A 57,671-nucleotide genomic window follows, 5' to 3' on the forward strand; every position below is an offset into this window, starting at 1 on the left:
TTCATGGTCCAGCATGGTGCCCAGGCGTTGACGGCTGACGTAGCGTTTGCACTGGCCGTAAATAGCGTCGCTGAAGGTCATGTCGTAGGCGGACATGGTTTTTGCCACGGTGCCCGCGGCGCCGCCGACGCGGAAGAACCAGCGCGCCACTTCCTGGCCGCCGCCAATTTCGGCAAAGGTGCCGTAGGAAGTGGGGTCCAGATTAATCTGCAACGCTTTTTGATGGGTCCCGAGGATTTCCCGGCTCATGCGTGGCTATATTAGCGTAAAACTCAATAATGACGAGTGCGATTTACAACAGACATGGAAGGAGGCAGGCCTGTGACACAGCCTGCTGGTGACAGGTTTCGCGGAGACGGACCGGCCTGCGCACCGTCAAGGCAGAGTCTGGCGGAGTCGGTAAAAGCGTTGCGAAGAGGGGGGCGCACTGTCACTTATGGTTTTCAGGGTGCCGTCCCCCGGCACGGTGAGCAGCGGCGTCCAGTTGGTGCCGCGCAAGGTGTTTTGGTATTCGAGGGTGTAGTGAAAACCGGGGAGGGTGTTTACCTGCAGGGAGAACTGGCCGGCTTGCAAGCGGGGTGACTGCAGCCGCGGGGCGGGGAGGAAGGTGACTTCATCCAGGTAACCGGCGTCGTCGCCAGCGCTGCCGGCGCTGTCTTTCACATACACCCACTCGAGCACGGCGCGGCCGGGGGGGACGGGGAAGGTGCGTTTTTCCCAATCAACTTCAGCGTAGATGAAGTCTTGTTCGACGTTGTTGATGGTGAAGCTCAGAGCGTCGCCGTCACTGGAGACTTTCCACCAGAAGGAGATGAATCCCGGGCCGGTGACGGTGGTGCTGATGGCGCTGGCTTCGTTGTCAAAGAGGGGCGGGGATTGAGCTGCAGCCACGCCGTCATGGGTGGTGACGCTTTGCGGTTCCCAAGGCGCAAAGGGGGTGGTTTCCCAGAGCAGGTGAGGGGCATTGAGGGCGACCGCCAGGGGGTCGAGAGTGACGGTGACGCGGGCGGTTGCACTGGTCACGACGCCAAAAGGATTGCGGACAACGAGCCGATAGGCGCCGGCCTGGTTGGTGAACACGCCGGGGATGCGCAAGACGGCCTGAGTGGCGCCGGCCAGCGGGGAGCCATTAAAATACCACTGATAAGCCAGAGGGAGACTGCCGGAGACAAAAGGGTTTAGAATCAGCTCGTCGCCGGCCAGGATGTCCACGTTGGCGGGGTCGCGGATCACCCGGGGCGGGTTGTCACCGGGGGTGAAGGTGACTTCATCGAGCCAGGCGGCGTCGCCCATCATGGAAAATCCGGGCAACTTGGCGTACGTCCATTCCAAAACGTGTTGACCGGCGGGCAAGGGAATGCTCACCAGCTCCCATTCGTATTCGCCATTGATTTCCAGGGTTTGGCCGAGGACGCTGAAGCGGAGGTAACCCAATTCATAGTCGGTGGAAACCTTCCACCAGAATTCAATCCGGCCCGGGCCGGTAACGGTGGTGCGGAGCCAGGAGGACTGGCCCGCGGACAAGAAGGCCGAGCGCGCGGCGCTTTCATCGTCATGGGTGATGTCGAACACCTCCACCCAGGGGCGGTCGGGGCTGGTGGACCAGGGCAGCGCGGGATTGAGGGCACTGCCGAGGTCGGCATAAGCGGCCAGGGAGCAAAGAAGGAAGAGGCCTTTCCACGGAAGGAAACTTCGTAACGCGCGCGGAGTTAACATAAGTGATTCCTCATGGGGCCTGGCGGGCTGAAGGGGCCGGGTCAGCGGCCGCAACAATGCTTGTATTTCTTGCCGCTGCCGCACGGGCAGGGATCGTTGCGGCCTACTTTGGGGCCGGTGCGCACCGGTTTGGCCTTGGCGAGGGCCTGGTTGGCTTCGCTGACAATGTCGCTTTCCTTGCGCGGGGGCGCGGCGCCAGGCTCTGCGGCGGGGGCTGAGCCAAAGGCGGAGGTGCTTTCATGCACGGTCTGTTGCGGCAGGCTGCGGAGGAAATTTTCGAGGGCCATGAGGCTGGAGGCGCTGCTGAAGATGTTGTGGCAAACCTCGGATTTGATGTCCACCATCAGTTCGTCAAACATCTTGTAAGCCTCGGCCTTGTATTCGATGAGCGGGTCGCGCTGGCCATAGGCGCGAAGGCCAATGGCGTTGCGGAGGCTGTCCATGTTGTAGAGGTGCTCCTGCCAGCGGCGGTCAATGGCGGTGAGGATGGTGTAGCGTTCAATTTTTTTAAGCGCGTTGGGCTCCTCAAATTGCACCTTGAGTTCGTAGGCATCGCGCACGGCCTTGATGACGGCCCGGCAGACGGCCAGTTGGGCGGGGGTCATGCCATCGAACATGGAGCCGGGGACGGGGGATTCGGTGGCGGTGTCGGCGATCTGAGCCAGTTGCTGTTCGGGCAGGGAGATGGGGAAATTGAGGTTGATCCAGTCGGCCAGGCCGCGCAGGTTCCATTGGTCGCGCTCCTCGTCCGTGGTGATGAATTGCATCACCTTGGTCTGCACCACCTCCTCCATAATGTCCATCAGGCGGTCCCGGACGTCGTCGGCGTGGATGATTTCATTGCGGAACCTGTACACGACTTCGCGCTGTTTGTTCATGACGTCGTCGTACTCCAGGACGCGCTTGCGGATTTGGAAGTTTTGCTGTTCGACCCGCTTCTGGGCCGATTCAATGGAGCGGTTGAGGAGCGGGTGCTGCAATTCCTGACCCTCCTCATAGCCCATTTTTTCCATGACCTTGACGATGCGGTCCGAGCCGAAGAGGCGCATGAGATCGTCTTCCAGCGAGATGAAAAAGTGGGAGGAACCCGGATCCCCCTGGCGGGCGCAGCGTCCGCGCAACTGGCGGTCAATGCGGCGGGCCTCGTGCCGTTCGGTGCCGATGACATGCAGGCCGCCCAGGTCGGCCACGCCGGGGCCGAGCTTGATGTCGGTGCCACGTCCGGCCATGTTGGTGGCGATGGTGATGGCGCCACGCTGACCGGCACGGGCCACGATTTCCGCCTCCTGCTGGTGGTATTTGGCGTTGAGGACGGAGTGAACCAGACCCACGCGCTGGAGCATGCGGGAAAGGTGCTCGCTGGTTTCCACGGAAACGGTACCCACCAGGATGGGTCGGCCCTGGGCGTGGATTTCCTGGATCTCCTTGAGGACGGCCGCGAATTTTTCCCGTTTGGTTTTATAAACGGAGTCGTTGAAGTCCTTGCGGATGCAGGGTTTGTTGGTGGGGATGACCAGCACGCCCAGCTTGTAAATGTCGTAAAATTCCTGTGCTTCGGTTTCCGCTGTGCCGGTCATGCCGGCCAGCTTGGTGTACATGCGGAAGTAATTCTGAATGGTGATGGTTGCGTAGGTTTGGGTTTCCTTTTCCACCTCAACGCCCTCTTTGGCTTCCACGGCGGAATGGAGGCCGTCGCTCCAGCGGCGTCCGGTCATCAGGCGGCCGGTATTTTCGTCCACGATGATGACTTTATTATCCTGCACGACGTAATGGACATCGCGGAGGTAAAGGCAGTAGGCCTTGAGGAGCTGGGAGATGCAGTGGATGGTTTTGGCTTTTTCTTCAAACTGGGCCTGAGCCCGGGCTTTCAGTTCAGCGCGCTTGCGCGGGTCGGTTTCCGGGCCGGTGTCAATGGCATGGTAGAGGGAAATCAGGTCCGGCATCACGAAGGCATCCGGGTCATTGGGGCTGAGGAATTTGCGCCCTTTTTCGGTGAGGTCGGCCTCGTGGGTCTTCTCGTCCATCGCAAAGAACAACTCCTCCTTGGTGGCGTACAGCTCCCGCTTGGACTGGTCGGCGTGGAGCTGAAGCTCGGCGTTGTTCATGAGGCGGATGTTTTCCGGATTTTCCAGCAGACGCATCAGGCCTTCGGAGCGTGGCTGGCCCATTTTGACTTTGAAGAGGAGCAGGCCGATCTGGCGTTCGAGTTCCTCGGGGTTCTGCGGGTTCGAGCCGTCCTCGGGATGCAGCTTTTTCATGAGCTCCTCGGCTTCGCGCAGGAAGCGGTTGCACAACTGCTCCTGGGCGCGCACGAGGCGTTCCACCATGGGTTTGTGTTGAAGGTAATGATCGTTGTCGGCGTTAACGACGGCGGGGCCGCTGATGATGAGCGGGGTGCGGGCTTCATCAATCAGAATGGAGTCCACCTCGTCCACAATGGCATAGTAGTGGCCGCGTTGGACCTGCTCTTCCGCGGTGGTGGCCATGCCGTTGTCGCGGAGGTAATCAAAGCCGAATTCGGCGTTGGTGCCGTAGGTGATGTCACAGTAATACTGCTCGCGGCGGACGGAGGGAGGCTGGTCGTGCAGAATGCAGCCGACAGTGAGGCCGAGGAAACGGTACACCGCGCCCATCCATTCGCTGTCGCGGGCGGCGAGGTAATCGTTGACGGTGACCACATGCACGCCGCGGCCGGTGAGGGCATTGAGATAGACGGGGAGGGTGGCGACCAGCGTTTTGCCTTCGCCGGTGGCCATTTCGGCGATGCGTCCCTTGTGCAAGGCCCAGCCGCCCATGAGCTGGACATCAAAGGGCACCATATCCCATTTGAGGGTATGGCCGCGCACGACGATTTCGGTGCCCAGAAGACGGCGGCAGGCATTTTTCACGACGGCAAACGCCTCGGGCAGGATGGCATCCAGCTCGCGCTGCAATTCGTTATTATCCTGAATGGTGGATAATCTGGCTTTCCAGGCGGCGGTTTTCTCGCGCAACGCCTCGTCGGGGAGGCTTTGGAGCTCCTGCTCAAGCTGGTTGATTTGACGCACCAAGGGCAGGAGGCGCCGCAATTCACGGTCATTTTTTGACCCGAAAATCTTTTTAATGATGTACCCTAGCATGTTGCCTACAGTGACGAAGTACCCTACGGGAGAACCAGGCCATCGTCAAATGCGCAGATTTTAACGCGGGCCACCGGCGGCGGGGCGGGGCGGGTGGGAGTTTCTGTTGCGGTGCGCCCGTTAATGCCGTATGGTGACGTTCTGCTGTTGCCTGAGAACAGGCGGCAATCTGACCTTCCCCGGTGATGGCCGCGGAAGGAGAGGTATCTAATAAAGGCATTATGAAAAAAGTGGCGTTATTGATTGATGGCGGGTGGTTCACCAAAGTGCTGCGCAAAGAACTGGCGGAGACAGTTTCCAATGGCCATGCGCGCCGGCCCACGGTGACGGCGGAGGTGGTACGCAAGAATGCGTTGTTGGCGCTGGATAGCGACGAGGAGGAGCCGTGGCGCATTTTTTATTATGATGCCTATCCCTATGATGGCATGGTGACCAATCCAGTTGATGGAAAGTCCACTGACTTTGGCACCAGTCCCACCAATGCATACGCCACCAAGCTGTTCAAGGAACTGGGCCAGATGGACTTGGTGGCCCTGCGACGCGGTGTGCTCAAACCGCGCGGCTGGCTGTTGACGGAGAGTTTCGTGCGCGAATCGCTGGCCGCGGCACAAAACAACGCCCCGGTGCCGGCCCTGGAGCCGGAGGATGTGACTTTTGCTCTGGAGCAAAAGGGGGTGGACATCCGGGTGGGTTTGGATGTGGCCACGCTCGCCATCAAACGCCTGGTGGACCGGCTTTTGATTTTCTCGGGGGATACCGATATCGTGCCGGCGATGAAACTGGCGCGGCGGGAGGGTTTGCAGGTGGCGGTGGTGGAAGTGGGGGGCACGCGTCTGAGCGCCGAGCTGGTGGAGGACGCGGATTTCCTCCGGCACATTGAGCCGGTGATGTAGGCCGCATCAAGGTCAGCTCCGATGCCACGGCGGGGCGGGCGCCTCCGGGGATTGGGGTAATCAATCGGTCAAGCAACGGTGGTATGTCGTGGAAAGATGGGATTCGCCGACATCGGCAGGTGCATCGGAGCATGAAGCACCTGATGTCGGTTGTCTTGGCGCCTTGGTGCCGGCTGCGCGGCAAGCCACCTGCATTGATTCCGCGGCGGCTGAGGGCAGCGTTTACCTTAGGGGGGAAGATCGAGGTTTTGTATGCCTACGTGGACGGTTCGCGAGCGGTGCCCTATCGCTACAGCCGGGAGCGCATCGCCGAGGTTTGTCGGCGGGTGGCGGCGGGCGAAATGGGGCATTATGGGGGAGTGGATGCGTGGTTGTATGCGGCGCTGGCACGTTATCCAATTGCCGGGCAGCGGGTGGCCATCATGGGCAGCGCGGATCAGGGCTATGGTCCGTGGTATGAGGGGGTTTGCCTGCATTATGGCGCCCAGCCGGTAACGGTGGACTATAATCCCGTTGAATTTGAGGATGAACGGCTGCAATTTATGCGGGCGCCGGTGGACTTGGCCCGGGTGAGACCCTTTGATGCGGCATTGTCCATTTCCTCGTTTGAGCATGACGGTTTGGGGCGCTACGGCGAGCCTTTGGATCCGGATGGAGATTTGAAGGCGATGCAGCTCATGAAGCGCCTGATTAAACCGGGGGGCCGCCTTTTCCTGACCGTGCCGGTGGGACGGGACAAGGTGGTCTTCAACATTCATCGCATCTATGGCCGGCTGCGGCTGCCCCTGCTGTTGCAAGGTTGGAAGGTGGAAGATCGTTTCGGTTGGGAGGAGGCCGCGCTGGATCGGGACACAGGGTTTGGGTGGGAGCCGGTGGAATATGTGCGCGGGAAAGCCGGGTGGGAGGCCCGGCTCCTGCATCCGGGTTGTCCAGAATACGCTCCCGTGTGGGTGCTGCGCAACGAACCGGCATGAAAATCCTGATCATCAAACGGGAGTCGTTGACGCGCGCCGATGGCATCAGCCAGTTCATTTTCTCTCTGGCGGGAGCCTGGTTGCGGGAAGGGCATGAGGTGGTATGTGCTGCCACGCATGGCACCCGGGTGGAGGAGGGGGTGCGTGAACTGTATGAGATGGAGCGCTATCCGCAATTGGATGTGCTGCAACCGGTGGCGCACCTGGCGGACTGGCGCAAGTTTTTCACGTGGCGACGGCATGGAGCCGCCTTGGAGAGGCGGCATCAACCGGATTTGATTCTCATCAACGGCGCGGTGCCGGTGCGGTTCAAGGCGCGCACGATTTTGGTGGCGCACGATGTGGAGCGGCGATGGTTGGGGCCGCTGGGGCCGCTGGGGCGCATTTTATATAAGAGCATGACCTACCGGCTGGTGGAACAGGTGGTGACGACCTGCCCGGAATTGGTGGCCCCGGTGGCGCGGGAATGCCGCCTGGAGCCGCAAAGAATCACGGTCATTCCCACGTGCATTGAAGTGCGGCGGTATGCCGGGCTGCCCGTGAGCCACCGGCAGCCCTTGATTCTTCACCTGGGACAACAGGATTACAAGCAACCCCAGGCGTCTTTGCAGGCATTGGCCCTGACGCAACATCGGGAGGCGCGGCTGGTGGTGACCGGCAAGGAGGAGCGGGCATTTATGCGGGTGTTGCAAAAAATGCCGGCGGAGGTGCAACGCCGCGTGGAGTTGCCGGGGGTGGTGCCTGTGGGGCGGTTGAAGGAGCTGCTGGCGGTGGCACGGGTGGTATCCATCCCTTCGCGCTATGCGCATCCGGTGGCGTCACCCACAGCGCTGGAGGCGCTGGCCAGCCATACGCCGGCGGTGTGTTCGTCCAGTGTGTCCACCTTGATGGCGCGCGATGGGGAAACCTGTTTTGTGGAAGACACCGCGGCAGGCATGGCGCGGCGGTTTGACAAACTGCTCACGGATGACACGGTTTGGCAGCGGCTATCGGGGCGTTGCGAGGAAATCAAGCAGCAATTCGATGCGGCCACTGTGGCGGCCCAATACCTGGCACTGGCCGGAAAAAGCAACCGGGGGACCCTCTGATGGAGTGAAATGCCCCGGGTTAAGCCCTCGACGGCGGGGGGGGCGAGTTGACGCAGGGGCGGTGCGGGGATAGTATGGTGATATATGATAGCGGCTTCTGCGAATCAAAACCAACCTGCGGCGGCGGTGAATTATCGTGTGGGGGACGAGCGGCTGGTGCGGGTGACTCCCAGCGCAGGAGAGAAGGTGCGCTCGTTGTTACAGAAACAAGGGCGCCCCAACGGGGTGCTGCGGATTGCCGTGGTGGGCGGAGGCTGTTCGGGGCTGCAGTACAAAATGGATTTGCAGGATGGCCCGGCCAACCGGGACATTCTGGTGGAAAGCGGGGGCATTCGCGTGGTGGTGGATCCGAAAAGCGCGCTGTATGTGACGGGCAGTGAACTGGATTATGTGGATGCCTTGCAGGGGGGCGGCTTCAAGGTGAAGAATCCCAACGCCGCCACCACCTGTTCGTGTGGGGAAAGTTTCAGCGCTTAAACCGGCCAACCTCAGCTTCCGGGATGACGGATTATTTTGCTCTGCTCAATGAACCACGGCGGCCGGCGCTGGAGGTGGAGGCTTTGAAAGAACGCTTTCTGAAGCTGTCCAGCAGCGTGCATCCCGACCGTTTTCATCATGCATCGGCAGCCGAGCGCCAGGCGGCCACGGAGCGTTATGCGGAGTTGAATGCCGCGTTCCAGTGTCTCAGCGAGCCGAAGGAGCGGTTGTTGCACTTGTACGAGTTGGAAACGGGTCAACGTCCCAAGGACATTCAGCGCATCCCGCCGGGGACGATGGATTTGTTTGTGGAGGTGGGGCAGCTTTGCCGGGACGTGGATGCTTTTCTGGCGGAGCGGGCCAAAGCGGAGTCGCCGATGGTCAAAGTGCAACTTTTTGCGCGCGGGCTGGAATGGGTGGACAAGCTGCAACAGGTGCAGGCGCATGTGAACGCCAAACGCGAGGAGCTGCTGGCCGAACTGGAGGGACTCAATGCGGTGTGGGAAAAGGCGCCGCCGCCGGGCGATCCCGGACGGGTTGCGGCCCTGCCGTTGGAACGGCTGGAACAGATTTATCGGGTGTTGAGTTACATCCAACGGTGGTCCGGTCAATTGCAGGAGCGCCTGGTGCAGTTGTCCTTATGAGCCAGCCCTGCGGGCGGAGAGAGCCATTTGGGGATTGCATTTTCCGCGGAGGCGTGTTTTAAGCGGCATTTCTTGACGCCGGCGCCGGAAGAGGCCGTTGGCGGCAAGCGGCCTCCAGCGGGGGTGAGCAGGCAGAGAGCATGGGCAAAGCATTAATCATTGCGGAGAAACCGTCCGTGGCCCGCGACATCGCGAAGGCCCTGGGCGGTTTCAAGTCACACGACGATTATTTCGAGAGCGACCAATATGTGCTGGCCTCGGCGGTGGGGCACTTGTTGGAGCTGGCAGTGCCGCCGCAGTACGAGGTACAGCGCGGCAAGTGGTCTTTCGCCCATCTTCCGGTCATTCCGCCGCACTTTGATTTACAGCCGATTGAGAAGACCGCCTCCCGCCTGCGGCTGTTGGAGCGGCTGATCAAGCGCAAGGATGTGGACAGCCTCATCAACGCCTGCGATGCCGGGCGGGAGGGGGAATTGATTTTCCGGTATATTGTCAAATACACAGGCACGCAAAAGCCCATTCGGCGGCTTTGGTTGCAATCCATGACGCCGGCGGCCATCCGGGAGGGATTTGCCGCGTTGCGCAGCGATGAGGAATTGCAGCCGCTGGCCAACGCGGCCATCTGCCGTTCGGAGTCGGACTGGCTGGTGGGCATCAATGGGACGCGGGCCTTGACGGCCTTCAACTCGCGCAGCGGCGGTTTTCAGAAGACCACGGTAGGACGGGTGCAGACGCCCACGCTGGCCATTCTGGTGGAGCGCGAGCATAAGATTCGCAAATTTGTGCCGCGTGATTACTGGGAGGTTCACGCCACCTTCACCGCCGAGGCGGGCACTTACACGGGCCGCTGGTTTGACGAAAAGTTCACCAAGGACAAGGAAGACAGCGACTTGCGGCCGGAGCGATTGTGGGACGCGCAGCGGGCGGAGGACATTCGCGCCCGCTGTTTGGGCAAGCCGGGGGTGGTCACCGAGGAAAGCAAGCCCACGACCCAGCTTTCTCCGCTGCTGTATGATTTAACCTCATTGCAACGCGAGGCCAACAGCCGCTTTGGTTTTTCAGCCAAAGCCACCCTGGCGCTGGCGCAGGCGCTATACGAGAAACACAAGGTCATCACCTATCCGCGCACGGACTCGCGGGCGTTGCCGGAGGATTATCTGGGGACAGTGCGGCAGACCCTGCAGGCCATGGAAGGCACGGAGTATGCATCGTTTGCGCACACGGTGCTGGAGCAGGGCTGGGTGCGGCCCAATAAACGCATTTTCAACAACGCCAAGGTGTCCGACCACTTTGCCATTATTCCCACAACGCTGCCGCCGAAACATCTGACGGACGCCGAGGGCAAGATTTATGACATGATCGCCCGCCGGTTTTTGGCGGTATTCTACCCGGCGGCGGAGTATCTGGTCACCACGCGCATCACCCGCGTGGAGGGCGAGCCGTTCAAGAGCGAAGGCAAGGTCATGTTGAATCCCGGCTGGTTGACGGTTTACGGGAAGGAAGCCCCGGCTGATGATACTCCTTCTCTGGCGCCGGTGCAGGCGGGGGAGGCGGTGAAGACCACGGAAATCCAAGTGGAGAAATCTCAAACCCGTCCGCCGCCGCGGTTTACAGAAGCCACCTTGTTGAGCGCCATGGAAGGGGCGGGCAAGTTGGTGGAAGATGAGGAATTGCGTGAAGCCATGGCGGCCAAGGGCCTGGGGACGCCGGCCACGCGGGCAGCCATTATTGAGGGGTTGATTGAGGAGAAATACGTGGTGCGACACGGGAAGGAGCTGGTGCCGACGGCCAAAGCGTTTTCGCTCATTGTGCTCTTGAACGGCCTGGGCATCCCGGAACTGTGCAAGCCGGAGCTGACGGGGGACTGGGAGTTCAAGCTCAAGCTGATGGAGCGGGGGCAAATGCGGCGCGAAGATTTCATGCGCGAGATCGAGGCCATGACCCGCCATATCGTGGAGCAGGCGCGCAATTATCAAAGTGACACGGTGCCGGGAGATTTTGGCGAGCTGAAAACGCCCTGTCCTCGTTGCGGGGGGTTAATCAAGGAGAATTATCGCAATTTTCAATGCCAGAAATGCAGTTTCAACTTCCGCAAGATTGTGGCCGGCCGCATTCTGGAACACGAAGAGGCGGAGGAACTGGTGGCCAAAAAGGTCATCGGCCCCCTGCAAGGTTTTCGCAGTCAGAAGGGCTTGCCCTTCGCCGCCATGCTGCGACTGGCCGAGGACGGGAATATTGAACTGGATTTTGGAAACGGGGACCGCAAGAACGGCAACGGAGAGCAGGGGGAAAAGAGCGAGGCGGCAACGGTGGATTTCACGGGCAAGGAGCCCCTGGGCAAATGTCCCAAGTGCGGTGGGCGGGTTTTTGATGCGGGCATGTCGTACCTGTGCGAGAAGGCCGCAGGGCCGGAGAAGACCTGCGATTTCCGCACCGGCGCCGTCATTTTGCAGCGCAAGATTGCGCCGGAGGAAATGCGCCGTTTGCTGGCCGAGGGCAGGACGGAGCTGCTCAAAGGGTTTGTGTCCAAACGCAACGGGCGAGCCTTTGACGCGCACCTGGTGCTGGGCAAGGATGGCGCGGTGGGTTTCGAATTTGCCGCGCGCCCGGCGCGGGCCAAGGCCCGGGCCAAATCCGCGGAGCAGCCGCCGCCGCCGAAGCTGGATTTCAGCGGCCAGCGGCCCCTGGGAAAATGTCCGCGCTGCGGCGGGAAGGTGTTTGAAGGCCCCGAGGCTTACGTGTGCGAGCGAAGCCAGTTGGCCAGCCGCGCCTGCAAATTCAAAGTGGGCAAGGTCATTTTGCAACAACCGCTGGAGGCCGCCCAGGTCATCAAGTTGCTGCAGGATCGGCGCACTGACGTGTTGAGCGGCTTTATTTCCAAAAAGACGGGCAAGCCCTTCAAGGCAGCGCTGGTGCTGGATGAAAAAGAGCGCGTGAGTTTTGAGTTTCCCGAGCGCGAGCCGGCCTCCCCGAGCGCCTCGTGACAAACTCTGTTTCGTCCGTGGGGGCGGGTGTATTTGCCGCCGGGCAAATACCGCATTATCTTGGCGGGCATGACGAAGATTGTTCTCTGGATCTATGTGGTGCTGCTCGTGGCGGGTGGCTTCATAGGGTATCTCAAGGCCGGCAGCCTGATTTCGCTGGTGACTTCGACGGCTTTCGCCATTCCCCTGGCGCTGTGCGCGCTGGGCATTTTGCCGATGTGGGTGGGGCGGCTGTTGACGGCGGTGCTGGTGGGATTTTTTGCCTTCCGTCTGTATAAGACGGGCAAATTCATGCCGGCGGGCATGATGGCGGTGGTATCGGCGATTGTTCTGCTGCTGCTTTTCCTGCTGTGAACCGTTACGGCAGCATCACTCGAATTTGCGGGCTTCGCGGGCGGCACATTCCGGGCAAAGGGCGCGATTGAAGCGGATATTGGCGTGTTCAGCGAAATAGGCGTCCACCTGCTGCCAATAATTGTCATCGTTGCGGACTTTCTTGCACATGACACAAATGGGCAGCAGCCCCTGCAGGCGTTTGACATGACTCATGGCCTGCTCCAGCTCGCGGATGCGAGTGCGTAATTCCTCCTGCAGTTGAACCACGCGCAGGCCCACCCGCACACGGGCTTCAAGTTCCACGGGGTTGAAAGGCTTGGTGAGGTAGTCATTGGCGCCGGCCTCCAGACCGGCCACGATGTGCTCCGGCTGACTGAGACCGGTGACCAGGATCAGGTAGAGGTGGCGCAGGGCAGGCACGTTGCGCACCCGACGGCAGATTTCGTCGCCGTCCACGCCGGGCATGCGCCAGTCCAGCACCGCGAGAAGGGGGCGATTCTCGGCCTGCAGCGCCTCCCAAGCCATCTCGCCATCGGGACAGGAAACCACTGACAACCCCATGCGTTTCAAGATGGTCTCCAGCATTTCGCGCGAGGCGAGGTCATCTTCAGCCAGCAACACTTTCATAAAGATGGGGTGATTAAAAAAATGGAGCGGGCGATGGGAATCGAACCCACGTGTGAAGCTTGGAAGGCTTCCGTTCTACCATTGAACTACGCCCGCACGACTTGTAAAAGATAATCGCCCCGGCCTGGGGGACAATAAAAAATTTTGTGGCCGGCCCGAAGGACAAGCCGGGGTATGTTCTGTCCAGCGCCTGCTCACCACCACACGTCAATGGTTTTAACGGGAGAGGGGTTCATGTCATAGCGCATTTGGAGGCGTTGCAACTGGGCGCGCAGTCTGGCTCGGCGCTCGGCCCTTTCCGCGGGGCTGAGGGCCAGCTCCTCCGGGGCGTCGGGCATGCCGGCGGCCTTGAGCTGCCGGGATTCCATTTGCACCCAGCGCCAAAGTCCCATGACGTAAGTATAGCGCTCGTAACGGTTGGGCTCGATGGCCCCCAGTTCCAACGGCAGGCGGCCATAGGGTTGCCCCAGCTTGAGATAGCCGATGGTGTCAAAACGCGCGGGATCGGCGGGGGGATTGGGCGAGCCGGTGCAATCAATGTACACCAAGCCTTTGTCGGTGGTTTGAAATGCGTTCAGGGCATGGCCAGGGCCGCGCTGGAAACGGACGCCCACGAGGGCACAACGAATGCCGGCAGCCTCGGCAGCGTTGTGAAGCGCCACCGCGAATTCGGTGCAGGCAAACTGGCCCGTGCGGTAAGGTAATTGATTGACCTGGTTGCTTTGCACAAAGGCCAACACCTGCTGGAAGGGCACGTCTCTGGCCTGGGGGTTGTTGCGCAAGGTGACAGGTTGCCCCTGGGCATCCACCAGCCGCCAACCCTGCCGGGAAATCAGCCAGGGCGATTCCACCAGCGCAGCGGCGGCTTTGGCTGCCTCGAGTCCTGAGGAGACCGCGAAGGCAATCAGCAAAGCGTGGAGCCAGCGTGGCACATTACTAATTTAATGCCGGGGCTGCAGGACAGCAAACCCTCACGGCATCGAGATCGCGAATTTCCTCATGCCCAGTAGAGGTGGTTCAGGTTGGGGAAGAGATTGTCGGTCCCTTCGAGGCGTTTGAGGTAATTTTCGGAGACGCGCGTGGCGGTAAGCTGTTCATGGAGAGCGATGAAGCGCAGGAGGTGATCCTTGACCCGGCGCCGGGCATAATCGGGGCTGGTGCCAGTGCGAAGGATGAAGGGCCAGTCACTGGCCTGGGCCAGCAACAGCTCGCGGGCGGCCTGCTGCAAGGCGCGCAGGGTCACTCCTTCGGCGGAGGGGAAGCGGCGGGCCAGTTGGGTCATGCGTTCCTGCGCCACGTGCAGGTGGGGCAGAATCCATTGGTTGGATTCATTAAGCCAGAGCTTGCAATAGCCTTCCTCGCCCCAGCTTGAGGTGCTGGGAGTGGCGATCTGATGGGTGGGATGGCGGCGCAGGTACTGGCTGGGGGTGATCAATTCAATTTGATGTTGGTCGCAGCACAGTTTGCGGACGTAGAAATCAAGGAATTGCGGGCCTTCATACCACCAATGGCCAAACAATTCGGCGTCATAGGGGGAGACAATGAGGGGGGGCAGGTCCATGACGGTGGCCAGCTCGGCAATTTGTTTCTGACGGGATTCCAGAAAATGAGCGGCGTGGGCGGCGGCGGCATCGCGGGCCGCGGCGGGTTGATAGACCAATTTGTGCGGCGTATCGCCGGTGATCTGGTAGTATTTGAAGCCTGTGAAACCGCGCAGGTCAGGACTGGGCAGATAAGGGCGCACGTAATCGAAATCGAGGTCGTAGCCGATGTCGCGGTAGAAGTCGCGATAACGGGGATCGCCCGGATAGCCCTCATGGCGGCTCCAAACCTGCCGGGCAGAATCCAAATCCCGGCCAAAGGCGGCAATACAGTTGGGGGTGTAGAGTGGGGCGAATACGCCGTAACGGGGCCGGGGCTGAGCGTGCAGCACGCCATGGGTATCCAGGATGAACCAGCGGATGTTGGCTTCCTGGAGCACTTTTTCCACGCCGGGGGCGTAGGCACATTCAGGGAGCCAAACACCCCGCGGTTCACACCCGAAACATTCGCGGTAATAATCCCGCCCGATGAGCAGTTGAGCCCGCACGGAAGGGGGATGCTGAGCCAACAGAGGGAGGAGGGCATGCGTGGCGGCGCAGGCAACCAACTCCACGCGGCCCTCGTTTTGCAGGCGGGCAAAGGCTGCGACCAAGTCCCCCTGGCAGGCCTGCCATAACTCGCGGGCGCGGCTCAGGCGATGATGGTACATCCAGGCCAGCTCATGGAAAGCACGATCCCAATGCGTGCGATGAATTTCCTTCTCGGCCAGCTCAATCAAGCCGTTGAGGTGGCGTTCATAGCGGGAGCGAAGGAGGGAATCCCGCAGCATGGCACAGAGGGTGGGAGAAAGGTTGAGGGTGAGAGGTGCATTCAAACCGTCCCGTTGCCAGCCTTGAATGACCTCCAGCAAAGGCAGATAGGACTCGGTGATGGCCTCAAAGAGCCAGTTTTCCTCCAAAAATTTGGGGTGCTCTGGATGCCGTACAAACGGCAGATGCGCATGAAGAATGATGGCGTGGTAACCTAGCATGTTGTGTAGCCGAAATAAGATGTTGGATGCATCCCCCCAGACGTGCGCCCGGGGGGAGGATAAAACCTATGGTTGGGCAGCCTCAAAGATTTTCGGGCAGCGGCGGTTGCAAAGCAGGGTCTTGGGGATGCAGGCCGACTTCGCCCTGGTACTCGGTGCGCCGGGTAAAATGCAAATCGGCACCCCGTCCTTCCGATTTATCCGCGGAAACAGCGACGATGGGCAGGTCAAATTGACCGTCGGGAAGGGCAAACCGGTAGCTGAACGAGCCATCAGGGCGTAATTGAATGGGGCGGCCGGCGATGGTGACGGAGGCATCCGGCTCGGTGGCGCCATAGATTACCAGCTCGGCATTGACGTTAAACCAGAAGCCTTTGGGGCCGGCCGGCTGGCCCCCGAAGGGACTGGCCAGACTGGCCAAACTGATCGGCCCGGCAGGGCCAGCGGGTTGGGGAATGGCGGCCTGAGAGGCAAGCTCGTGGGCCAGGCGTCGCCGCACGAGTTCCGTGATTTCCAGGGAGCCAATCCAAACACGGCGCACCGCGTCGAGGGAAATGATTTGGGCCAGCGCCTTTTCCTGCTCAGGTGTCCACGTAGCAGGGAGCACAGCCCCGGGCACCTGCAGTTCTCGTGGCACGTTGCCGGTTTGCGCCGGGGCGGGGGCGTCGGTGGCTTGGGGTTGGACAATTTCCGCAATGGCCTGGGCGAGCGGCAGATGCTGGCGGGCGGCTTCTTTGACCACCTCAACCAGGCGTTCAAAGGGAACATCGGGAGGGACGGTGGCAAAGCGAGCCGAGACGTCGTCGGCCAGACTGTCTGGCGGGGTGAGGGTGGCTTCGGACTCGGCCACCTTCTGCCAGCGGCGCTGTTTGTTATAGTAGCCGAGCTGGGCAAAGTAACGCGCGCCGCCCTTGCCCACGTGCACAAACCAGTTGCGGGATTCGGGGTGCACGGCGACTTCGGTATGGGGGTGGTCCGAAATCTTGTCCAGAAAGACGCGCAAGGTGAGATGGCCCTCGGCGGCGCGGCGATTAAACCGGCGCAATTGTTCGGAGGTAAAGTCCCACCAGGCATACAGCCAATGCGGATCCCGAGCGGTCAGCAACAACATGCCGGTGCCGTAGGCTTCAGGCAGCTCGCCCGGTTCGCCCGCGGCTACGTGAGCGGGCGGCGGGGTTGGCCCCAGGGCAAATTTTTGGCCCGGCCCATGCGCGGGAGGTGGCGGGGGGACATCACCTTCCATTAAAATAGGAGGGACGGGGACTTTAGCGGGGCGAGCCGTTTTTTTTCTGGGGGCCGGTTTGGCTTTTTGCGGCGGGACTGAACGGGAAGGTTGCTGGGAGCGGGGAGGCTCGGTTTTGGCGCCGGCCTGAGGAGTGGGCGAGCGTTTGAGGGTTGTTTTGGCGGGTTTGGCAGTGGTCTTGGGGGCGGGAGTTTCTGCCTTTTTGGCGGCCTTGGGCGGCGTTTTGGGCGTTTTCCTGGTTTTCATGGCAACGCACAGACTGCAGGCACGTTTTGTGCCAACTGCCAGAATCATACCCACCACGCGTGGCAACGTCCAATCAAAATGAAAAAATGGGCTGCGCCAAGCATGTGCTGACGGATGGCGGGGCGGGCGGTCAGGGAAAGGCGATGGGCAGGTTGGGAGGTTTTTTCTGGTTGTGGGGTTGACATTCAACTGGGTTTAAGGCAAACCGGCTCCGGTCATCCACTGGCAGGGGTTGCAGAACTCCCGGCCACATCCGCGAATCGCCCCCGCGATTCCTCTGCAGATCGGCCGAGGCAGCCGGTTGCAGAATCCTGACTTGGGAAAGCGCGGGATCGGCCCGAGGTGGGCGGCGGCTGGCGGCGGCAGGATGGCGTTGGCGCGGCACGCGTTTCAATCATTCATGTTTCTGGAGGAACTACCATGCCCAAACGTGACGATATCCATAAGGTCCTGATCATTGGTTCTGGTCCGATTGTAATTGGTCAGGCGTGTGAGTTTGATTATTCGGGCACCCAGGCCTGCAAGGCCCTGCGGGCGCTGGGGTATCAAATCGTATTAGTCAATTCCAACCCGGCCACCATCATGACCGATCCGGGCATGGCAGATGCGACTTACATTGAGCCGCTGACAGTGGCGAGCTTGACGGAAATCATTGAGAAAGAACGGCCGGATGCGCTGCTTCCGAATCTGGGGGGCCAGACCGGCTTGAATTTATCCTCCCAACTGGCCAAGGCGGGTGTGCTGGCGAAGTATGGAGTGCGGGTCATTGGGGTGGATTTGGATGCCATCGAAAAAGGCGAGGATCGCATTATTTTCAAGGAGACCATGAAGCGGCTGGGCATTGACATGCCGCGCAGCGCCCCGGCTTTTTCGGTGGAGGAGGCGGAAAAGGTCGCCGCCGAGCTGGGCTATCCTGTGGTGGTGCGGCCGGCATACACGCTGGGCGGGACGGGGGGCGGACATTGCTACAACGTGGAGGAATTGCGTACCGTGGCCAGCCGTGGATTGGATGCCAGCATGGTGCATCAAATCCTGATCGAGGAGTCGGTGCTGGGGTGGGAAGAGCTGGAGCTGGAGGTGGTGCGTGATGCCAAAAATCAGATGATTACCGTCTGCTTCATTGAGAATGTGGACGCGATGGGGGTGCACACGGGGGATTCGTATTGTGTGGCGCCGATGCTGACGATTGAGCCCAAGCTGCAGGCCAAATTGCAGGAATACGCGTATCGGATTGTGGAGGCGATTCAGGTTATCGGGGGGACCAATATACAGTTTGCGCATGATCCGAAAACGGGGCGGGTGGTGGTGATCGAGATCAATCCGCGCACTTCCCGATCCTCCGCGCTGGCCTCCAAGGCGACGGGTTTTCCGATTGCCCTGATCTCGGCCAAGCTGGCAGCCGGGTTGACCCTGGATGAAATTCCCTATTGGAAGGAGGGAACGCTGGAGAAGTACCAGCCCTCGGGAGATTATGTGGTGGTGAAGTTTGCGCGCTGGGCCTTTGAGAAATTCCGGGGCGCGCAGGACAAACTGGGGACGCAAATGAAGGCGGTGGGCGAGGTCATGAGCATCGGCAAGACCTACAAGGAGGCGTTGCAAAAGGCGATTCGTTCGCTGGAGAACGGACGTTACGGGTTGGGTTTTGCCAAAGATTTTCACCAGAAACCACTGGAGAAACTGCTCCGGCTGCTCAATGAGCCGAGCAGCGAGCGCCAGTGGATCATGTATGAGGCGCTACGCAAGGGGGCGACGATTTCCGATTTGTACGCGCGGACGCATATCAAGCCGTGGTTCATCCAGCAAATGAAGGAGTTGGTGGAATTGGAGGAGAAAATGCTCAAGTTCAAGGGCAGGCGGCTGCCGGATGATTTGTTGATACAGGCCAAGCGGGACGGTTTCGCCGATAAATACCTGGCCCAGATATTGGGGGTGCCGGAGCGGGAAATTCGCGAGCGGCGCACCGCCCTGGGCGTGGTGGAGCATTGGGATGCGGTGCCGGTGAGCGGCGTGGAGAACGCCGCCTATTACTATTCGACTTACAACGGGCCGGACCGGGTGCCGGTCAGCGGGCGCAAAAAGGTGATGGTACTGGGGGGCGGGCCCAACCGAATCGGGCAGGGGATTGAGTTTGATTATTGCTGCGTCCATGCCGCATTTGCGCTGCGCGATGCTGGTTACGAGACCATCATGGTCAACTGCAACCCGGAGACGGTTTCCACCGACTACGACACGTCGGACAAACTGTACTTTGAGCCGTTGACCGTGGAGGACGTGCTGGCCATTTATCAGAAGGAAAAGCCGGAGGGGGTGGTGGTGCAGTTTGGCGGGCAAACCCCGCTCAACCTGGCCAATGAACTGGCCGCCAACGGGGTGCGCATTCTGGGCACCAGTCCGGACATCATTGATCTGGCGGAGGATCGGGATCGCTTTCGCAAGTGCATGGAGCAGATGGGCATCCCCATGCCGGAGTCGGGCATGGCGAGCACGTGGGAGCAGGCGCGGGAGGTGGCGGGCCGGATTGGGTATCCGGTGATGGTACGGCCTTCGTTTGTGTTGGGCGGGCGCGCCATGGAGGTGGTACATGACGAGGAGATGTTGCACGAGTACTTCGCCAAGGCGGTGGATGTGTCGCCGGAGCGGCCCATATTAATTGACCGTTTTCTGGATAATGCGATTGAAGCGGAGGCGGATGCGCTGGCGGACGGCACGGATGCCTATGTGCCGGCAATCATGGAGCATATTGAGCTGGCGGGAATTCACTCAGGCGACAGCGCCTGCGCCATTCCGCCGGTGACGCTGCCGGGGCGGCATCTGAAAACCATTGAAGAATACACCCTGCGCATCAGCCGGGAGTTGAAGGTGTGCGGCGTGATGAACATCCAGTATGCCATTTGCCGGGACAAGGTCTATGTGCTGGAGGCCAATCCCCGGGCTTCGCGCACCGTGCCGCTGGTGTCCAAGGTGTGCAATGTGCCGATGGCCCGGCTGGCCACGCGGCTGATGTTGGGCGAGCCGTTGCACCGGTTGGGAATGCAAAAGCGACGGATTCCTTATGTGGGCGTCAAGGAGGTGGTGCTGCCGTTCAACATGTTTCCGGAGGTGGATCCGGTTCTGGGGCCGGAGATGCGCTCGACCGGCGAGGTGCTGGGGCTGGCGCCGAGTTTTGGGCTGGCCTATTTCAAGGCGCAGCAGGCGGCCATGCCGGCCCTGCCGTTGCAGGGCACGGTATTTATTTCAGTGACCGATGCCGACAAGCCGGCGGTGGTGGATATTGCGCGGCAATTCCTGACGCTGGGCTTCCGACTCAAAGCCACGGCGGGCACCTGGGAGTACCTCAATAATCACGGGGTGAAGTGCGAGCGCACATTCAAGCTGCACGAATATCAGCGGCCGCATGTGGTGGACGAGATCAAGAGCGGAGAGGTCCAATTGATCATCAACACGCCGATTGGGCGGCGGAGCGCCACCGACGATTCCTACATTCGTCAGGCCGCCATCAAGTATAAAATCCCGTATGTCACCACCCTGGCGGCGGCCCGGGCGGCGGTGGTGGGTATTACGGAATGGCGGGCGGGCAAGGCCACGGTGAAATCATTGCAGGAGTATCACCGGCAGATCGAATAGGACGCTGGCCAAGAAACCGGACGGGTGGGCATTAAGGGCCTTCCTGCAGGCGGCGGAGCAGGTGGGTGGTGGAAAGGCCGGGCACACCGGGCAGGATGAGCACCTGACCGCCCAGTTTTTCCACCAACCGGCGTTCGTCCTGGTTGATGGTGTCCAGGGTGTAATCCCCTCCTTTGACATACACCTCCGGGGCCAACAATTCGAGGACGGCCCGGGCATCGGGCTCGTCAAAAATGGTGACGGCGTCCACGCACGCCAGCGCGGCGAGGACGCGGGCGCGATCGGCTTCACCATTGATGGGTCTAAGGGGGCCTTTGAGGCGGCGGACGGAGGCGTCGGAATTCACGGCCACCAAAAGGGCATCGGCGGTCTGGCGGGCGGCTTCCAGATAAGTAACGTGGCCGGCATGGAGCAGGTCAAAGCAGCCATTGGTCACGGCCAGCCGCCGGCCCGCGCGACGGAGATTTTCGCGCCAGGCGGGCAAGTCGCTCCGGGACAAGATTTTAGCCAGCGAATTCACGGCGGAGAAGTATGGCGGTTTTGCGCCGGACCCGCAACGTTGAAATGGCCAGTTTGGAGTTGTCGGGAGGGATTGTTTGGGGCTACATTAAACCAGCGTATGAAATCCGATGTCATACCGGTGGAGTTACGGGGGATTGTGCCCTCGACCAACGGCTGTGCACTGTTTGTGGGGAACGAGCAGAAGGTTTTTGTCATTCATGTGGAAAGCAACATGGGGGCGGTGATCGGAATGTTCATGCGCGACATTCCCAAGGAACGTCCACTGACGCATGATTTGATGATCAACATCTTCAAGGGGCTGGGCGTGACGGTGGAACGGGTGGTGATTACGGAGGTGAAAAATTCCACTTACTTTGCCCGCCTGATATTGCAACAGCAGAACGAATTGGGCCGCAAGATATTGGAGCTGGATGCGCGGCCCAGCGATTGTCTGGCGCTGGCGACGGCCTTGAAGCGGCCCATTTTTGTGACCCAATCCCTGTTCTCCCAGGTGGAGGACATGAGCGAATACCTGCATCGTTATAATGAAGCCTCCGGAGAGATGGGGGAATCGGAATAATCCCGCCGGCGTCGGCGGTGCTTGAGACTCATGCCTTCCCGAGCAGCCACGGCCAGCCCGGTGGTGTTCTTTGGCGGCACTGACGACTTCACAGTGCAACGCCGGGCGCGGGAGCAATTTGAAGCGTGGAGCCGTGAGCTGGGCGGCATGGATCATGAGATCATCGAAGCCACCGCCAACACCGCCGACCAGGCAATCAAAGCGATCGGCCGGCTGCGCGAGGCCTTGCTGACCCTGCCTTTTTTCGGCGGCGCCAAGGCGGTGTGGTTCAAAGACTGCAATTTCCTTGGGGAAGAAGGTGCGGGGGAGCGGAAGGTTGGCGGCGCGGCGGAGGTGCAGGAGGCCTTGCAGGGGTTGGCCGAGTTGTTGTCCCGCTTTGATTGGTCCGGAGTGCGTCTGGTGATAAGCGCCGGGAAGGTGGACCGGCGGAAATCTTTTTACAAGGCGCTGGAGAAGCTGGCGCGGGTGGAATTGATTGAAGCACTCTCCGCCGATGACCGGGATTGGGAGGACACCGCCGTGGCCCTGGTGCAACGCGAGGCCGAGGGGCGGGGGAAAAGTTTGTCGGACGCCGTGGCTGCAGCGCTGGTGGAGGCGGTCGGCCCCAACACCGCCCAACTGGTGGCGGAGGTGGAAAAGTTGTCGCTGTATGTGGGCGAGCGTGGCCGCATTGAGCGGGCCGATGTGGAGGCGGTGGTATCGCGGCAGAAGGTGGCGCGGGCATTTGCGCTGGGGGATGCGTTGGGGGAGCGCAACCTGCCCTTGTTGATGCGGCGGCTGGACGAGGAATTGTGGGCGATGCAAACCGACCGGAAACGCTCCGAGATCGGTTTGATCTACGGGCTGATTGCCAAATGGCGGGCGATGTTGATGGCCAAGATGCTGGTGGAAGAAGGCTGGCTGCGCCCCCGCATGAATTTTGCCGAAGTCAAAGCGCAGATGGCCAAGTGGCCCGAGGAGCGGCTGGCCCGGGACAAAAAGTACAGCCCGCTGGGACTCAATGCGTATGTGTTGTTTCGGGCCCTGGAGCACAGCTCGCGCTACACCATGGCCGAGCTGGTGAGGGGCATGGAAATTCTGCTGGAGGCCAACGTGAAGATGGTCAGTTCCGGCCAGGAGGAGGCCTTGATATTGCAACAAGCCCTGACGCGCATGGTGGGCACGGCCTCCTCCCGGGCTGGCAGTGCGGCTGGTGCATGAGAGACTAATTATGAGTGCCAATGCATGTCCTCTGGAGGTTTGCCTGAAGGCCGGGACGGCGGTGCTGCGGGTGAACGGGCGCGCCAGCATGAAATGCAGTCCGGAGTTCAAGCGGTTGTTGCTGGAATTGTATCAGCGGGGCACCACGCATTTTGTGCTGGATTTGAGCCAGTGCGATTTGATGGACAGCACCTTTTTGGGGGTCTTGCTGGGTTTTGCCATCAAGACGCCCGCCGGGCCGGCCGGCCCGCCCAAGGTGGAGTTGTATCGGCCCGGCGCGCGGGTAAAAAGTTTGTTTGAGACCCTGGGAGTAATGGAGTATTTCCCGTTGCGCGAAACACTGTCCATCGAAGGCCTCAATTACGAGCCGGTGTGCACGCAGGAAGGAGGCGCCTCCAAAACTGAACTGGCCGCGACTTCGCTGGAGGCGCATCAGAACTTGATGGCGGTGAATCCGGCCAACGTGATGCGCTTCAAGGATGTGGTGAAATTTCTGGAGGAAGATTTGGGCCAGCAGGGCGGTGGCCACGGGAAGGCGTGAACGGCCCTTGCGCCCCGGTTACCGGCGCGTGGTCTGGTCGTGCGCGAGGGGGACCGGCGCGCGAAGTTTCTTATAGAGCCAGGCTTCCAGGGGGCGGAGCGGGCGCAGCCAGCGATAAAAGGGGGAGTAAATAAGCCGCAAACGGATCACCGATAGCAGCATGGTCAGGGAAGTGCGGCCCAGGGTGACTTTGCTGCCGATTTTATCAGTCCACTCGGTGGGCACTTCCAGGATGCGGCAGCCGGCCCGTTTCAGCACGTAAAGGAGATTGATGTCAAAGGCCATGTCCGCAATGGTCAACGCAGCATGGATTTTCTCCACGGCCTCGCGGCGCATGACTTTGGCCCCGCACTGGGTATCGCGGATGTTCATCCAGAAGAAAAGCTGCACAATGGCGTGAAACACGCGGCTGGCAAAGCGGCGTTTGGTGGTTTGGACCTGATGCAATACGGCGCCGGGCAGCCAGCGGGAGCCGATGACACAATCCGCTTCGGGGAGGCGCCGGACCAAATCATAAAAGGCGGGGGGGCGCGTGGCGCCGTCAGCGTCCACGTAGCCGATGGCCTCGGCCAGGGGGGCCAGCTTCAGCCCTTCGATGAGTGCGCCCCCCTTGCCTATGGGGTCGGGAAACTCCAGGTATCGGATGAAGGGGAAATCTTTTGCCACCTCCTCCACGACTCCCCGCGTGTTGTCCCGGCAGCCGTTGAGCACGACCACCAACTGGAAGGGGCCGTGGTAGTGGTCGCGAAACCATGTGCCATAGTCACGGAGCACCGGCCCGATTCGCTGCTCTTCGTTGTAGGCAGGAATCAGGAGCAACAAACTGGGGTCCCGTTGCATCACGCGTTGTGCTTAGCAAATCCCCGCTGTAGGGGGCAAATCTTAAGTTGCCACGCGGCCGCGGAAAGGCTTGATTTGGCAGGATGAAGGGATATGGTGATTGTATGAACACCACTTCCGGCTGGTCTTCGCAGCGTCGTGTGTCCGCCCCCTCCACCCTTTCCCGCCGGCGCTTTTTGCGCTGGACGGCGCTGGCCGGCACTGCGCCCTTGATTCTGCCCTCGGGTTTGCTCTCCGCCGCGCCCAACAGCAAGCTGTGTCATGCCTGTATTGGCACGGGGGGGATGGGAGTGGGGGATATGAGTGAGTTTATGAAGCATCCCAAGGTGCAAGTTGTGGCCTTGTGTGATGTGGATGCCAACCACCTGGCCGCCGCAGCGCAAAAAGTCCCGGGCGCCCGGCAATACCGGGACTGGCGCGAGTTGCTGGCGCAGGAGGGGGACAAGGTGGATTCTGTGAATGTCACCGTGCCTGATCACATGCATTTTCCGATTGCCTATCGCGCCATCCAGAAGGGCAAGCATGTGTATCTGCAGAAGCCGATGTGCCATGATGTGGCCGAAGTGCGTGCTTTGACCAAGGAGGCAGTCAAACGCAAGGTGGTCACGCAGTTGGGCACGCAAATGGCCAGCAGTCTGGGAGACATGACCACGGTGCAGTTGCTGCGCCAGGGAGCGATTGGACAGATTCAGCATGTGTATTTGACGGCCAACCGCCCGGGGGCGGTGGAGAATTACCGGCTGTTGGGGCCGCGCCCGCCCAAGGGCGAGGATCCGCCGGCGCATTTGCAATGGGATTATTGGATCGGCACGGCGCCCATGCGGCCGTACGTGCCGGGAATCTATCATCCGGTGAAGTGGCGCGCATGGCTGGATTTTGGGACGGGCTGGAGCGGGGACATTGGGTGTCACATCTTCGATGCGGTATGGAAGGGATTATCCCTCAAAGCGCCGAAAACGGTTTATGCGCGGGTGCAGGAGTCATGGAAGAACTCGCCGGAGCGGCGGGCGGACACCTGGCCCCAAGCCAATCATATAACCTGGGTTTTTCCGGGCAATGCGCTTACCGCCGAAAAGGAATTGGTGGTGGAGTGGTTTGATGGCGAGTTTTATCCCCCGCGGGAGATCATGGCGATGTATTCGGTGAAAGATTACCCGCCGGAATCCATGATGCTCATCGGGACGGAGGGCGCGCTGCTGATGGAGCTGGGACGGGGGCCGATCCTGCTCCCGGACGCCAAGTTTCGGGAGTTTAAAAAGCCGGCCGTGCCGCGGCGGAATCATTATCATCATTTTGTGGATGCCTGTCTGGGCGGCGAGATGACGGAGTCCCATTTTGCGCAGACGGGGCCGATGACCGAGGCGATTCTATTGGGTACGGTGGCGGTGCAGGTGCCGGAAACCGAGTTGAAATGGAGTGCCGGCGCGATGCGCTTTACCAACCATGCCGAGGCAAACAAGCTGCTGAAGCGCAAATACCGCGCCGGCTGGGAGGTGTGATTTGCTTTAACGCAGGATGTCCAGGGCGGCCTGCAGGGCCGTCCGTCCGCGGCGGGGCTGCAGCGTGTAGGTGTTGGTTTGGGAGAGGGACTGGCCGGGGGCAAGCGTGTGCAGCGGTCCCAGCATTTCCAGCTCCACGTAGTCCAGTTCGCCACCGTTGGTGTACACCTCGGCGCTGCTGTTGCGATCGGGATATTCGGCCTGGGGAATGCGGGGCGAATCAATGCGCACCACAGTGTTGGGGCCCACCCAGATCAGGGTGCCCGCCGGGGTGCCAATTTTGTAAGAGTTGCGTGGGTCGCGACGAAGAGCGAGCAGGCCGTTGGTGGCGAGGGTGAGGGAGGGAGGGAAGGTGCGGGAAAGCGCCACACAACCCTGCGTGACGGCCGTGATCCCGGGCAGGGGGATAAAAACCTGCTCCGGCTCCTTGAGTTGCGTGATGATCCAGATGCCCAGGCGTGAGGGCTGACCGCTGATTCGTTCGTAACGAGTGCGCACGGACAAAGCCGGTCTGCCGGGCAGCAATTCGAATTCACGAATGACCCGAATCCCGTAATGAGGATCCAGGGCGCTGGTGAGTACAAGCATGTGATTGGTGGGATGGGCTGTGGCTGGCAGGCCATCAAAGCCGCGCGGAGGAAACCAGGATTTATCGCCGGTGTAGCGTCCCCATTCAGCCTCGGGCGAGGGCCATGACTTGTCGCCCCCCAAATTGATCCAGTTGGTTTGCTTGCCGTCGAGTCGTGTGCCCAAAAGCCTGGTATTAATCCAGATGACATTTTCCCCACCTTTCAAGCTGAGATGCATGAGGCGTCCGATTTCCGGTACAACGATAGCCTCAATCATTCCATTATCGAGCCGCCAGGCCTGGGTGTAGCCGTGATAGTTGGTGGGGGTGATTTGTGGCTGGGGGGCGGCAGAAACTGGCAGGCATGCCAGCCAGGGGAAAAGCAGCAACCAGTGCCAGTGTCCACGCAAGCAACGTGTTTTCATGTGTGCAGGCGACGGAGCGCAGAATAACGCAGCTAAAAGATGTGGGTAAAGCAGATTTGCCCGTGTTGCGCCGCGCTGCGGATGGGGCATTGCAAGTTTGGCCAGGGTTGCGCATCATCGCCGCCCGATGTTGACGCTGGCAGGCATCACCAAGACGTATGGCGGGCGGACGTTGTTCCGCGAGGCCACCCTGTGCCTGAATGCGGGGGACCGGGTGGGGTTGGTGGGCCCGAATGGCGCCGGCAAGACCACGTTGTTTCGCATCCTGCTGGGCGAGGAAAGCCCCGATGCCGGTGAAATCACCTGCCAGCGCGGTTTGCGCATCGGTTATCTGCCGCAGGAAAACGCGCCCACGGTGGAGGGCACCGTGCTGGAGCTGGCTACGGCGATTTCCAAGGAGTACGCCGAATTAAGGCGGCGCCTTCGAGATGGGGATGCCGCCCCGCAAGAGATTGCAGCCGTGGGGGATGACGATCATGCGCGTTTCGAGGAACTGGGCGGCTACCGGGTGGAGGTGAAGGCGCGCAAGATGTTGTTGGGGCTTGGCTTTCGCGAGCGGGATTTTGAGCGGCCGCTGCGGGAATTGAGCGGCGGCTGGGTGATGCGGGCACATCTGGCGCGGTTGCTGGTGATGGAGCCGGACTTGCTGCTGTTGGACGAGCCGACCAACCATCTGGATTTGGAGTCCCTGTTATGGTTTCAGGAGTACCTTAAAACTTTTTCCGGGGCCATCCTGATGACATCTCATGACCGGGAATTTTTGAATCAACTGGCCGGGGCCATTGTCGAGATTCGGCAGGAGCGGTTGATCCGGTACACGGGCAATTACGATGCCTATGTGGCGCAGCGACAGGCGGCGGAGGAGCAACTGCTGGCGGCATACAAAAACCAGCAGCGGGAAATTGCGCGGCTGATGGCGTTTGTGGAGCGGTTTAGGGCCAAGAACACCAAAGCCACCCAGGCGCAAAGCAAGCTCAAACAAATTGAGCGCATGGAGAAAATCGCGGCGCCTGTGGCAGACGATCCGGAGCTGGATTTTCAGTTTCCCCAACCCGAGCGCAGCGGCCAGCGGGTGATCGAGCTGAAGGGGGTGCGGCATGCCTACGGGGAGCAACTGGTGTATGCGGATTTAAATTTTGTGGCGGAGCGCGGCCAGCGCATTGTGTTGGTGGGGCCAAATGGGGCGGGCAAGTCCACGCTGTTGAAACTGCTGGCGGGGGTGTTGCCCGTGCAGGCCGGGGAACGGGTGGTGGGGTATCGGGTGCGGGTGGGATATTACGCACAATACCGCACAGAAATGCTGCAGCCAGGGCGGACCGTGTTGGAGGAGGCGCTGGATACTCCGCAGCGGGTGACCGAGCAGTATGTGCGGACGGTGCTGGGTGGGTTCCGGTTTTCGGGGGATGACGTATTCAAACCGGTAAGTGTGCTGAGCGGAGGCGAAAAAAGCCGGCTGGCGCTGGTGAAATTGTTGTTGGATCCACCCAATCTGCTCTTGATGGACGAGCCCACCACGCACCTGGACATGGCCAGCACGGATGCGTTGCTGGCGGCGCTGGATCAATTTGAGGGCACCCTTATTTTCATCAGCCATGATGTCTATTTTATCCGCTCGCTGGCGCGGCAGGTGGTGCGGGTGGAACAGGGGCGGCTGAGCTGGTATGCCGGGGGCTATGATTATTACCTGGAAAAATGGGGGGAACAACGGCTGGCGGCGGTCACGGCAGACGGGGAGAAAGCGGGAGGCAATGGGAGCATGACTCCGCCACGGGCGGCCGATGTGCGACGGGAGCAGCGACGGCTGGCGGCAGAGCTGCGGAATGTCCGTTCGCGCGCCCTGCGCGCCCAGCGGCAGCGGGTGAAGGAGTTGGAAGAACAGATCACGGCTCTGGAATCCAGGCAGGCCGAGTTGACGCGCTTGTTGGAGGATCCGGCGACTTATGGTGACAGCGCGCGCACGGTGGCCATCAATCGCGAGCTGCAGGAGCTGGTGGCGCGGCTGCCCGGTTTGCATGGCGAATGGGAGCAGGAAGCCCTGAAACTGCACGCCATGGAGACCGAGCCCGACGGATTACTTTCTTCAGCCGGAGGTTAAGGCAATTGCCGGCGTTAACCCAGCGTCTCGCCGGGTACGAATTCGGGCAAGAGGCGGATGGAGCGGATTTTGCCGGGGCCATGTTGGATTTGATCCAGGAGCAGCTCGGCGGCACGGCGGCCCATGCGTTCGCCATCCACCCGATAACGGGCCACGCTGGGGATGCTGTAAGCGAGGTATTGATCATCCACGCGGCTGATTACGGCCACATCTTCCGGCACACGAAGGCCGAGTTTATGGAGAAAACCGATGACGGTGAAGGTGTGCTCAGGCCAGCCCACCAGGATGGCATTGGGGCAGGGGCGGCGCTCCATTTCCTCCCGCAGAACGCGGCACAAGTCCGGCACGGTGGTGTCGTAATTGACGAGACGCGCCCGCCCGGGAGGGCGCCCTCTGGAGGCTCCGTCAATAAACCCCTCGGCGCTGGCTTGATCCCCGGCGGTCATGGGCGAAGGCGTCACAAAAATCATTTCCTGGCGGCCCCTGGCCAGAAACAAACCGGCGGCGTGGCGGCTGCTGGAGCGCACGTCAAATTCCACATTGGCCAGCGGCACTCCCCGGTGTACGGTGCCCAGGACGACACAGGGTTGGCCGGATTTGGCGAAGTATTCCTGCTGTTCGCGGGTGGACAGATATAACAGCCATCCGGCAGTGTCCGGGAGGGCCAGAAGGCGGCGCATTTCGCGTTCGGAAAACCGCTGATAAAAGCCGGGATGCACTTCCAATTGCATCAAATAGCCTTCCTTGGCCAGGCGCTCGAGCAAGGCATTTTGCACAAGCTGGGCCGTGGTGTTGACGCGATGGCGGGGGTAGGGACTGAGCATTCGCACCGTACGGCCCCGGCTGGTTTCGGTCTCGGAAACGGGTCGAATGATGCGGTGGTGGCGTCCGCGCCCGCCCATGAGAATGATTCCTTCACGGGCAAGCTGCAGCAGGGCGCGCCGCAAGGTGACGCGACTGATCTGGAATTCGCGGCATAAATCCGCCTCACTGGGGAGGGTGGCGCCCCAGTGACCTTTGAGGGCCAAATCTCGCAGCAGAGCCGTGGTTTGATCCGTCAACAGCAAGCGCTGGGGCAACGTGCTCATAATATGTGTCCCGCCGCAGCCGCGAGCATACTCATGAACGGGCGGTTTGGGAAGGCATCTTGATCAGGCGGGCGGCGAAAGAACGCTTGCGCTGAGATGCGCAAGCGCCACAATGCGCCCAGCAGGCAGGGTGAGCCACCTTGCCCCGTGGGGGATGTCGCTAGAACAGTTTGTTTATGACTCAAATGGAATTGAAGAGGGCCTTGGAGACCGCCCAGGAAACCGCCCGGGCGGCGGGGGCGTTGATGCGCCGCGAATTGGGACGGGCCAAAGAGGTGAAGGAAACCCATGCGCATGACATCAAGCTGGCGCTGGACGTGGAATGTCAAAAATTGATTGAGCGCCGGTTGCACAAGGTGTTTCCGCGCATTCCAGTGTTGGGTGAGGAAGGCCGGGCGGGGGAAGACCAGGGAGAAGCGCGGTGGGTGGTGGATCCGATTGATGGGACGGTCAATTTCGCGCATGGCATTCCCCATGCCTGCGTCTCGATTGCCTTGCAGGTGAAGACTGCAGCCCCTCCGAAGGGAGTTTCGGTGTATCCCGATGGCTATGCCACCATGGCGGGGGTGGTGTATGATCCGTTCACGGAGGAGTTGTGGACAGCGGACTGGAAAGGGCCGGCGCGGCTGAACGGAAAGGTGGTGCGGGTCAGCAAGCGGGCGCGGCTGGCGGAGGCGGTGGTGGCCACGGGGTTTTCCAAGAGTCCATCGGTCATCCGCAAAACCCTGAGGGTGCTTAACCGGCTGTCGCCCCGGGTGCGCAAGGTGCGGATTATGGGCGCGGCGGCCTTGTCGCTGGCCTATGTTGCCGGTGGACGGATGGATTTATATTTGGAACAGGGCGTGCGGTTGTGGGACATTGCCGCGGGCGGGTTGCTGGTTGAGCGAGCCGGAGGCCGGTTTGAATTTCGGCGCCAGCAGGGGGAGCATCGTTACTGGATGCTGGGCGAGAACGGGCGGGTAGGAGAGGAATTGCGCCGGGTTCTAGGTAGGCCAGGGTGAGGCATGGACGAGCAGATCCAGAATGTCATCTTTGACTGGTCGGGCACGCTGGTGGATGATTTGCCGGCGGCGTGGCGGGCCACCAATTATGTCTTCCGGCAGGCGGGGCTGCCGGAATTGACGCTGGAGCAGTTTCGGGCGGAGTTTTGCCTGCCATTCAAAAAGTTTTATGATCGTTATACGCCGGATTTACCCATGGAACAACTGGAGCAGTGGTTTCATGGGCACTTCAAGGAGGTGGCGCATTTGGTCACGGAGCTGCCCCATGCCCGCGGTTTTCTGGAGTTTTGCCGGACGCGGGGGCTGCGCACCTTTGTGTTGAGCAGCGTGCATCCCAGTTATTACGAGATTCAGGCCACCGCCACCGGTTTTGGGGAGCTGCTGGAGCATCCCTACGTGCAGGTTTATGACAAGCGCCAGAAGATCCATGAAATCATGGCGGCGCATCAACTGGCCCCGCGGGCGACGCTGTTTATTGGGGACATGGAGCATGACATTGAAACCGCGCGACATGGCGGGGTGTGGTCGTGCGCGGTTTTAACGGGTTACAACACTCTCCATCAGTTGCGCGCCGCCGAGCCGGATTTGATTGTGGAGCACCTGGGCGAGCTGCGGCAGGTGCTCACCCAATGTGATCTGCGCCTGGGGAAGTACCTGGCCGAAGTGAACGTCGTGCTGCCGGTGGCCACGGTGGGGGCGCTGATCTTTCATCCGGTGGACCGGCGGGTGTTGATGTTGCGGACCCATAAATGGTCCAATCTGTGGGGTATTCCCGGCGGCAAGATCAAAGGAGGAGAGCGGGCGGAGGCGGCTCTGCGGCGGGAGATACGGGAGGAAACCGGATTGGAGATCGGCCATATTCGGTTTCAACTGGTGCAGGATTGCATTCAATCTCCGGAGTTCTATCGCCCGGCGCACTTTCTTTTGTTGAATTACGTGTGCGAAGCGCAAGCCCCGGTGGCGGTGAAGCTCAACGAGGAGGCGCAGGAGTATCGCTGGTGCACGATGGAGGAGGCTCTGCGCCTGCCGCTGAACACGCCGACGCGGGTCTTGCTGGAGGCGGTGAAGGAAGGAGCGCCAAGAGCAGAGCCATGATGGACCAGATTCATATCGAGGATTTGGAGGTGCATTATTGTGTGGGGGTGCCGGATGAGGAACGGGCACGTCCGCAGCGGTTGTTGTTGAGCGTGACCCTGTATCATGACTTTACGGCGGCGGCCGAGGCCGATGACTTGAATGCCACAGTGGATTATTATGCGTTGACGCGCCGCCTGTTGAAACTGGGGGAGGGCCGGAGCTGGCGATTGATTGAGACGCTGGCGGTGGATATTGCCGGGCTGGTGCTGCGGGAGTTCCATCCGGCGGCGGTGGAGGTGGAGGTGAAGAAGTTTATTCTGCCGGAGACGCGCTGGGTGAGCGTCAAGGTGCGTCGCCTGCAGCCGGGCGGGGGGTGACTTTGTAGGTGAGGCGTTGCTGTTCGCTCAGGGGAATCAGACCGGATTGGACTTTGCGCCAGCCTTGTTCACGCAAAGAGACCCAGCCATGACGGCGGGCGGCTTCCCGCAACTGGTTGGTTTTGACGCCGGGTTCGATGAGGTCGGCAATTTCGTCATTGACCAGGAAAAACTCGTAGAGGGCGATGCGTCCGCGGCAGCCCTGGTGATTGCATTCCACGCAGCCGGCGCCTTTCCAGGCGCGGATTTGATCAGGCGGCAGGCGCAGGGCTTCCGCCATTTCGTGGCGGATGCGCTCGGGGATGGCCGGGTCAGGCTGGCCACAGTGTTTGCAGACGCGGCGGGCGAGGCGCTGGGCAATACTGCAGACCAGGGAGCCGGCAATCAGGTAGGGATCCACGCGCATGTCCATGAGGCGGGTGACCGCGCTGATGCTGTCGTTGGGGTGGAGAGTGGAGAAGACCAGATGACCGGTTTGTGCTGCTCGCACGGCGATTTCGGCGGTTTCCTGATCCCGGATCTCGCCAATGAGCACGACGTCGGGGTCGTGGCGCAAGACGGAGCGCAGGCCGGCGGAGAAGGTCAGGCCGATGTCTTCGTGGACCTGGATTTGTTGGACGCCTTCGAGGCGGTATTCGACGGGGTCCTCGATGGTAATGACCTTGCGGGATTCATCATTGGCATGGGCGAGCGCGGCGTAGAGGGTGGTGGTTTTGCCGCTGCCGGTGGGACCGGTGATGAGGATCATGCCCTGGGAAAGCTGGGTCAGTTCAGCAAACATGGCCTCCTGTTCAGGCTCCATGCCCAGTTGGGTCATGTCGCGGAACAGGCCCTGGCGCCCCAGAATGCGCAGGCAGACGGCTTCGCCAAACTTGGTGGGGATGACGGAGACGCGCAGATCGTATTCCTCTTTTTCCCGTTTCATGGCAATGCGTCCGTCCTGAGGGAGGCGGCGCTCGGCAATGTCCAGACCGGCCATGATTTTCAAGCGGGAGACGACGGTGGAATAGAATTGCCGGAGGTCGCTGGGAAGCGGCACGGGCTGCAGGAGGCCGTCAATACGGTAGCGCAGGCGGATGGCGGTGCCGTAGGGCTCGATGTGGATGTCGGTGGCCTGCAAGCGGAGCGCCTCCAGCAGGATTTGATCTACAAAGTCGGCGATGGTGGGGTCCACCATCTGGGTGGTTTCGGTTGACTTGACATCGAAAATGATTTCTTCGGTGGCGGGGGTGGCGTTTTTTTCCTCGCGCAGTTTCTCAATGGTGGCGGCGCCCAGGCCGTAGCGTTGTTTGAGAAAGGCGTGGATGGCGCTGGGGGCGGCGATGACCATGCGGATGCGTTTGTTGAGCAGCAGCCGCAGATTTCCTTGTTCGAGCTGGGTGAGCGGTTCGCTGAGGGCCACGGTGAGGGTTTCCCCCTGGAGGGAGAGAGGCACCATTCGATGGTGGAAGACCAATTTAAGCGGGACAATTTCCAACAGTTGCTGGGGGACTTCAGTCCTGGCGAGGTCCACAAAATCCAGATTCAATAATTTGGCCAAAGCGCGGTAGGTATCTTCTTCAGAGGCCAGGTTCAGGTCCACGATGGCCGCCTGTTGAGGGCGGCCGGTGCGGCTCTGATGGCGGCGGACTTGTTCAAGCTGCCGTTCCGTGAGCAGGCCGGCTTCCAACAACAGATCGCCAACTTCTTTAGGGGGTGTTTCCATGGGCAGCAGGGGCGGGCGGCAAAACCAATTCGGCAGGTTGGTTAAACAGAAGCACGTTGGTCTGGGCGGTATTGCGCAGGACGGCCTTTTTGTAATCAAACTCCACCAACTCCAGCGCCCCGGTAATCACGGCGCCGGTTTTTAGAGGGGTGCTGACGCCAGCGATGGTAAGATAGGCGGTGCGTTCACCGGCGGAATTGGCCCAGAAGCCCTGATAAACGATGGGCACCTTGATGGGCGGGGGCGGAGGCGGCGGAGGCGGCGGAGGGGGAGTGTTGGTGGGGGGCGGAGGGGGCTTGAAATAGTCGGTGAAGAAAGGGCTGTTGGTGCTGCCCAGCAGCAGGGCAGCAGCGGCGTGACGCCCATGCACGAGGGTTTCGGCATGGTCCAGGAAAGTCAGTTCGGTGCCATTTTTGGGATTGGCGGCAAACGCGAGCAAACCCGTGGAGTGTTGCGTCATCTCGCTCAGTCCCAAGCCCAACAAGGCGAGAGCCAAGGTGAGCATGACCCACGCCGTGAGGCGCTTGTGCACCAGGCGGTTGGTGAATTGCTGGAGCGATTCCCAGTTCATAAGGCAGGCGGCAGGCTGACGCCCAGCAGGCGAATCTCCAACCGAACGATTTCGGGTTTCTCCGGCACGTCTTTGCGCAACAGGATGCGCTCCAGGTAGAACACCGGTTTGCCCGGCGACAATTCTGGCAGGCCGGCGGGCAAGGGGTCCCCCTGCCGCACCGGCAGGGAGGCAAGAAAGCGCATGACGGCCGGCCAGGGGCCACTGGCATTAAAGGTCACCGGCAGTTCGTATCCCAGCGGTCTATCTTGAACGCTGGAGGGTGGGGAGAGGGGGCGCGGCGGACGCACGCTTAAGGCGACGAGATTGGTCAGGCCGCAACGCACGGCGAGCAGGGCAGTTTCATGGGCCACCGCCAGGTGTCCCCATAGCAGTTCCGGTTTGGTCATGTCAGCCGAATATTCCGGATAGCCATTCCACACGGCCGGGGCCACGGTGACGCCGGCAGCGGCAGCGGCACTGAGCAGTTCCTCCTGACGGAGCTGGCGTTCATTTTGAAAATCCACCAGTTGGAAGGAGCGGCGCATTTTGGCTTCCACGGCGCTGCTGAAGCCCAGCCGCACGGCGAGGGTGTTGCTCAAGGTGCCCAGGCGCGCGGCGGCCAGCTCCAGTTCGCGGAGGCGCAGGTCCAAGGGAGTGGTGTTGAGCATGCCCTGGTCTGTTTCCACGAGGCGGGTGCGCAGCAAATTGGCCCAAGCCTTTCCCACCGGACTTTCCAAGGCATTGACCCGCTCGCAGAGGGGGAGAAAGACCAAGGCGTAGAAAAGTGCCAGGAACAACCCCCCCAGCAGGAGGATGCGCTGCACCATCTGGTATTTCTGCGGGCTGATCATGGTTGACGCTCGGGATTCACAATGGGCCGGGCAGGGCGGCTGCCCGACGGGGCAACGGCCGCAGCGGCGGAGGCAGAAGCCGGAGGTGGATTGGTGGCCGGGCTGGAAACCGTAAGAAATTCATTGGTAGCCAATTCCAGGAGCAGCGCAAAGTGACGTTCGGGGTTGGGCAGCAACGCCTTGGGTTCGGCCAGAGCGCGCCGTTGTTCCGGGGGCACGGTGTCCACGTTTTTGAAACGGGGGTTGCGTTGCAAAGCCGCCACGGTCTGGCTGAGGCTGCGGCGCAGGGCTTCGCCCTCTTCAGGAATGCAAAGTTCCGCGACAAAGCCGGGTTTGTAAGGCGGGCGGTTGGTGGGAGGCTGGACTTCGGCCGGAGGCATGGGCCCGAGCGTGACCGGGGCATTGGTGGCCGCGGTAGTTTCCATGGCCGGTGGGGCGGCCATATAAGTTTGAGTGTCCGCAAAGAGTACATACCACCAGGATTGGGTGGTGCGCGCGGAACTGAGCCAGGCCAGCGCTCTCAAGGTGTCATCGGTAAATTGCTCACGCTCGAGGAGAGGATGGAGGCGCAGCACGTTTTCGGCGTGTTGTCGGCTTAACTCCTTCAAAGCGCGCACCCGGGCCTGGGCGTTTTGAGCGGTCTCGAGCGCGGTCATGAGGCGTGCTTCTTCACGGCTTTTTTGCCAGGACCCCATGCCAAGCACCAGGCCGGCGAGGAGGAGCAGGAGGAAGGTGAAGGTCTGGAAGAGCTGGGCCTCACGTTGTTTCTGCCAGTGCTGCCGTGCCTCCATGGGCAGCAGGGCGGCGCTTTGCCGGGCCTTGCCGAGAGCTTGAGCGGCCACGCCGCGGGCGATGGCAAAACGTCCTTCCTGGATGGGGTTGACGCCGGCTTCGCGCTCCGGCCACGGGCCAAATACCGGGCGGCCGGTGGTTCGATTGAGGTGGGCGGCAAACCAGGGAGCCTCGGCCATGCATCCGGTCAAGACGAATTGGAAGGCTTCCGCCGGCGGCGCCAGGACGCCCTGCTCGGCATGCCATTCGTGGAAGACACGCATGAGCTCGCCCAACCAGTTATCCACGCTTTTGCGGAGAGCGGGGACGGCATCGGGGCCATGGAGCAAATTGGAGTGCAGGGCTTTTTGCTCGGCCTGCTCCAAGCTGAGATTCAAGGCGTTGGCGACTGTTTCGATAAACAATTCGCCCCCCAGGGGGAAGCTGGCCAGGTGCACGCCCTGGCCTTCGAGGAGGATGGCGACAGTGGTGCTGCGCAGGCCGGCGTTGACCAGGACGGTGGCGGTAGTCTCGGGGAATTGTGCGAGGTAGGAATTAATCAGGGCGTTGCCGGCGGAGGTGGCACCGCAGATGTTTTCCGGGTTAAGTCCCAAGCGCTCAGCCAGAGCCAGCACTTCGCTCTCCTGACAAAGGGAAACCCAGTAGGCGTGTTGATGGCGGCCAAAGGGTTGCAAGGGGGCATGGTCATAAGCGACGCGGGACTGCCCCAAACCGCTGAGTTTATAGACTTCGTTCTGAATGAGGCGGGCGACAATGGAGCGCTCGACGGGGGGAAGGTCCACCACCTGCGAGAGGGTGCGATGCTGAGGCAAAGCCAGGGCGATGGGGTAGGGACCCAACTCCTCCAGGGCGGCAGCCAGGCGCTCCGCAGTCTCGCTGGGTTGCGCATCGCCCAGCCAGCCGGGACATTCGAGCTGCACGTTTTGGAGAATGCGCAGGCGATTGAAGCAGCGTTCGGCCAGAACGAGCTTGATACACCGGTTGCCGGGGTCAATCCCAATGACCCGGCTGGCCGGCAGGAGGGGTATGCCCCATAAGAATGGAAATTGCAGCGCGCGTGCCACGGTTCAGCGTTCTATGGTTTTGGCGGAAGCGGTGGAGGCGTGGCCGCGGGCGTGGCAGCGGTGGGGTTGGGTGCCGGGGCGGCGGCCGGGGCAGCGGGGGCAGGCGCAGGAGCCGGGGCGGCAGCCGGCGGTGGCGCATTGGTGGGGGTGACTTTGGGGTGGGGGTAGCTCAAGGTTTGCACCCGCGGCAGGGAGCGTGGCGGGGTGGCTTCAGTTTCAGCAATCAACAGCTCGCCTGTCTCAGAGAGGAGGGTGGCGGTTACAAATATCAGGAGATAACGCGGTTTGTTCAGCTCGGTGCGCTTGCGGAAAGCGGCTCCGATGATGGGGATGCTGCCGAGGATGGGGGTGGACTCGACGAAGGTGCGCTGCTCCCGTTCGAGCACCCCTCCCATGACCACGGTCTGGCCGGATTGCACGAGCACCCGCGTGGCCAGGGATTGGGTGCGGGATTCAGGCAGGCGGATTTCAAAGGAGCCGGACACCTTACCATCGGGGCCGAAGTCTTTGACTTCAGCGAAGGTGACCATCTTGACGTCCTGATTGACCTCGGGATTTAGGGCCAACAGGATGGTGCGGCCATCGCCGCCGATGCTGGCAACAACGTGCAGCGATACGCCAGAGGTGATTTTGGTGGGTTTCCCCTGAGGGACGAGGCTTGAGGCGGTGTTGTAGGCGCCGACGGTCTGCTTCACGGTATATTCTTCGTAATAGTATTGGATTTTACCATCGCTAATCATGGCAGGCAGGTTGTTGACCAGCGTCAGGCGCGGCGCGCTCAAGGTTTGGCCCTCGCCGGATTGTTGCAGGGCGGTGAGGGTGACGGACAGTTCCGAGCGGCCCAAGACTTTGGGAAAGATATTGGTCCAACTCTTTTGAATACCAGTGCTCAAATCATTCTTGAGGCCGGAGAAAGTGCCCAGGCCGGTAAAGTCCTGAGGAGAGGGCACGGGGCGTCCATCGCGGGCGGTTTCCCAGGCGGCCCCCAGTTGCAGGAAGGCGGCCTCACTGATGGTAATGAAACGCGCTTCAATGAGCACCTGCTGGAGGGGGCGGTCGAATTCTTCGATGATGCGATCGAGGACTTCCAATTGGTCGCGGGTGCCGCGGGCGACGATGACATTGCGCTCGTAATCTATGAAATATTTGCTGCCGGTGAAGAACTGCTTGATGACGTTTTCGATGACCGGGGTTTCAGGAGCGCCGTCATTGACAAATTTCGTCAGGCGGACGTTTTCCGTGACGGTGGTAAGCTGGGGGGTGGTGGTGGTAACGCGGTTGACTTGTTCGGGGCCGAATTGAGCGGGGATGACAAAGCCGTGGCGCAAGCGGTAGATGCGGGTTTCTTCGACGACGCGTTTGGGGTCCCGGGCGTCAATAATCCAGATGAGGTCATTGCCCACCTGAAACTGGACGTCGAGATTGCGGGACACATAACGGAGGAACTCCCCCAGTTTAACTTTTTCCATGTTGACGCTGAGGGTTTGCTTGAAGGCGGGCAGATTTTTGTCCGCCACAAAGTTGATGCCCTCAGCCTGGCCCAGGTTGAAGATGATGGCCTCGAGGGTGACATTGTCGAGGTGCACGGAGACTTCTTTATCGAGGATTTTGGCCATGCGGCCTTCGGGGGATTCCAGGTCAAACAACTGGGAGCGCTGCCGTTGCGTTTTGCCGTAATTTTCCGGGATGTAAGGTGTCGCTTCAATTTGTTGCACGGCATCGCGCACATCGCGGCGGGCGGGCAGCCCGCGGTCTTTGTTTTCCGTCAGCAGGTCGGGGAGAGTGGGATTGAGGGCGCTATTTTTGGCGTCAATTTCGCGGATTTTGTTTTCCACCGCGGAGTCACGTTGCTGCATGCGATTCTTGGCCACCCAGTCCTGCACCCGCTTCACGGTTTCATCTTCCGGGGCCCGTTGGCGCAAAACGGCCGCTTTCCGTTCTGCCTCGTCCCATCGGTTGCGTTCGGCAAGCTCGAAGATTTCGCGAATTTCCTCATCGTAGAAGGTGCTGTATTTGCCTTCTTTTTTGGGAAAACTTGAGGGTTTGGAGGTGGTGGTTTTGGGTTTGTCACTCTGGCAGGATGCCAGCAGGAGGGCGGCTGACACCAGAACAGCCACCGCCAGGGTGGGTTGATTCCTCATGGCTCTCGCTTGCATAGATGATGCCTCGCCGGCAACTTTCTGCACACTTATACACCGTTCCCCCAAGGGCGCGGCGTTCCCTTCTGCCCAAATGACGTTGCGTGATTCTCGGGCATTCAGAAAACCACGAAAATGCGCGGCAGGCAAGGAGTTTTCAGGGAGGGACGAAGTTTGCGAGGCAGCAGTGCAAGGGCATTTTTATCAGGGTCCCACCGTCCAGGATGAGAAAGACACGGAGTGGTTTGGGCGCCCCAAGTCTGTAGGCATGTCCAGGTTTTTTTGTGGCTAAAAGCGTGGAGGTGGCGATAGAAGAAGGCCGTGAACAATCCACCTGCAGGAGATGAGAAAGCACACGGCAGGCCGAATAGCGTTTTGGCCGGGGGTTGGCGCTGGTTGCGGACGCTGGCCCTGCTGGCCCTGGGAAGCTGGCTCATAACCCACCTGCTGGATTATTCTGCCCGCACAGCAGCCGAAACGAAAAAGCCGGCAGGCATGGTTTTAGGCATGCTGCATGGAGCCTGCATGCCGGCCACCTGGCCCATGCTGGTGTTGGGCAAGGACACCGTGATTTATGCCCCAAACAATGACGGTCGTCCTTACAAGCTGGGCTACACGCTGGGGGTAAATCTCTGCGGGGCGGTATTTTTCGGTTTGTGGTTTTGGAGATGGCAGCGCTGGCGGCAGGGACGAAAACCAGCATCATGCCAGGCCGCGAAGGCGTCGTAAAATCCATTCGGCGGTAAGCAGGCCGATGATGGCCGCCAGCAGCCAGGCGTTATCCCACATGGGTTTGCGCCTTAATTCCACCGTGGGGGGAGGAGCCGAGCCAAACAGCGGCCGCAGGTCTTTGTATTGAGTGGTTTGGGTGTCCAGGGCGCGGCCATGTGTGAGTCGCGCCAGGGTGGCCAGTGATTCAGGACGGGCCCGGACATCGAGCATTTCTTTGTCCAGTTCTTCGACCACAACGAGTTGTTTGTCTTCACCCAGTTTGATGCCGCGCAAGGAAGCCTCAGCGCGCAGCGTGAAATCCCCGGCCACAGGCATGGGAAGGCGGGCGCGGAAAGCCTGCAAGGCGGGATCATATTCTGCCTGAGCCAGTCGCTCCACGGTGCCGGGGGCGGAGAGCGCCAACCGGACTTCGGCGGCGGCGGCAGGGCGTCCGGTGGCGTCGCGCACGTGGACAAGGGGTTCTAGAGTGGCGCCAGGGTGGAGAGGCGCCGGAGGCAATTCCACCACCACGGGGTTGTTGGTGCGGCCGAGGCGGTTGGCGGCGAGCCAGCGGACGGCGTTGATCCAGAAACGGCGATAATAACGCTGATCGCAGTTGTATTCTGTCCAGAATCCCTGGGGATTGAGCAATTCGCCCCAGAGGGTTTCAAAGTCTTTACCCCAGGAGCGGGTGATGTCGGAGGTGAAGGCCATGGTGCGGCCTTTGCCGATTTCCTGAACGGCCAGCACCACCAGGGGGCCGTCCGCGTTGCGCTCGGTGGGGTGCACGGCCAGGACCGTGGCGCCGGGTTTGGCGCGATTGACGCGGTTGAGACCATAGAGCAGGGGCAGGCGGGTGGTCCACATGGCGGTGGTTTCTTCGCGGGTGGCTCCGAGGGCAATCAGGGGATGATTCCAAGCTGGCTGGGGCAGGGCCATGCGAAAGGGTTGATTCAGGGTGTCATTGCTGGATTCCATGGCTACGGGAATCAGGCGATCCAGAGGGGTGCGATGGTATCCGCCGGTGCCGAAGGCAGATTTACCGCCTATCATAACAAAACCGCCGCCGTGTTCCTCCACCCACTTGACGGTATAATCCAATTGTTCCTGGGAGAACATATCCTTGGGGATGTCACTATGAATGACCACATCAAAAAGCTGCAGTTCTTCCAAGGTGCGGGGATAACCTTTGGTCAGATGCTCCACGGGATAGATCTCATCACCGGGTTGGATGTCGGCTTCCGGGATGAACCCCCCCTGAAATCCACGAAATCGAGTGCGATAAAGAACTTTGACCTTGATGTGCGGGTCACTTTCCAGGGCGGTTTTGAGGTAGCGCCATTCGGGTTGAGGGGCATTGTCCTGCATGGGAGTGCCCTCCATGTAAAGGACGCGCAGGGTGGCATCGGTGGCTTCCAATCCAAAGGCGCGGCGATTGTTGGAGGGCAGCCATTCGCCGGGCTCGGGAGGGACAAACACATTATAGATTTCGTACTGGCGCGAAGGAGGCCGAAACTCAAATTCGACATGCTGACGCCCGCCGCTCAACAATACGGTTTGTTCGGCGAGAACCCGCTGGAGCTGACGAATCTGGACCCGGCGTGAAAAGCCGGCAAAGCCGGGAGAGGAAAGGGTGGCCACGATGCGGGCGGGCGCATTGGAGCCGACCGGACGGCGCACCTGCACGTTTTCCACCACAATGTCCCGCATTTCATTGGTGGTGCCCACACAAATGGTGTGGATGGGGATGCCCTTGCGCCGAAACCAGCGGGAGAGGGAGAGAAAATCTCCCTTCTCTGTTTCGCCGCCGTCGGTGCACAGGATGACGGCGGCGGGAGGCGCGGAGGCGGTGGTATTCCAGAGCGTTTCCAGGGCGACGGAAATGGCAGTGGCCGATCCGGTGGCGGCAAGACCCGAAAATACTTGGGCCTGAAACGAGGCGGTGTTCGTTAAAGGGCGGAGGGAGGCATCAAAAGCGTATGGCAGGATTTGCACGTGGCGCGGGGCCAGCGGGAGCAGATGTTGGCCGAGCCACTCCTGGGCTTCAGCCAGCCGACCATCCGGATCGGCGTCGTGCAGAGACATGCTGCGAGACGTGTCGAGGAGAACTGCCACCCGCAATGGGGGCTGCTGTTCCACCCGATCCACCCATTGAGGATTCAGCCAACACAGGAAGGCCAGCCCCAATGCTGTTAGGCGCAGCAATACGAGGGTGAAACGCGTCCAGCGGCCCGGACGCCCTACCGATGTCTGGTAGCTCCACCACACCAGCAGCAGCACCAATCCGCCGCCCGCCGCCAGCCCCCACCAGGGGGGTGTATAACCAAACTCAATCACTGCTTATTCCTGGTGAGACAGACGTTTCAGGTACTCCTGGATGACGTGCTGATATTCCTTGGGATAATCCTCGGCAGAAGTATCGGTTAGACGGAGATCGTCCCCCACCAATTTTTCCAGCTTGGATGCCACCGTGTTCAAGCCGTAACCACCCTCGCGCGCCTGGGTTAAACCTTGTCCGGGCTGGCCGCCCTTCAGGCTCTGAGCCGCGTTTTTCATTTGGTTTGCAGCTTGATTCATCAGAGTGGCAACATTGTGTCCCACCCGTCCGTCCTTGCCGGCCAGTGTGGCGAGCTTTTGCGCAACGGCATCAGCCTGTTGTCCCAATTGTTCTTGCTGTTGTGCCAGTTGCGGCAATTGCTGGGAGGCATCCGCTTGTTGGCCATTACCCTGACCTGGCCGCCCTTGCTGGCCAGTATTGCGCCCTTTGCCTGCTTGTTGGGCTTGCTGCCCCTGTTGTCCCTGCTGGCCCTGTTGTCCCTGCTGGCCCTGTTGTCCCTGCTGGCCCTGTTGTCCCTGCTGGCCCTGTTGTCCCTGCTGGCCCTGTTGTCCCTGCTGGCCCTGTTGCCCCTGCTGGCCCTGTTGCCCCTGCTGGCCTTGCTGGGTTTGTTGGCTTTCAGCGGACTGGTTTTGAGCGGCCATATTTTCCAAGAGGTTTTGCATGGCTTCCGTCAGCGCAGCTTGTGCCTGGCTTAATTGGTGGACCTGCTGCGCCAATTCAGCCATCTCCTGACCCGTGGCCTGGGCCTGCTGCTCCTGCCGCTGACGGATGGCTTCCAAGGCCAGACGCACGGCCTGATTTTGGGGCTGGCCTGCTTGTTGAGGTTGGAGGGGCAGGTCTTGAAGCTCTGGCATGTGCTTAAGAGCCTGGTACATATTGGCGAGAGCGCGCTCTTCATGGGGTAGTGCCTCGGATGGTTTTTGCTTTTCCAGAGCGTTGGCGGCCTGACGCATTTCATTGACGGCTGCATCCATTTGCTGGCGGGTTGCTTGGGGGGCGTCCACGGCATTCAAAGCGTCACGATAGGCCTCCGCAAAATCAGCGGCAGCTTGCTGCCGTTGAGAAAGCTCCCGGGCGGCTTCGGGACGGGGTTGCTGGGGAAGGGCGCGGGTGTCGGCAATAAGCTGCTTTTGCACGGTAAGCAGATTTAATTTGGGCGGTGGCGGGGGTTGCGGTTGCGAAGCAAGACCTGAGTCTGTCGGGGTGGCATTTGGACGGAGGGATGGCCGGGTTACCTCAATAAAATAGACCTTGGATTTGCCGAGGCCAGGCCCGTCGAGCGTGTTGTTGTCCTCGGCTTCAGCGTAATAAGCTGCCACTTCGTACTCGCGCAGCCCCAGTTCAGCAATCGAAAGCGAGGTGCTGGCCTGGATTTCACCTTTGCCTGTGGATTTGCCCTGGAGGACGCGAGTTTGTTCAGGCTGTCCCAGCTTGTGATACTTAAGGCGGATTTCGCGGAGGCCAAAATCATCGGAAGCGGACACGGTAATGGGAAGGATGGCATCGGCGGCAAGGCTGAGGTCCCTGGCGGGAGCAGTGATTTCCACCAGCGGTGGCTCGTCCGGCAGGGCATGGATGCGGTGCGGGACAGCGTTGGAGCCGAGGTGTTGGCGGCGATCGGTTAGTTCAATCCAATACCTGGCGTTGGTGGTAACGGTGAAAGCAGTTTTCCATGTTACATCACCCTCGGGCACAAGGGGGATGGGCGCTTGATGGTGATCAAAGATTAGGCGAGCGCTCGCCAGCGGGACGTTGGGTTTAATCTGTAAGGTGATGGTGGAAGCCCGCAATACGTTAAGATTGGGGAGAGACTGCTGGAAGGGAGGAAGGCCGGTATAAGAAGGCATGGCCACGTTAATTTGAAACTCCTGTACTTCCGGGGGGATATAAGGCAGGACTTGGTAATCCGGGGAGCGGGCATCTCCTCCCGTGACATGATAGAAAAGTGGGTTGCGCACGTTACGCAGCGTAAAGGAAAGGTTGCCCTTTTCGTTGGTGGTCAGCACTTTTTGCTGCCAGACGTCCTGGCCGAGCTCCCGCCAGTGCAGCAGAGGGCGTTTGGGCTGGCGGCCGGTGAATTCGCAAGTAATTTCCAGATCACGTCCCATGGGGATTTCGATATTGCCGGGCAAGACGCTGACCCGGGTATAGGTTTCGGGGGTCCAAGGGGTGGCGAGGCGCTTCAGTGCGGTATCCGGCCGGGTGGAAAGAAAGATGAAACCTGCCAGGGAGAGCAGGGCGACAGCCAGAAGGGCCAGGGGCCAGCGGAGTTGACGTTGGTAGGGGACATGTACACGCCGCAAGGTGCGTGCAGCTTCAGCTTCCAGCGCAGCCACCAATTCCGGCTCGTAAGCCTGGGTGGGACGGCGCTGGCCGGAGACGTACTCAGCGGCTGTTGACACAGTGCAGCCAAGCGCAGGGTCCTGAGCTTCGGCATCCAAGGCCGCCTCCTTGAATGAGGCCGGATGTTGAAAGAGCCGGAGCACTCTGATTAGGCCGGTGGCGGTGAGGGCACCTAATCCCACCAGCACCAACAACCGCAGGCCTGGCGGCAGGGCCAGGTGGTAATCGGCAATGGCGGCAACAATAAACAGGAGGAGCAACAAGGCCAGTTGCAGGGTCAGCCACGCCAGCCGTCGGTTGCGGTCTTTTTGACGGGCAGCGGCAGCCAGCCGGGCGGCGGCAATTTGTTCAACGGGATTCATGGTACGGTGCGGTTGCCAACTATCGTCTCGGCGAGCATGAAAAGCAACCCCGCCAGCAGCAGGAACCGCCACCACTCGCGGGGGCCCGTGTCACTTCCAAATAACAAGGCAGCAGGAGAGTGTGGAGCGGGCGTTTCAGCGCGGACCAGCCGATGCTGCATTTCCTGCGGCGTGAAGGCGGTGAGATCCGATTCTTCAGCGGGGACATTGGCAGCCATTCGATAGAGTTCGCGGCCCTGGGCATCGCGCAGGGAATAAATACCGGGCAGGGGCATGGCAAGTTGGTGAACGGCACCCTGGTCATCTGCTTGCACCTCCAGTGGGCGACCGTCCGGCTGCACCCATTTAAGGGAGGCTCGGAGATCTTCCCTCTTCAACGTGAGGCTGGCTTCTGTTCCCGCGAGGCAGGCAGGGGGACGGCTGCCTTCGAGGTCCACGCTGCGGCCAGCCAGAAAGCGGGCGGTACTGTGCAGCCAGGGCACAAAGGTTTTGTGGCGGGGCCAGTCATGCCATTGGGTGTCCGCGGTGGCATTAAAGAAGAGGATCATACCTTGACCGAGCCGGCGCAGGAGCATGGCCGGCTGGCCGTCCTGAAAACGCGCGAGCACCTGGTCACCATCACGCGCCTGAAGAGCCAGGCGTTTGTTAAAGCGAGCCACTGAGGGGCTGCCGCTGTTGGGTTGGCGGAAGGGGGCAAAGAGAGGAGAACTTTTTTCCCATTCCCAAATGCGCCAATCCAAATCGGTGGCCGATTCAGGAAGCCCCCACTGCCCGGGAAGCAAGGCGCCCAGCTCTGTCGTGTAATGATTGACACTGATGCCCTCCCCAGCGAAAAGCAGGAGGCCGCCCCCTTTCTCAACGAAAGAAAGCAAGGCATCGGCCGCTCCAGGTGGCCAGCGTTTAAGTCCCGGTGCCATTACCAGGGCATAAGGTCCGTGGGGGGTGCCAGTGGCCAGCCGGTGGATGAAGGCGTCCGGCGGCGTGGTATCCACAGCGAAACCACTCAACCCGCTGTTCGTCTGGCCAAAATGGGGATCGAGAGCGGTGCGGAGGTAGAAGGTCTCTTCCTGATATATTTTAACGCCTGCCCGTGGCTCGAGCAGGAGGACAGGGATAAGGGGCGGAATAAAAACGGCCTGGAAACGTGTGTTGTCGGCCGGCAAGGGATCGGCGGTTTCGAGATGAACAGCAACGCTATGCCAGCCGGCGGTGAGGCGCGGTAGGGTGAAGTCCAGGTTGCTGTGAGTGCCCCCGGGCAGCAGAAGGGTGCGAGAGGCGGTTAATTTGCCATCCACCAGGAGTTGGGCGGTGACGGGGCCGGCGTCTTCTGTGTCAAAGTTGGTAATCAAAACTGTCGAGGTTTGCCCGCTGCCCCCAGCAAGGTTGACTTCGGTGACGGCCAAGTTGGGGGTTAGGGGATCGCTGACGGGCAGCCAGTGCACGCGCACATCGGCGGGCAAAGACGTGTGCGGCACCCGTTTGCAGGAGGTACGCTGGAGGTCACTGATGATGTACAAGCTGTTGGTGGACCGCGAGCCTTCCTGGGCGAAAAAACGGGCAGCCAGATCGAGGGCGTCTCCCATTTCCCCTCCAGCCATGACAGGTTGGGCAGCATCGAGGGCCTTCAGGGTATCAGCCGCAGGGCCGGGGGTGGCAAGCCATTCGGCATGGCCGCCAAAGACGAGCAGGCCAACGCGGGCCTCGCGGGGCAGTTGGTAAAGGATTTTTCGGGCTGCGGCACGGGCGCGGTCCCAGCGGCTGCCTTCAGGATCACGGGCTGTCAGGCTGAGGGATCGGTCCAGCAATAACACAGCCAACTGCGGGCGAGCGCCGGCAGCAGCGGCGCTTTGTTGAGGCAGGAATGGGCGCGCAAAAGCCAGCACCAAAAGGATGACGATCAGGAGGCGCAGCAGGAGCAGGAGCCAGTGGCGCAGTTTGCGGCTGCGTACGGCTTCCTCATCGAGAAAGTCAAAGAAACGCAGCGTGCTGAACTTCATCCGGCGCTGCCGCGTCTTGAACATGAGGTGGATGAGAATGGGGATGCCCACGGCCACGAGTCCACCCAGCAGGGCAGCATTGAGGAATGACGGCCAGAGCATAACGGTGAACTACAGGGCGTTGCGTTTTTCGAGGTAGGCCATCAGGGCGAAATCCAGCGGCTGATCCGTGCGAAAGAGGTGATAATCGGCTTCGAGTTTAATGCATTCACCGCGCAATTCGTCGCAGTAGCGATGCAAGCGCTCAAGGTATTTCTGGCGGAAAGCCTCTGCGTGGACGGGTTTTTCTTCCGCGGTTTCGCTGTCCTGCAGCAAAAGGGCGCCGCGATAGGGAAAATCCAGCTCCTCAGGAGAGAGGAGGTGCATGACGATGGTTTCCTGCTGCTGGGCATGGAGTTGGCGCAGCAGCTCGAAGGCAGTGTGGCCAGCGGCAAAGAAGTCGGAAATGATTACGGCCACTCCGCGACGGCGAAGGCTTTGCACAATTCCCAGAAGATCCGGGCCGATCAGGGTGGGGCCGCCTGCCTGCAATTGGGCCAGGACCTGAAAGATTTCTTCCGCATGAAAGCGCGCGGCCTTGGGTGGCACGGCCTGGCTGGCTTGAGCCGAGAAGAGGGCCAGACCGGGGGCGTCGTGCTGATGAGTCATCAGGTAGGCCAGGACGGCTGCCAGCATGCGGCCATAGAGAAATTTGTTGGCATCGCCCTGGCCAAAGTCCATGGAGGCGCTGGTATCGAGAAAGATCTGACAGGTGAGGTTGGTATCGTCCTCGAATTGTTTAACGTAATATTTGTCGCAGCGGGCCCAGAGTTTCCAGTCGATGTAGCTGGGGTCGTCCCCGGTGGCGTAGGGGCGGTAGGCGGAGAACTCTGTGCTGTAACCCAAAAAGGGGCTGCGATGCAACCCTTCCAGAAAGCCCTCCACCACAGTGCGGGCCAGCAGTGACAAATCGTCAATGGCAGCCAGGGCGTTTGGGTTGAGGGCGAAGGTGGACGGCATAATCGCAGGCGGCAAATTATGGTTTTACGTCGGCGAGCAGTTTTTCAATCAATTCAGGGACAGAAACTTTCTGGGCTCGGGCATTAAAATTGATCAAGATGCGATGACTGAGCACCTGACGGGCGACGGAGCGGACGCCTTCATAATCAGCGCAAAGTTTGCCAGAGACCGCCGCCCGGGCTTTGGCCCCCAGGATGAGGTACTGGGATGCGCGGGGACTGGCGCCCCAACGGACGAATTCTTTGATGTATTTAGGGGCGGCAGGGTCATCGGGGCGGGTGCGGGAGACCAGACGGACGGCGTATCGCACCACCTCCGTGGAGGCGGGGACGGCCCGGATTAGTTTTTGAATCTCCAGGACTTCCGCCGCATTGAGCACTGGCTTGAGATCGGGGATGGCTGTGCCCGTGGTGTTCAACACCACTTGTTCCTCTTCCTCGTTGGAAGGGTAGCGGGTGATAATATTAAACATGAAACGATCGGCCTGGGCTTCGGGTAGAACGTACGTGCCCTCCATTTCGATGGGGTTTTGGGTGGCGAAAACGTGAAAGGGTTGGGGCAGGGGATAGGTGGTGTTGCCCACAGTAACTTCCCGTTCCTGCATCACCTGAAGCATGGCGGCCTGAGTTTTGGGAGGGGTGCGATTGATTTCATCGGCCAGAATGAGGTTGGCAAAGATGGGGCCTTTGAGGAATTCGACTTTGCGGCGGCCGGTTTCAGGGTCGTCCTGAATGATGTCGGTGCCGGTGATATCGGCCGGCATGAGATCCGGAGTGAATTGGATGCGGCTGAAGGACATATCCAGAACACGCCCCAAGGAGCGCACCAGCAATGTTTTGGCGAGGCCGGGCACACCCATGACGAGAGAATGGCCGCCGCAGAAAATTGTTAGGAGGACGTTGTCAATTACCTCCCGCTGGCCGACAATCACCTTGCCCAATTCGTCCATTAAAGCCTTGCGCCGGGCCGTTAAACGTTCAATGGCTTCGACGGTTATGCGTTGGTCTGCATCGGCCATCAGGGACGTGCTCATGTGTGTTTATGCAAGTTGATTAGTGCCATAAAATGCCGCTCCCTGAGGGGAAGGGCAAGCATGGACGGTCTCTATTCAATAGACACCACGTAGCGGGCAGCTATTCAAAGAGGCCTGAAGATCGAGCCGTTAATTTGCGATCTGCCACCGGCGTTTGGCCAGCCAGGGGGATGTTCAACGGGACAACAGGGCGCGGCAGACTTATACGGCGGCAACAAGCCCATCTCCCTTCTCAGGACCACGCACAGGCAGCTCGAGACTCACTCCATTGCGGGTTCCGGCCGACGGAGGATAAAAGCGGCAAAGCCGGTGAGAATATGCAGATTCAATAGGCCGAACTGCTTGGACTAGGTGGTCAAGGCCTGAATCGCATCCGCGGCTTTTTGCTTTTTAGCTTCCCATTCGGCCAGACGACGTTGCTGCTCCGCCAGGATATGAGGCGGCACTTTCTGGGTGAATTGAGGATTGTGGAGCTTCTCCAAGATCTTATCAATTTCCCGTTGGATTTTATCCAACTCTTTTTGGAGGCGGGCTTTTTCCGCTTCGACATCCACCGCGCCGGCCAAAAGCAGATACAGGTCGCCCAGCGGAGTGCGCGCCGAAGGGGTGCCTTTGGGAGGTTGATATGCGGGTTGGACGAGAAATTCCTGGGCGTTCAATAGCAGCTTAATGACCACCGCCTCTTCCGCGGGGATTTCAGTTTCGGGTTTCAGGACAAACTGGACTTTTTTTGCAGGGGCGATATTGGCTTCGCGCTTGAGGTTGCGGCCCTGACGTACCAGTTCGTATTTGTTTTCCGTAAAGGCGGCCAGCTCGGGACGCAGTCGGTAATGCTCCTTAAAATCTTCATCCAACGGTTTGGGCCACGGGGCAAACATGATGGTTTTGCCGCCCTGCCGGTCAGGCATGTCGGCATTAAAGCCCATGCCATGCCACAGTTCTTCGGTGATGAACGGCAGAAACGGATGAAACAGGCGGAGGGCATGGGAAAGAACGAAGTCAATGACAGCCAGGGTATTGGCCTTGCGCGCCTGGTCTGCGCCTTGCAGCACGGCTTTGCTGGCTTCGATGTACCAATCGCAGTATTCGTTCCAGAAGAAACGATATAAGACGTTGGCGGCTTCATTGAAATGATACTCTTCGAGAGCGGTACTGACTTCGCGAATGGCTGCGTCAAGGCGCAGTAAAATCCAGATGTCATCAGAGGAAAGCAGGGCGGGATTGATCTCTGCTTCAGATTCACCTCCCTGCATTTGCCGGAAGCGACAGGCGTTCCACAGCTTGTTGCAAAAGTTACGGCCCAGTTCCACGTCTTTTTCATCAAAAAGAACATCCTGGCCGAGTGGAGCACCGCGCATGGTGCCAAAGCGCAGGGCATCAGCGCCGTATTTGGCAATCAACTCCAACGGCTCGGGGGAATTGCCCAGGCTTTTACTCATCTTGCGGCCCAGCTTGTCGCGGATGATGCCGGTGAAATAGACGTTGCGGAAGGGCATTTCGCCCATGAATTCGTAACCGGCCATGATCATGCGCGCCACCCAGAAAAAGATGATGTCGGGGCCGGTAACGAGGTCCGTGGTGGGATAAAACTTTTTCAGCGTGTCGGTATTATCCGGCCAGCCCATGGTTGCAAAGGGCCAGAGCCAGGAACTAAACCAGGTATCCAACACATCGGGGTCCTGGTTCCAGTTTTCGGGATCAGGCGGGGGCTGGATGTCACAGTAGATTTCAGGTTTCGACTTGTGATACCACACGGGCACGCGATGCCCCCACCACAACTGGCGGCTGATGCACCAGTCCTTTAGATTGCGCATCCAGTGGGTGTAGGTTTTAACCCAGCGGCTGGGATGGAATTGCAGTCGGCCTTCCTCCACCACCCTGAGTGAAGGCTCCACGCTGGGATATTTCAAGAACCACTGCTCGCTCAGGTAAGGTTCAATGGGCACATGACTGCGTTGACTATAGCCCACATTGTGGACGTAATCCTCTGTTTTAACCAACAGTCCCAAACCTGTGAGTTCCTCGATAACGGCCTGGCGGGCTTCCATGCGGTCCATGCCGGCAAAATCGTCGCCTGCTGCGTCAGTCATGACGCCGTCGGGGCCGATGACCACCGTAAAAGGCAGGTGGTGGCGTACCGCCATTTCATAGTCCGCCGGATCATGGGCGGGTGTGACTTTAACACACCCCGTGCCGAATTTTGGATCCACCAATTCATCGGTGATGACCGGGATGGACTTGTTTTGCAGCGGCAGAAGCAGTCTTTTGCCATGCAAATGGCGGTAGCGCTCATCCTCAGGATGGACCGCCACGGCTTCGTCGCCCAACATGGTTTCGGGACGGGTGGTGGCCACCACGACATGGGCGTCCGCTTTGGGGTTACCTGACTCATCCAGTACGGGATATTTGATATGCCAGAGATGTCCCTTTTCCTCGATCCATTCCACCTCCTCGTCAGACAAGGCCGTCCGCGCGGCCGGGTCCCAGTTCACCATGCGCTTGCCGCGGTAGATCAAACCTTTGCGGTACAACTCGACAAAAACCTTCTGAACACATTTGGAATACTCGGAATCCATGGTGAATCGCTCGCGCGTCCAGTCGCACGAGCACCCCAGTTTTTTGAGCTGCTCAATGATGATGCCCCCGTGCTTCTCCTTCCACGCCCAGACATATTCGAGGAATTTTTCGCGGCCCAGATCATCGCGGTGCTTCATGATGCCCTGTTTGCGCAGGTTTTTCTCCACCACGGCCTGGGTGGCAATGCCGGCGTGGTCAGTGCCGGGCAGCCAAAGCACTTCCTTGCCTTGCATGCGAGCGCGCCGGCTCAGGATATCTTGAATGGTATTATTCAGGACGTGCCCCATGTGCAGCACTCCCGTCACATTGGGCGGCGGAATGACGATGGAATACGCTGGCTTGGAGGAATTCGGATTGGCTGTAAAACAGCCTTGGGACATCCAGTACTGATACCATTTGCCTTCAACGGCTTGAGGTTCGTAGGCTTTAGGAATTTCAGACATAGGAATTGAGTAAAAAGCTTATTTGCATCGGCCACGTGCTTGTGATGATTATCGTCACTCCGCAGTGATTACGGCAGGCTGGATGTTAATTCAGTCCTCTTCCAAATATGATTGCGGAGGGCCGATGATGCCAAAGCCGCCGATTTGTCGAAAATGTTTGTCAAAAGTGGCCGCACGCTCCAAACCCAGGCGGCGCATCAATGCAAACGACACGGCGTCGCAATAACTAAAACTTTTGTCGGCATACCTGCGTAAAAGACGGCGGGCTTCCTGTTCGTCCTCGGCCAGTACGGGTTCCCAGCGCATTACCGGGTTTTTCTCTGCATCATCAAGGATCTGCAGGCGCATTTTGAGCGAGCGGGAAAAATAGGCGTAAGTCTCGGCCAGAATAAAACTGGTGAATACAAACCCCTGACGCATGCTTAAAAGCTGCCGCGTCATGGCGACGGCCTGGCTGTGTGCAGGCTCGCGCATGTCTCTTAAAGCAATCCAAAAGGAGGCGTCCAAAAAAACCCAATTATTCATTCTTTACTCCCAGGCTTTGATCGTAAGCTTTACGGCTTTTTTCGTTTTCGTAGTAGTCCTCAGGCAAAGGAGGGGCTGGCACCCATTGCCCACCCCTTTTAACGTGTCGCTTGGGCGTGCCGTAGATGTAATGATCGTGATTAATCACGCCATCTTCAGGACCCACAAAACTCGCGTCGGCCGGTGGCGCCAGCAAGGGGTTTTTGGACCATGCCTCTTCCGGCAGATTCATCCTTTCGTCAATCAACGAGCGAATGACGGCTGCCATGGGAACCCCCCGGCGCGCGGCTTCTGCCTGCAGGAAACGGTGCTCACTCGCGCTCAGGTAGATCTGAGTGCGAATCATCGGACCGGTGTTTTCCTCAATCCACGGGGTGGATTGAGGAAGGGCATCCTGCAACTGTGCAGGTTCCGTGGCGCACTGTTTATGACTGCGATGCTTTTTTGTTTTCATGCGCCTAATATACATCGCAACATCTATATGTCAATATTATTTTTGAATTTTTTGCAGCGCGTATTCCATGCTGTCCACCAAGGCTTGAAGCGAAGCGGTGATGATGTTTTCACTGACCCCCACAGTTCCCCACTCTTTATGGCCATCGGAGGAAGTGATTAAGACGCGGGTTTTGGCCGCAGTGCCGGCGGCGGTGTTGATAATACGCACCTTGTAATCCACCAAGGTGACTTTCTCCAAGTGCGGGAAAAACTTCACCAAGGCCTGACGCAATGCGCCATCCAAGGCATTCACCGGCCCGTCTCCCTCGGCAACGGTATGGGCGATCCGGTCCTTGACCCGTACTTTGATCGTAGCCTCACAAGTTGATTGACCGTTTTGGCCGCGAATTGACACGTGGTAGCCCTCCACATGGAAGGGCAGGGAGGTCTGCTGCAAATGCTTGCGGATGAGCAAAGCCAGCGAGGCCTCGGCGGCCTCAAATTCATACCCCTCGCTCTCCAGTCTTTTGATTTCATTCAGAACGGCCTTTAGTTCTGCAGTGTCGGGAGTGACCTTGAATCCCAGCTCCCGGGCTTTCCAATAGATATTCGAGCGGCCGGACAAATCACTGACCAACACCTTGCGGGTATTTCCCACAGATTCCGGCGCAATGTGCTCGTAACTCTGGGCCACCCGCTCCACAGCATGCACGTGCATACCGCCTTTGTGCGCAAACGCTGTGGCACCCACCCAAGGCTGACGCGGATCCGGCCGCACATTGGCGATTTCATCCACAAACAGCGAAAGCTCGCGTAACTTCGGCAGCGAAGCTGGAGGCACGCAGACCATTCCCATTTTGAAGTGCAGGGTGGGGATGACGCTGGTCAGATTACAATTACCCGTACGCTCACCGTAGCCATTGATGGTGCCCTGTACCTGGGTGGCTCCGGCTTCGACAGCGGCAATTGCATTGGCCACCCCAAAACCACAATCGTTATGCGTATGAATGCCAATTGGCACCGTAAGGCGGCCTTTGGCAATCTCAGTAATGCGCTTGATTTCGGATGGCAGACAGCCGCCGTTGGTATCGCACAATATGACACAATCGGCACCGGCTTTCTCGGCGGCCTGCCAAGTCGCAAGCGCATACTCCGGCTCGTTTTTATAGCCGTCAAAAGAGTGCTCAGCATCATAAAAGACCGTTTTCCCATGGTCCTTGAAGAAACGAATGGTGTCGGCGATCATGGCCAGATTTTCGTCCGGCGTGGCACGCAGCACCTCCGTTACGTGCAACAGCCAGGTTTTGCCCACAATCGTGACCACGGGGGTTTCCGCTTCCAACAGTTGAATCATCAACTCATCGCGTTCTACGGGCATCCCTTTGCGCCGGGTCATGCTAAAGGCGGCGATTTTGGCATTTTTGTATTTGCGTCGGGCCGCCTGCTGAAAAAACTCCATGTCCTTGGGGTTGCTGCCGGGCCAGCCCCCCTCAATATACTGAATGCCGAAGGCGTCCAACCGCTCCGCGATCCTCAGCTTGTCTGCCGCGGACAAATTGATGCCTTCGCCCTGCGTGCCGTCCCGCAGGGTGGTGTCGTAGATTTCCACTGCCGGTTTTTTCATAACAGAGATTCGGTGCGGCATCCGCTTCGTCTTGACCTGCTTAGACCAGACACGACATGCCGCAACAAGAGCTTAAAGCCTATCACCCGGCCAAACGGCTGGCAAATCTGTAATTGCCAGGAGAGCCCTCCCGAACTCATGGTAAGAAATACGGAATGCAGAGTTGCCTACCTCATCCCATCTGTTATGCTGGGCCATCGCGAGCACGACAGTGGTTGCAACTACGCAAAAGCCGAGAGATGCAAACAGCTTCACCGAGGCCAGATTGACTCGTTATGCCTGGTTGTCCATTGGCGCAGCAGGAGTAACCATTGGACTGAAGACCAGCGCTTTTTTCATCACTGGCTCCATCGGTTTGCTATCTGATGCCCTGGAATCACTGGTTAATTTAGCGGGTGCAATCATGGCCTTGATCGTGCTGGCCATTGCCGCCCGCCCCCCCGATGAAGACCATGCCTACGGTCATGGCAAAGCAGAGTATTTTTCCAGCGGGGCTGAAGGTACGATGATTGTGGTGGCGGCGGTCAGCATCGCGGCAGCGGCGCTCAACCGCCTGCTATTTCCACAGCCCTTGCAAGACCTTGGCCTGGGCTTGGTCATCAGCGTGGTGGCCTCGGGAATTAACCTGGCCGTGGCCCTCGTCCTGGGCCGGGCTGGGCGCACCCATCGTTCCATTACCCTCGAGGCCAATGCCAGTCATCTGATGACTGACGTTTGGACCTCGGTGGCCGTCTTGGTGGGGGTGGGCGCAGTGGGACTGAGCGGCTGGCAATGGTTAGACCCAGTGATCGCCATGGCCATGGCCATCAACATCATGCGCACAGGCTGGTTGATTGTACGGCGTTCCATCCTTGGCCTCATGGACACCGCCCTGCCCGCTGAAGATCAAAAACTGATTCAAGAAGTGCTGGCTCCTTACCGCGAGCGTGGCCTCCAATTCCATGCCTTGCGCACGCGACAATCCGGCGCCCGGCAGTTTGTTTCCATGCATGTCTTGGTGCCCGGAACCTGGACGGTGCAGCAGGGGCATGACTGGCTGGAAAAATTGGAGGCCGATTTAAGGGCACGTCTGCCCGCCGCCACCGTGTTCACACACCTGGAACCCATTGAAGATCCCTGCTCCTGGGAGGATACCCACCTTGAGCGGACCTCGACCACAGCAAACTCGACCGCCGAGGCGCCGCCGGCGCCCTCGATTTGAGCTTTTAGCCTGCCTGGCCCCCCTGCATGTCAGCCAGAACGGGGAAATTCCGGCGATAAGCAAGCAGGGTTTCCAAGTCGAGTTGCAGGTCCAGCACCGTTTCCCTATCACCGGCCTGCGCCAACACCTCACCGCGCGGGCCGACCACCAAAGAACCGCCGCCATAGGCTAATTGGGGAGATTGGCCACAGCGGTTGACACCTACAACAAAAGCCTGGTTTTCGATTGCCCGCGCGCGCAGAAGAATGTGCCAGTGCTCCAGCCGCTCCAAAGGCCAGTTGGCAATGACGACAAACAACTGGACGTCTTCACGAACGGCGCGGCGAAACAGCTCGGGGAAACGCAGGTCGTAACAAACAAGGGGCACCCAGCGCCATGCGCCTGTGGCCACCACGGCATGATGCACGCCGCACTCGTAATGTTGCCCCTCGCCACCGGGGTTAAAGGTGCGTTGCTTGGCATAACGCGCGACTAGCCCGCCCCGGTCGTTGAAAACGACTGCCTCGTTGCGGCCTTTGCCATCTTTGCCGGGCGAAACCTTGCCCCCCACAATGGTACACTGCAAAGTGCGAGCCAGCTCGCTAAGGAATTGCTCCGTGGGGCCGGACTCCGGTTCGGCAACCAGCTCGACCCGCATGGAAAAGCCCGTGGCAAACATCTCGGGCAAAACCACCAAGGCCCCCGGGCAGGGGCTAGCCCGGTGCAACAACTGCCGTACCTTGTCAAAATTGGCTGCTTGGTTTTCCCAAGCAATATCATATTGCAAGGCAATGACGCGCATGGGCACAGCATAAGACCACATCAGGTTAACCGGCAAAACGAAAACTGGTCCGGATTCTGCATAATCCGCGTGACGCCGATGGAGGCTTGCGCTAGCTTGACCAAAAGATGCAAGTGGACACTCAACGCATAGATGGAGTGCTGGAAAAAGTGTGTCTAGCGCTTCTGTGTCTCATTTTGGTCTATTCCACCCTGGCTTTTGGCGCGGTGCGGGCCACGGAATTTGCCGTGGTGACCGGCCTGGTGCTGCTGGCCCTGGCGGTCTGGCTGGTGCGCCTATGGCTTTCCCCAGTGCCCCGGCTCCTGTGGCCTCCCGTGTGTTGGCTGGTATTGCTATTCACTGGTTACACGCTGGTGCGTGCTCATTACGCCACGGTTCAATTTGAGGCTTGGGAAGAAGCCCTGCGGGTGGGGGTATTTGCCGTCTTCTTCCTCTGGGTTCTCAACAATCTTTACCGGCAGGAGGCGAGCCGTTGGGTCACGTTGTGCCTGAGTCTGCTGGCGGTGGGCATCTCCCTTTATGCCATTGTGCAATTCGTCACGGGCGACACCATGGTTTGGCACTTGTTCAAACCGGCCCAATATGCCCAGCGCGGGAGCGGCACCTTTGCCTATCCGAATCACCTCGCGGGCTACCTGACGCTGCTTCTGCCCCTGGCAATCACCTTCACTTTGGCGGGCAGACTTAACTACCCCACGCGCATCATCACGGGATATGCCGCGCTAATCATGGTGGGGGGCATCGCTGTCACCCTGTCCCGAGGAGGCTGGGTCGCGGCTTTCATCACCCTGGTGCTGCTGGCCGCCATGCTGTTTGCCCTGCGCCAATACCGCATTCCCGCTTTAATCATTTTGGTCGTTGTTT

The 57,671-nt window shown here is 60.0% G+C and carries 44 protein-coding genes, 1 tRNA gene and 1 pseudogene (2 of these 46 cut by a window edge); 19 read left to right on the top strand and 27 right to left on the bottom strand.

Annotation, left to right across the window (positions count from 1 at the left end):
* The 3 genes from N3J91_04560 to secA form a co-directional block, all read right to left on the bottom strand.
* Positions 1-249, bottom strand: the 5' end (the start) of a protein-coding gene (locus N3J91_04560; GenBank protein MCX8155712.1) for a TonB-dependent receptor. 1,170 nt of this gene lie to the left of the window's left edge; the window shows 249 of its 1,419 coding nt (coding positions 1-249); it begins with the start codon at positions 247-249; its stop codon lies off the left edge, out of view.
* A 126-nt stretch (positions 250-375) separates the two neighbouring features.
* Positions 376-1,716 (bottom strand): immunoglobulin domain-containing protein, encoded by a 1,341-nt coding sequence (locus N3J91_04565; protein MCX8155713.1) that lies wholly within the window; start codon positions 1,714-1,716, stop codon positions 376-378.
* Positions 1,717-1,757: 41 nt separating this feature from the next.
* Positions 1,758-4,835 (bottom strand): preprotein translocase subunit SecA, encoded by a 3,078-nt coding sequence (secA, locus tag N3J91_04570; protein ID MCX8155714.1) that lies wholly within the window; start codon positions 4,833-4,835, stop codon positions 1,758-1,760.
* 518 nt (positions 4,836-5,353) lie between these two features.
* On the opposite strand from secA, the pseudogene N3J91_04575 reads away from it, so the two are divergent.
* The 7 genes and pseudogenes from N3J91_04575 (at position 5,354) to N3J91_04605 (ending at position 12,249) form a co-directional block, all read left to right on the top strand.
* A pseudogene (locus N3J91_04575) lies at positions 5,354-5,638 on the top strand (NYN domain-containing protein).
* A 173-nt stretch (positions 5,639-5,811) separates the two neighbouring features.
* On the top strand, positions 5,812-6,702 hold the full coding sequence (locus tag N3J91_04580) for a DUF268 domain-containing protein (GenBank protein ID MCX8155715.1): 891 nt from the start codon (positions 5,812-5,814) through the stop codon (positions 6,700-6,702).
* Positions 6,699-7,790, top strand: coding sequence for a glycosyltransferase family 4 protein (locus N3J91_04585; GenBank protein ID MCX8155716.1), 1,092 nt, complete (start codon positions 6,699-6,701; stop codon positions 7,788-7,790). The genes N3J91_04580 and N3J91_04585 overlap by 4 nt, the downstream gene beginning before the upstream one ends.
* An 84-nt stretch (positions 7,791-7,874) precedes the next feature.
* Positions 7,875-8,267, top strand: coding sequence for an iron-sulfur cluster assembly accessory protein (locus N3J91_04590; GenBank protein ID MCX8155717.1), 393 nt, complete (start codon positions 7,875-7,877; stop codon positions 8,265-8,267).
* A 23-nt stretch (positions 8,268-8,290) separates the two neighbouring features.
* A complete protein-coding gene (locus N3J91_04595) occupies positions 8,291-8,911 on the top strand; it encodes a DnaJ domain-containing protein (protein MCX8155718.1) in 621 nt (206 codons plus the stop codon).
* Positions 8,912-9,051: 140 nt separating this feature from the next.
* Complete coding sequence (locus N3J91_04600; protein MCX8155719.1) at positions 9,052-11,895, top strand: DNA topoisomerase III; 2,844 nt, start codon at positions 9,052-9,054, stop codon at positions 11,893-11,895.
* A gap of 69 nt (positions 11,896-11,964) precedes the next feature.
* Positions 11,965-12,249 (top strand): TMEM14 family protein, encoded by a 285-nt coding sequence (locus tag N3J91_04605; GenBank protein MCX8155720.1) that lies wholly within the window; start codon positions 11,965-11,967, stop codon positions 12,247-12,249.
* A 15-nt stretch (positions 12,250-12,264) separates the two neighbouring features.
* Here the strand turns inward: N3J91_04605 and N3J91_04610 are convergent, their stop codons facing one another.
* The 5 genes from N3J91_04610 to N3J91_04630 all read right to left on the bottom strand — a co-directional run bounded on the left by N3J91_04610 (position 12,265) and on the right by N3J91_04630 (position 16,673).
* Complete coding sequence (locus N3J91_04610) at positions 12,265-12,858, bottom strand: response regulator transcription factor (protein ID MCX8155721.1); 594 nt, start codon at positions 12,856-12,858, stop codon at positions 12,265-12,267.
* A 22-nt stretch (positions 12,859-12,880) separates the two neighbouring features.
* Positions 12,881-12,954, bottom strand: a tRNA-Gly gene (locus tag N3J91_04615).
* A 98-nt stretch (positions 12,955-13,052) separates the two neighbouring features.
* Positions 13,053-13,790: a hypothetical protein gene (locus N3J91_04620; GenBank protein ID MCX8155722.1), complete on the bottom strand. Its 738-nt coding sequence runs from the start codon at positions 13,788-13,790 to the stop codon at positions 13,053-13,055.
* Between the two features lie 65 nt (positions 13,791-13,855).
* The gene (locus N3J91_04625) at positions 13,856-15,430 is read right to left on the bottom strand and encodes a DUF1957 domain-containing protein (GenBank protein MCX8155723.1); all 1,575 of its coding nucleotides are present in this window, start codon (positions 15,428-15,430) and stop codon (positions 13,856-13,858) included.
* Between the two features lie 82 nt (positions 15,431-15,512).
* Positions 15,513-16,673: a DUF4912 domain-containing protein gene (locus tag N3J91_04630; protein MCX8155724.1), complete on the bottom strand. Its 1,161-nt coding sequence runs from the start codon at positions 16,671-16,673 to the stop codon at positions 15,513-15,515.
* A 666-nt stretch (positions 16,674-17,339) separates the two neighbouring features.
* Here N3J91_04630 and carB point away from each other — a divergent pair.
* Complete coding sequence (gene carB / locus N3J91_04635) at positions 17,340-20,543, top strand: carbamoyl-phosphate synthase large subunit (protein ID MCX8155725.1); 3,204 nt, start codon at positions 17,340-17,342, stop codon at positions 20,541-20,543.
* A 31-nt stretch (positions 20,544-20,574) separates the two neighbouring features.
* On the opposite strand, the gene N3J91_04640 is transcribed toward carB, so the two are convergent.
* Positions 20,575-21,063: an adenylyltransferase/cytidyltransferase family protein gene (locus N3J91_04640; protein ID MCX8155726.1), complete on the bottom strand. Its 489-nt coding sequence runs from the start codon at positions 21,061-21,063 to the stop codon at positions 20,575-20,577.
* 99 nt (positions 21,064-21,162) lie between these two features.
* Between N3J91_04640 and N3J91_04645 the strand changes: the two genes are divergently transcribed.
* The 3 genes from N3J91_04645 to N3J91_04655 are packed head-to-tail and all read left to right on the top strand — an operon-like array spanning position 21,163 to position 23,365.
* The gene (locus N3J91_04645) at positions 21,163-21,624 is read left to right on the top strand and encodes a DUF151 domain-containing protein (protein ID MCX8155727.1); all 462 of its coding nucleotides are present in this window, start codon (positions 21,163-21,165) and stop codon (positions 21,622-21,624) included.
* A gap of 30 nt (positions 21,625-21,654) precedes the next feature.
* The gene (locus N3J91_04650; protein MCX8155728.1) at positions 21,655-22,824 is read left to right on the top strand and encodes a DNA polymerase III subunit delta; all 1,170 of its coding nucleotides are present in this window, start codon (positions 21,655-21,657) and stop codon (positions 22,822-22,824) included.
* A 10-nt stretch (positions 22,825-22,834) separates the two neighbouring features.
* Positions 22,835-23,365, top strand: coding sequence for an STAS domain-containing protein (locus N3J91_04655; protein ID MCX8155729.1), 531 nt, complete (start codon positions 22,835-22,837; stop codon positions 23,363-23,365).
* An 18-nt stretch (positions 23,366-23,383) separates the two neighbouring features.
* Here the strand turns inward: N3J91_04655 and N3J91_04660 are convergent, their stop codons facing one another.
* Entirely contained in the window at positions 23,384-24,205 is an 822-nt protein-coding gene (locus N3J91_04660) for a glycosyltransferase (GenBank protein MCX8155730.1), read from the bottom strand.
* A 104-nt stretch (positions 24,206-24,309) separates the two neighbouring features.
* Here N3J91_04660 and N3J91_04665 point away from each other — a divergent pair, with 104 nt between their 5' ends.
* Positions 24,310-25,704 carry a Gfo/Idh/MocA family oxidoreductase gene (locus N3J91_04665; protein ID MCX8155731.1) on the top strand — a complete coding sequence of 465 codons (1,395 nt, stop codon included), beginning with the start codon at positions 24,310-24,312 and terminating at the stop codon, positions 25,702-25,704.
* Positions 25,705-25,710: 6 nt separating this feature from the next.
* Here N3J91_04665 and N3J91_04670 read toward each other — a convergent pair whose 3' ends face one another.
* The gene (locus N3J91_04670) at positions 25,711-26,697 is read right to left on the bottom strand and encodes a DUF4380 domain-containing protein (GenBank protein ID MCX8155732.1); all 987 of its coding nucleotides are present in this window, start codon (positions 26,695-26,697) and stop codon (positions 25,711-25,713) included.
* Positions 26,698-26,824: 127 nt separating this feature from the next.
* Here N3J91_04670 and N3J91_04675 point away from each other — a divergent pair, with 127 nt between their 5' ends.
* A complete protein-coding gene (locus N3J91_04675; GenBank protein MCX8155733.1) occupies positions 26,825-28,792 on the top strand; it encodes an ABC-F family ATP-binding cassette domain-containing protein in 1,968 nt (655 codons plus the stop codon).
* A 14-nt stretch (positions 28,793-28,806) separates the two neighbouring features.
* Here the strand turns inward: N3J91_04675 and N3J91_04680 are convergent, their stop codons facing one another.
* Complete coding sequence (locus N3J91_04680; protein MCX8155734.1) at positions 28,807-29,880, bottom strand: substrate-binding domain-containing protein; 1,074 nt, start codon at positions 29,878-29,880, stop codon at positions 28,807-28,809.
* Positions 29,881-30,056: 176 nt separating this feature from the next.
* Between N3J91_04680 and N3J91_04685 the strand changes: the two genes are divergently transcribed.
* Genes N3J91_04685 through folB form a run of 3 tightly spaced genes read left to right on the top strand, consistent with a single transcriptional unit; the run spans position 30,057 to position 32,335 of the window.
* Positions 30,057-30,881 carry an inositol monophosphatase gene (locus N3J91_04685; GenBank protein ID MCX8155735.1) on the top strand — a complete coding sequence of 275 codons (825 nt, stop codon included), beginning with the start codon at positions 30,057-30,059 and terminating at the stop codon, positions 30,879-30,881.
* A gap of 3 nt (positions 30,882-30,884) precedes the next feature.
* On the top strand, positions 30,885-31,976 hold the full coding sequence (locus tag N3J91_04690; protein ID MCX8155736.1) for an NUDIX domain-containing protein: 1,092 nt from the start codon (positions 30,885-30,887) through the stop codon (positions 31,974-31,976).
* Positions 31,973-32,335, top strand: coding sequence for a dihydroneopterin aldolase (folB, locus tag N3J91_04695; protein MCX8155737.1), 363 nt, complete (start codon positions 31,973-31,975; stop codon positions 32,333-32,335). The genes N3J91_04690 and folB overlap by 4 nt, the downstream gene beginning before the upstream one ends.
* Here folB and N3J91_04700 read toward each other — a convergent pair.
* The 5 genes from N3J91_04700 to N3J91_04720 are packed head-to-tail and all read right to left on the bottom strand — an operon-like array spanning position 32,301 to position 39,441.
* Positions 32,301-34,040 (bottom strand): GspE/PulE family protein, encoded by a 1,740-nt coding sequence (locus N3J91_04700; protein MCX8155738.1) that lies wholly within the window; start codon positions 34,038-34,040, stop codon positions 32,301-32,303. The two genes, folB and N3J91_04700, sit on opposite strands and share 35 nt — an antisense overlap.
* Positions 34,024-34,611 (bottom strand): hypothetical protein, encoded by a 588-nt coding sequence (locus N3J91_04705; GenBank protein ID MCX8155739.1) that lies wholly within the window; start codon positions 34,609-34,611, stop codon positions 34,024-34,026. The genes N3J91_04700 and N3J91_04705 overlap by 17 nt, the downstream gene beginning before the upstream one ends.
* On the bottom strand, positions 34,608-35,444 hold the full coding sequence (locus N3J91_04710; protein ID MCX8155740.1) for a hypothetical protein: 837 nt from the start codon (positions 35,442-35,444) through the stop codon (positions 34,608-34,610). Before N3J91_04710 ends, N3J91_04705 begins: the two co-directional genes overlap by 4 nt.
* Positions 35,441-37,300, bottom strand: a complete 1,860-nt coding sequence (locus N3J91_04715; GenBank protein ID MCX8155741.1) for a pilus assembly protein PilM — start codon at positions 37,298-37,300, stop codon at positions 35,441-35,443. The genes N3J91_04710 and N3J91_04715 overlap by 4 nt, the downstream gene beginning before the upstream one ends.
* Positions 37,301-37,311: 11 nt before the next feature.
* Positions 37,312-39,441 carry a type II secretion system protein GspD gene (locus N3J91_04720; protein ID MCX8155742.1) on the bottom strand — a complete coding sequence of 710 codons (2,130 nt, stop codon included), beginning with the start codon at positions 39,439-39,441 and terminating at the stop codon, positions 37,312-37,314.
* A 372-nt stretch (positions 39,442-39,813) separates the two neighbouring features.
* Here N3J91_04720 and N3J91_04725 point away from each other — a divergent pair, with 372 nt between their 5' ends.
* Entirely contained in the window at positions 39,814-40,167 is a 354-nt protein-coding gene (locus tag N3J91_04725) for a hypothetical protein (GenBank protein MCX8155743.1), read from the top strand.
* Here the strand turns inward: N3J91_04725 and N3J91_04730 are convergent.
* From N3J91_04730 to cimA, 9 genes are all read right to left on the bottom strand, one after another.
* The gene (locus N3J91_04730; protein ID MCX8155744.1) at positions 40,141-42,486 is read right to left on the bottom strand and encodes a glutamine amidotransferase; all 2,346 of its coding nucleotides are present in this window, start codon (positions 42,484-42,486) and stop codon (positions 40,141-40,143) included. The genes N3J91_04725 and N3J91_04730 overlap by 27 nt on opposite strands.
* 3 nt (positions 42,487-42,489) lie before the next feature.
* A complete protein-coding gene (locus N3J91_04735; protein ID MCX8155745.1) occupies positions 42,490-45,192 on the bottom strand; it encodes a DUF4175 domain-containing protein in 2,703 nt (900 codons plus the stop codon).
* Positions 45,189-47,291 (bottom strand): BatA domain-containing protein, encoded by a 2,103-nt coding sequence (locus tag N3J91_04740; protein MCX8155746.1) that lies wholly within the window; start codon positions 47,289-47,291, stop codon positions 45,189-45,191. The genes N3J91_04735 and N3J91_04740 overlap by 4 nt, the downstream gene beginning before the upstream one ends.
* A 9-nt stretch (positions 47,292-47,300) precedes the next feature.
* Positions 47,301-48,188 carry a DUF58 domain-containing protein gene (locus tag N3J91_04745; protein MCX8155747.1) on the bottom strand — a complete coding sequence of 296 codons (888 nt, stop codon included), beginning with the start codon at positions 48,186-48,188 and terminating at the stop codon, positions 47,301-47,303.
* A 16-nt stretch (positions 48,189-48,204) separates the two neighbouring features.
* A complete protein-coding gene (locus N3J91_04750; protein ID MCX8155748.1) occupies positions 48,205-49,221 on the bottom strand; it encodes a MoxR family ATPase in 1,017 nt (338 codons plus the stop codon).
* Between the two features lie 347 nt (positions 49,222-49,568).
* Positions 49,569-52,241 (bottom strand): valine--tRNA ligase, encoded by a 2,673-nt coding sequence (locus N3J91_04755; GenBank protein ID MCX8155749.1) that lies wholly within the window; start codon positions 52,239-52,241, stop codon positions 49,569-49,571.
* A gap of 90 nt (positions 52,242-52,331) precedes the next feature.
* Positions 52,332-52,766 carry a PIN domain-containing protein gene (locus tag N3J91_04760; GenBank protein ID MCX8155750.1) on the bottom strand — a complete coding sequence of 145 codons (435 nt, stop codon included), beginning with the start codon at positions 52,764-52,766 and terminating at the stop codon, positions 52,332-52,334.
* Entirely contained in the window at positions 52,759-53,220 is a 462-nt protein-coding gene (locus N3J91_04765; GenBank protein MCX8155751.1) for a hypothetical protein, read from the bottom strand. Before N3J91_04765 ends, N3J91_04760 begins: the two co-directional genes overlap by 8 nt.
* A 36-nt stretch (positions 53,221-53,256) precedes the next feature.
* Positions 53,257-54,825, bottom strand: a complete 1,569-nt coding sequence (gene cimA / locus N3J91_04770; protein MCX8155752.1) for a citramalate synthase — start codon at positions 54,823-54,825, stop codon at positions 53,257-53,259.
* Positions 54,826-55,090: 265 nt separating this feature from the next.
* Here cimA and N3J91_04775 point away from each other — a divergent pair, with 265 nt between their 5' ends.
* A complete protein-coding gene (locus N3J91_04775) occupies positions 55,091-56,026 on the top strand; it encodes a cation diffusion facilitator family transporter (protein ID MCX8155753.1) in 936 nt (311 codons plus the stop codon).
* Between the two features lie 4 nt (positions 56,027-56,030).
* Here N3J91_04775 and N3J91_04780 read toward each other — a convergent pair whose 3' ends face one another.
* Complete coding sequence (locus tag N3J91_04780; protein ID MCX8155754.1) at positions 56,031-56,807, bottom strand: carbon-nitrogen family hydrolase; 777 nt, start codon at positions 56,805-56,807, stop codon at positions 56,031-56,033.
* Positions 56,808-56,914: 107 nt separating this feature from the next.
* On the opposite strand from N3J91_04780, the gene N3J91_04785 reads away from it, so the two are divergent.
* Positions 56,915-57,671, top strand: the beginning of a protein-coding gene (locus N3J91_04785; GenBank protein MCX8155755.1) for an O-antigen ligase family protein. 1,115 nt of this gene lie beyond the right edge of the window; 757 of the gene's 1,872 nt are visible here — the first part of the coding sequence; it begins with the start codon at positions 56,915-56,917; the stop codon falls past the right edge of the window.

Source organism: Verrucomicrobiia bacterium (assembly GCA_026414565.1).
Classification (GTDB): domain Bacteria; phylum Verrucomicrobiota; class Verrucomicrobiia; order Limisphaerales; family Fontisphaeraceae; genus Fontisphaera.

Bases quoted from the DNA above. Each gene is read 5' to 3' on its own strand.
- N3J91_04565 (MCX8155713.1), bottom strand. From the start codon at position 1,716: ATGTTAACTCCGCGCGCGTTACGAAGTTTCCTTCCGTGGAAAGGCCTC.
- secA (MCX8155714.1), bottom strand. From the start codon at position 4,835: ATGCTAGGGTACATCATTAAAAAGATTTTCGGGTCAAAAAATGACCGT.
- N3J91_04580 (MCX8155715.1), top strand. From the start codon at position 5,812: ATGTCGTGGAAAGATGGGATTCGCCGACATCGGCAGGTGCATCGGAGC.
- N3J91_04585 (MCX8155716.1), top strand. From the start codon at position 6,699: ATGAAAATCCTGATCATCAAACGGGAGTCGTTGACGCGCGCCGATGGC.
- N3J91_04590 (MCX8155717.1), top strand. From the start codon at position 7,875: ATGATAGCGGCTTCTGCGAATCAAAACCAACCTGCGGCGGCGGTGAAT.
- N3J91_04595 (MCX8155718.1), top strand. From the start codon at position 8,291: ATGACGGATTATTTTGCTCTGCTCAATGAACCACGGCGGCCGGCGCTG.
- N3J91_04600 (MCX8155719.1), top strand. From the start codon at position 9,052: ATGGGCAAAGCATTAATCATTGCGGAGAAACCGTCCGTGGCCCGCGAC.
- N3J91_04605 (MCX8155720.1), top strand. From the start codon at position 11,965: ATGACGAAGATTGTTCTCTGGATCTATGTGGTGCTGCTCGTGGCGGGT.
- N3J91_04610 (MCX8155721.1), bottom strand. From the start codon at position 12,858: ATGAAAGTGTTGCTGGCTGAAGATGACCTCGCCTCGCGCGAAATGCTG.
- N3J91_04625 (MCX8155723.1), bottom strand. From the start codon at position 15,430: ATGCTAGGTTACCACGCCATCATTCTTCATGCGCATCTGCCGTTTGTA.
- N3J91_04630 (MCX8155724.1), bottom strand. From the start codon at position 16,673: ATGGAAGGTGATGTCCCCCCGCCACCTCCCGCGCATGGGCCGGGCCAA.
- carB (MCX8155725.1), top strand. From the start codon at position 17,340: ATGCCCAAACGTGACGATATCCATAAGGTCCTGATCATTGGTTCTGGT.
- N3J91_04645 (MCX8155727.1), top strand. From the start codon at position 21,163: ATGAAATCCGATGTCATACCGGTGGAGTTACGGGGGATTGTGCCCTCG.
- N3J91_04650 (MCX8155728.1), top strand. From the start codon at position 21,655: ATGCCTTCCCGAGCAGCCACGGCCAGCCCGGTGGTGTTCTTTGGCGGC.
- N3J91_04655 (MCX8155729.1), top strand. From the start codon at position 22,835: ATGAGTGCCAATGCATGTCCTCTGGAGGTTTGCCTGAAGGCCGGGACG.
- N3J91_04660 (MCX8155730.1), bottom strand. From the start codon at position 24,205: ATGCAACGGGACCCCAGTTTGTTGCTCCTGATTCCTGCCTACAACGAA.
- N3J91_04665 (MCX8155731.1), top strand. From the start codon at position 24,310: ATGAACACCACTTCCGGCTGGTCTTCGCAGCGTCGTGTGTCCGCCCCC.
- N3J91_04670 (MCX8155732.1), bottom strand. From the start codon at position 26,697: ATGAAAACACGTTGCTTGCGTGGACACTGGCACTGGTTGCTGCTTTTC.
- N3J91_04675 (MCX8155733.1), top strand. From the start codon at position 26,825: ATGTTGACGCTGGCAGGCATCACCAAGACGTATGGCGGGCGGACGTTG.
- N3J91_04680 (MCX8155734.1), bottom strand. From the start codon at position 29,880: ATGAGCACGTTGCCCCAGCGCTTGCTGTTGACGGATCAAACCACGGCT.
- N3J91_04685 (MCX8155735.1), top strand. From the start codon at position 30,057: ATGACTCAAATGGAATTGAAGAGGGCCTTGGAGACCGCCCAGGAAACC.
- N3J91_04690 (MCX8155736.1), top strand. From the start codon at position 30,885: ATGGACGAGCAGATCCAGAATGTCATCTTTGACTGGTCGGGCACGCTG.
- folB (MCX8155737.1), top strand. From the start codon at position 31,973: ATGATGGACCAGATTCATATCGAGGATTTGGAGGTGCATTATTGTGTG.
- N3J91_04700 (MCX8155738.1), bottom strand. From the start codon at position 34,040: ATGGAAACACCCCCTAAAGAAGTTGGCGATCTGTTGTTGGAAGCCGGC.
- N3J91_04705 (MCX8155739.1), bottom strand. From the start codon at position 34,611: ATGAACTGGGAATCGCTCCAGCAATTCACCAACCGCCTGGTGCACAAG.
- N3J91_04710 (MCX8155740.1), bottom strand. From the start codon at position 35,444: ATGATCAGCCCGCAGAAATACCAGATGGTGCAGCGCATCCTCCTGCTG.
- N3J91_04720 (MCX8155742.1), bottom strand. From the start codon at position 39,441: ATGAGGAATCAACCCACCCTGGCGGTGGCTGTTCTGGTGTCAGCCGCC.
- N3J91_04735 (MCX8155745.1), bottom strand. From the start codon at position 45,192: ATGAATCCCGTTGAACAAATTGCCGCCGCCCGGCTGGCTGCCGCTGCC.
- N3J91_04740 (MCX8155746.1), bottom strand. From the start codon at position 47,291: ATGCTCTGGCCGTCATTCCTCAATGCTGCCCTGCTGGGTGGACTCGTG.
- N3J91_04745 (MCX8155747.1), bottom strand. From the start codon at position 48,188: ATGCCGTCCACCTTCGCCCTCAACCCAAACGCCCTGGCTGCCATTGAC.
- N3J91_04750 (MCX8155748.1), bottom strand. From the start codon at position 49,221: ATGAGCACGTCCCTGATGGCCGATGCAGACCAACGCATAACCGTCGAA.
- N3J91_04755 (MCX8155749.1), bottom strand. From the start codon at position 52,241: ATGTCTGAAATTCCTAAAGCCTACGAACCTCAAGCCGTTGAAGGCAAA.
- N3J91_04760 (MCX8155750.1), bottom strand. From the start codon at position 52,766: ATGAATAATTGGGTTTTTTTGGACGCCTCCTTTTGGATTGCTTTAAGA.
- N3J91_04765 (MCX8155751.1), bottom strand. From the start codon at position 53,220: ATGAAAACAAAAAAGCATCGCAGTCATAAACAGTGCGCCACGGAACCT.
- cimA (MCX8155752.1), bottom strand. From the start codon at position 54,825: ATGAAAAAACCGGCAGTGGAAATCTACGACACCACCCTGCGGGACGGC.
- N3J91_04780 (MCX8155754.1), bottom strand. From the start codon at position 56,807: ATGCGCGTCATTGCCTTGCAATATGATATTGCTTGGGAAAACCAAGCA.